Origin of the sequence: Achromobacter pulmonis (assembly GCF_002885955.2) — a bacterium.
Lineage (GTDB): Bacteria > Pseudomonadota > Gammaproteobacteria > Burkholderiales > Burkholderiaceae_B > Achromobacter > Achromobacter pulmonis_A.
The window spans coordinates 57672-111078 of the sequence record NZ_POQS01000006.1 but is presented as its reverse complement, the minus strand read 5'-3'; the positions used below and the strand labels follow the sequence as shown (position 1 = coordinate 111078).

General features: G+C 64.7%; 60 protein-coding genes and 1 pseudogene (2 of these 61 only partly in view). 44 read left to right on the top strand and 17 right to left on the bottom strand.

Annotated elements, in window-relative coordinates; translation table 11 throughout:
- From C1I89_RS22050 to C1I89_RS22030, 5 genes and pseudogenes are all read left to right on the top strand, one after another.
- Nucleotides 1-388, top strand: partial view of a TIR domain-containing protein gene (locus tag C1I89_RS22050; protein ID WP_028240167.1) — the 3' portion only. 80 nt of this gene lie to the left of the window's left edge; only the last 388 of its 468 coding nucleotides appear in the window; its start codon lies beyond the left edge, outside the window; the stop codon is at nucleotides 386-388.
- Nucleotides 388-1014, top strand: a complete 627-nt coding sequence (locus tag C1I89_RS22045) for a hypothetical protein (RefSeq protein ID WP_033045760.1) — start codon at nucleotides 388-390, stop codon at nucleotides 1012-1014. The genes C1I89_RS22050 and C1I89_RS22045 overlap by 1 nt, the downstream gene beginning before the upstream one ends.
- Nucleotides 1015-1017: 3 nt before the next feature.
- Nucleotides 1018-2148, top strand: coding sequence for a nucleoside triphosphate pyrophosphohydrolase family protein (locus C1I89_RS22040; RefSeq protein ID WP_028240166.1), 1131 nt, complete (start codon nucleotides 1018-1020; stop codon nucleotides 2146-2148).
- Nucleotides 2149-2150: 2 nt separating this feature from the next.
- Nucleotides 2151-2813 (top strand): uracil-DNA glycosylase, encoded by a 663-nt coding sequence (locus tag C1I89_RS22035; RefSeq protein WP_071534888.1) that lies wholly within the window; start codon nucleotides 2151-2153, stop codon nucleotides 2811-2813.
- 60 nt (nucleotides 2814-2873) lie between these two features.
- Nucleotides 2874-2987: pseudogene (locus C1I89_RS22030) on the top strand (JAB domain-containing protein); the annotation flags it as partial.
- 82 nt (nucleotides 2988-3069) lie between these two features.
- On the opposite strand, the gene C1I89_RS34140 reads toward C1I89_RS22030, so the two are convergent.
- From C1I89_RS34140 to C1I89_RS22005, 7 genes are all read right to left on the bottom strand, one after another.
- Nucleotides 3070-3357 carry a hypothetical protein gene (locus C1I89_RS34140; RefSeq protein ID WP_258231516.1) on the bottom strand — a complete coding sequence of 96 codons (288 nt, stop codon included), beginning with the start codon at nucleotides 3355-3357 and terminating at the stop codon, nucleotides 3070-3072.
- A 47-nt stretch (nucleotides 3358-3404) separates the two neighbouring features.
- A protein-coding gene (locus tag C1I89_RS22025) for an IS3 family transposase (RefSeq protein WP_102770881.1) occupies nucleotides 3405-4573 on the bottom strand; the annotation gives its coding sequence in 2 pieces (ribosomal slippage) (nucleotides 3405-4309 and nucleotides 4309-4573; 1170 coding nt in all).
- Nucleotides 4574-4622: 49 nt separating this feature from the next.
- A complete protein-coding gene (locus C1I89_RS34135) occupies nucleotides 4623-4901 on the bottom strand; it encodes a hypothetical protein (protein WP_146196925.1) in 279 nt (92 codons plus the stop codon).
- Nucleotides 4898-6067, bottom strand: coding sequence for a toll/interleukin-1 receptor domain-containing protein (locus C1I89_RS22020; RefSeq protein ID WP_158407679.1), 1170 nt, complete (start codon nucleotides 6065-6067; stop codon nucleotides 4898-4900). The genes C1I89_RS34135 and C1I89_RS22020 overlap by 4 nt, the downstream gene beginning before the upstream one ends.
- 14 nt (nucleotides 6068-6081) lie before the next feature.
- A complete protein-coding gene (locus C1I89_RS22015) occupies nucleotides 6082-6684 on the bottom strand; it encodes a TIR domain-containing protein (RefSeq protein WP_033041352.1) in 603 nt (200 codons plus the stop codon).
- 408 nt (nucleotides 6685-7092) lie between these two features.
- Nucleotides 7093-8058 (bottom strand): IS5 family transposase, encoded by a 966-nt coding sequence (locus C1I89_RS22010; protein WP_102770808.1) that lies wholly within the window; start codon nucleotides 8056-8058, stop codon nucleotides 7093-7095.
- 33 nt (nucleotides 8059-8091) lie between these two features.
- Nucleotides 8092-8466 carry a TIR domain-containing protein gene (locus C1I89_RS22005; RefSeq protein WP_102774629.1) on the bottom strand — a complete coding sequence of 125 codons (375 nt, stop codon included), beginning with the start codon at nucleotides 8464-8466 and terminating at the stop codon, nucleotides 8092-8094.
- Nucleotides 8467-9091: 625 nt separating this feature from the next.
- Here C1I89_RS22005 and C1I89_RS22000 point away from each other — a divergent pair.
- From C1I89_RS22000 to C1I89_RS21980, 4 genes are all read left to right on the top strand, one after another.
- A complete protein-coding gene (locus C1I89_RS22000; protein ID WP_028240164.1) occupies nucleotides 9092-9919 on the top strand; it encodes a DUF932 domain-containing protein in 828 nt (275 codons plus the stop codon).
- A 79-nt stretch (nucleotides 9920-9998) separates the two neighbouring features.
- Entirely contained in the window at nucleotides 9999-12062 is a 2064-nt protein-coding gene (locus tag C1I89_RS21995; protein WP_028240163.1) for a ParB/RepB/Spo0J family partition protein, read from the top strand.
- 61 nt (nucleotides 12063-12123) lie between these two features.
- A complete protein-coding gene (locus C1I89_RS21990) occupies nucleotides 12124-12333 on the top strand; it encodes a hypothetical protein (RefSeq protein WP_028240162.1) in 210 nt (69 codons plus the stop codon).
- A 758-nt stretch (nucleotides 12334-13091) separates the two neighbouring features.
- Nucleotides 13092-13406 (top strand): DUF736 domain-containing protein, encoded by a 315-nt coding sequence (locus C1I89_RS21980; RefSeq protein WP_014646114.1) that lies wholly within the window; start codon nucleotides 13092-13094, stop codon nucleotides 13404-13406.
- Between the two features lie 70 nt (nucleotides 13407-13476).
- On the opposite strand, the gene C1I89_RS21975 is transcribed toward C1I89_RS21980, so the two are convergent.
- The gene (locus C1I89_RS21975) at nucleotides 13477-13770 is read right to left on the bottom strand and encodes a helix-turn-helix domain-containing protein (RefSeq protein ID WP_015476703.1); all 294 of its coding nucleotides are present in this window, start codon (nucleotides 13768-13770) and stop codon (nucleotides 13477-13479) included.
- A gap of 318 nt (nucleotides 13771-14088) precedes the next feature.
- Between C1I89_RS21975 and C1I89_RS21965 the strand changes: the two genes are divergently transcribed.
- The 9 genes from C1I89_RS21965 (at nucleotide 14089) to C1I89_RS21915 (ending at nucleotide 21540) form a co-directional block, all read left to right on the top strand.
- Entirely contained in the window at nucleotides 14089-14439 is a 351-nt protein-coding gene (locus C1I89_RS21965; RefSeq protein WP_015476702.1) for a DUF2958 domain-containing protein, read from the top strand.
- Nucleotides 14440-14774: 335 nt separating this feature from the next.
- Nucleotides 14775-15572, top strand: coding sequence for a DUF2285 domain-containing protein (locus tag C1I89_RS21960; protein ID WP_028240160.1), 798 nt, complete (start codon nucleotides 14775-14777; stop codon nucleotides 15570-15572).
- Between the two features lie 75 nt (nucleotides 15573-15647).
- Nucleotides 15648-15932 carry a helix-turn-helix transcriptional regulator gene (locus tag C1I89_RS21955; protein ID WP_026069907.1) on the top strand — a complete coding sequence of 95 codons (285 nt, stop codon included), beginning with the start codon at nucleotides 15648-15650 and terminating at the stop codon, nucleotides 15930-15932.
- Nucleotides 15933-15958: 26 nt separating this feature from the next.
- Nucleotides 15959-16816: a replication initiator protein A gene (locus C1I89_RS21950; RefSeq protein WP_156867395.1), complete on the top strand. Its 858-nt coding sequence runs from the start codon at nucleotides 15959-15961 to the stop codon at nucleotides 16814-16816.
- A 241-nt stretch (nucleotides 16817-17057) separates the two neighbouring features.
- Nucleotides 17058-17696: a ParA family partition ATPase gene (gene parA, locus C1I89_RS21940; RefSeq protein ID WP_015476698.1), complete on the top strand. Its 639-nt coding sequence runs from the start codon at nucleotides 17058-17060 to the stop codon at nucleotides 17694-17696.
- Nucleotides 17693-17956 carry a hypothetical protein gene (locus C1I89_RS21935; RefSeq protein ID WP_023094609.1) on the top strand — a complete coding sequence of 88 codons (264 nt, stop codon included), beginning with the start codon at nucleotides 17693-17695 and terminating at the stop codon, nucleotides 17954-17956. The genes parA and C1I89_RS21935 overlap by 4 nt, the downstream gene beginning before the upstream one ends.
- A complete protein-coding gene (locus C1I89_RS21930) occupies nucleotides 17953-18510 on the top strand; it encodes a DUF2840 domain-containing protein (RefSeq protein ID WP_015476696.1) in 558 nt (185 codons plus the stop codon). The genes C1I89_RS21935 and C1I89_RS21930 overlap by 4 nt, the downstream gene beginning before the upstream one ends.
- Nucleotides 18507-19106 carry a S26 family signal peptidase gene (locus C1I89_RS21925; protein ID WP_028240158.1) on the top strand — a complete coding sequence of 200 codons (600 nt, stop codon included), beginning with the start codon at nucleotides 18507-18509 and terminating at the stop codon, nucleotides 19104-19106. Before C1I89_RS21930 ends, C1I89_RS21925 begins: the two co-directional genes overlap by 4 nt.
- A gap of 448 nt (nucleotides 19107-19554) precedes the next feature.
- Nucleotides 19555-21540 carry a relaxase/mobilization nuclease domain-containing protein gene (locus tag C1I89_RS21915; protein ID WP_028240157.1) on the top strand — a complete coding sequence of 662 codons (1986 nt, stop codon included), beginning with the start codon at nucleotides 19555-19557 and terminating at the stop codon, nucleotides 21538-21540.
- A gap of 234 nt (nucleotides 21541-21774) precedes the next feature.
- On the opposite strand, the gene C1I89_RS21910 is transcribed toward C1I89_RS21915, so the two are convergent.
- The 4 genes from C1I89_RS21910 to C1I89_RS21895 all read right to left on the bottom strand — a co-directional run bounded on the left by C1I89_RS21910 (nucleotide 21775) and on the right by C1I89_RS21895 (nucleotide 25205).
- Nucleotides 21775-22224, bottom strand: coding sequence for a chromate resistance protein ChrB domain-containing protein (locus tag C1I89_RS21910; protein WP_017677027.1), 450 nt, complete (start codon nucleotides 22222-22224; stop codon nucleotides 21775-21777).
- A 61-nt stretch (nucleotides 22225-22285) separates the two neighbouring features.
- On the bottom strand, nucleotides 22286-22885 hold the full coding sequence (locus tag C1I89_RS21905; RefSeq protein WP_028240156.1) for a superoxide dismutase: 600 nt from the start codon (nucleotides 22883-22885) through the stop codon (nucleotides 22286-22288).
- Nucleotides 22886-22896: 11 nt separating this feature from the next.
- Nucleotides 22897-24243, bottom strand: a complete 1347-nt coding sequence (gene chrA / locus C1I89_RS21900; protein WP_028240155.1) for a chromate efflux transporter — start codon at nucleotides 24241-24243, stop codon at nucleotides 22897-22899.
- A gap of 20 nt (nucleotides 24244-24263) precedes the next feature.
- Entirely contained in the window at nucleotides 24264-25205 is a 942-nt protein-coding gene (locus C1I89_RS21895) for a chromate resistance protein ChrB domain-containing protein (RefSeq protein ID WP_028240154.1), read from the bottom strand.
- Between the two features lie 65 nt (nucleotides 25206-25270).
- Here C1I89_RS21895 and C1I89_RS21890 point away from each other — a divergent pair, with 65 nt between their 5' ends.
- From C1I89_RS21890 to C1I89_RS21815, 16 genes are all read left to right on the top strand, one after another.
- Nucleotides 25271-26122, top strand: a complete 852-nt coding sequence (locus C1I89_RS21890) for an MFS transporter (RefSeq protein WP_051231742.1) — start codon at nucleotides 25271-25273, stop codon at nucleotides 26120-26122.
- A 67-nt stretch (nucleotides 26123-26189) separates the two neighbouring features.
- Nucleotides 26190-27134: a LysR family transcriptional regulator gene (locus tag C1I89_RS21885; RefSeq protein WP_017677032.1), complete on the top strand. Its 945-nt coding sequence runs from the start codon at nucleotides 26190-26192 to the stop codon at nucleotides 27132-27134.
- A complete protein-coding gene (locus tag C1I89_RS21880; RefSeq protein WP_028240153.1) occupies nucleotides 27131-27409 on the top strand; it encodes an EexN family lipoprotein in 279 nt (92 codons plus the stop codon). The genes C1I89_RS21885 and C1I89_RS21880 overlap by 4 nt, the downstream gene beginning before the upstream one ends.
- Nucleotides 27410-27645: 236 nt before the next feature.
- Nucleotides 27646-29646, top strand: coding sequence for a conjugal transfer protein TraG (locus C1I89_RS21875; RefSeq protein ID WP_028240152.1), 2001 nt, complete (start codon nucleotides 27646-27648; stop codon nucleotides 29644-29646).
- Nucleotides 29643-30107, top strand: coding sequence for a ribbon-helix-helix protein, CopG family (locus C1I89_RS21870; RefSeq protein WP_028240151.1), 465 nt, complete (start codon nucleotides 29643-29645; stop codon nucleotides 30105-30107). Before C1I89_RS21875 ends, C1I89_RS21870 begins: the two co-directional genes overlap by 4 nt.
- Entirely contained in the window at nucleotides 30104-31156 is a 1053-nt protein-coding gene (trbB, locus tag C1I89_RS21865) for a P-type conjugative transfer ATPase TrbB (protein WP_028240150.1), read from the top strand. The genes C1I89_RS21870 and trbB overlap by 4 nt, the downstream gene beginning before the upstream one ends.
- Nucleotides 31153-31536 (top strand): TrbC/VirB2 family protein, encoded by a 384-nt coding sequence (locus C1I89_RS21860; RefSeq protein WP_003103996.1) that lies wholly within the window; start codon nucleotides 31153-31155, stop codon nucleotides 31534-31536. The genes trbB and C1I89_RS21860 overlap by 4 nt, the downstream gene beginning before the upstream one ends.
- The gene (locus C1I89_RS21855; protein ID WP_023083647.1) at nucleotides 31533-31805 is read left to right on the top strand and encodes a VirB3 family type IV secretion system protein; all 273 of its coding nucleotides are present in this window, start codon (nucleotides 31533-31535) and stop codon (nucleotides 31803-31805) included. The genes C1I89_RS21860 and C1I89_RS21855 overlap by 4 nt, the downstream gene beginning before the upstream one ends.
- A gap of 15 nt (nucleotides 31806-31820) precedes the next feature.
- Nucleotides 31821-34274, top strand: coding sequence for a conjugal transfer protein TrbE (gene trbE, locus C1I89_RS21850; RefSeq protein WP_028240149.1), 2454 nt, complete (start codon nucleotides 31821-31823; stop codon nucleotides 34272-34274).
- The gene (trbJ, locus tag C1I89_RS21845) at nucleotides 34271-34996 is read left to right on the top strand and encodes a P-type conjugative transfer protein TrbJ (protein WP_028240148.1); all 726 of its coding nucleotides are present in this window, start codon (nucleotides 34271-34273) and stop codon (nucleotides 34994-34996) included. The genes trbE and trbJ overlap by 4 nt, the downstream gene beginning before the upstream one ends.
- Nucleotides 34997-35007: 11 nt before the next feature.
- On the top strand, nucleotides 35008-35349 hold the full coding sequence (locus C1I89_RS21840; protein WP_028240147.1) for a hypothetical protein: 342 nt from the start codon (nucleotides 35008-35010) through the stop codon (nucleotides 35347-35349).
- Nucleotides 35346-36722: a P-type conjugative transfer protein TrbL gene (gene trbL / locus C1I89_RS21835; protein ID WP_028240146.1), complete on the top strand. Its 1377-nt coding sequence runs from the start codon at nucleotides 35346-35348 to the stop codon at nucleotides 36720-36722. The genes C1I89_RS21840 and trbL overlap by 4 nt, the downstream gene beginning before the upstream one ends.
- A gap of 12 nt (nucleotides 36723-36734) precedes the next feature.
- Nucleotides 36735-37439: a conjugal transfer protein TrbF gene (gene trbF / locus C1I89_RS21830; RefSeq protein WP_028240145.1), complete on the top strand. Its 705-nt coding sequence runs from the start codon at nucleotides 36735-36737 to the stop codon at nucleotides 37437-37439.
- The gene (gene trbG / locus C1I89_RS21825; protein ID WP_028240144.1) at nucleotides 37436-38428 is read left to right on the top strand and encodes a P-type conjugative transfer protein TrbG; all 993 of its coding nucleotides are present in this window, start codon (nucleotides 37436-37438) and stop codon (nucleotides 38426-38428) included. Before trbF ends, trbG begins: the two co-directional genes overlap by 4 nt.
- A 2-nt stretch (nucleotides 38429-38430) precedes the next feature.
- Nucleotides 38431-39714, top strand: coding sequence for a TrbI/VirB10 family protein (locus C1I89_RS21820; RefSeq protein WP_028240143.1), 1284 nt, complete (start codon nucleotides 38431-38433; stop codon nucleotides 39712-39714).
- Entirely contained in the window at nucleotides 39711-39956 is a 246-nt protein-coding gene (locus tag C1I89_RS21815; protein ID WP_028240142.1) for a DUF2274 domain-containing protein, read from the top strand. Before C1I89_RS21820 ends, C1I89_RS21815 begins: the two co-directional genes overlap by 4 nt.
- Before the next feature lie 263 nt (nucleotides 39957-40219).
- Here the strand turns inward: C1I89_RS21815 and C1I89_RS34125 are convergent, their stop codons facing one another.
- Complete coding sequence (locus C1I89_RS34125) at nucleotides 40220-40456, bottom strand: hypothetical protein (protein ID WP_146196924.1); 237 nt, start codon at nucleotides 40454-40456, stop codon at nucleotides 40220-40222.
- A 16-nt stretch (nucleotides 40457-40472) separates the two neighbouring features.
- On the opposite strand from C1I89_RS34125, the gene C1I89_RS21810 reads away from it, so the two are divergent.
- From C1I89_RS21810 to C1I89_RS21785, 6 genes are all read left to right on the top strand, one after another.
- A complete protein-coding gene (locus C1I89_RS21810) occupies nucleotides 40473-41300 on the top strand; it encodes an energy transducer TonB (protein WP_102774627.1) in 828 nt (275 codons plus the stop codon).
- Nucleotide 41301: 1 nt separating this feature from the next.
- Nucleotides 41302-42261, top strand: coding sequence for a MotA/TolQ/ExbB proton channel family protein (locus tag C1I89_RS21805; RefSeq protein ID WP_102774626.1), 960 nt, complete (start codon nucleotides 41302-41304; stop codon nucleotides 42259-42261).
- Nucleotides 42261-42731: an ExbD/TolR family protein gene (locus C1I89_RS21800; RefSeq protein ID WP_102774625.1), complete on the top strand. Its 471-nt coding sequence runs from the start codon at nucleotides 42261-42263 to the stop codon at nucleotides 42729-42731. The genes C1I89_RS21805 and C1I89_RS21800 overlap by 1 nt, the downstream gene beginning before the upstream one ends.
- A 65-nt stretch (nucleotides 42732-42796) precedes the next feature.
- Nucleotides 42797-43468, top strand: a complete 672-nt coding sequence (locus C1I89_RS21795) for a response regulator transcription factor (RefSeq protein ID WP_102774624.1) — start codon at nucleotides 42797-42799, stop codon at nucleotides 43466-43468.
- Between the two features lie 61 nt (nucleotides 43469-43529).
- Nucleotides 43530-44645: a sensor histidine kinase gene (locus C1I89_RS21790; RefSeq protein WP_102774623.1), complete on the top strand. Its 1116-nt coding sequence runs from the start codon at nucleotides 43530-43532 to the stop codon at nucleotides 44643-44645.
- Nucleotides 44642-46570: a potassium transporter Kup gene (locus C1I89_RS21785; protein ID WP_102774622.1), complete on the top strand. Its 1929-nt coding sequence runs from the start codon at nucleotides 44642-44644 to the stop codon at nucleotides 46568-46570. The genes C1I89_RS21790 and C1I89_RS21785 overlap by 4 nt, the downstream gene beginning before the upstream one ends.
- Before the next feature lie 95 nt (nucleotides 46571-46665).
- On the opposite strand, the gene argG is transcribed toward C1I89_RS21785, so the two are convergent.
- Nucleotides 46666-48003 (bottom strand): argininosuccinate synthase, encoded by a 1338-nt coding sequence (gene argG / locus C1I89_RS21780; protein ID WP_102774621.1) that lies wholly within the window; start codon nucleotides 48001-48003, stop codon nucleotides 46666-46668.
- Between the two features lie 89 nt (nucleotides 48004-48092).
- The gene (locus C1I89_RS21775; RefSeq protein ID WP_102774620.1) at nucleotides 48093-49016 is read right to left on the bottom strand and encodes a LysR family transcriptional regulator; all 924 of its coding nucleotides are present in this window, start codon (nucleotides 49014-49016) and stop codon (nucleotides 48093-48095) included.
- Nucleotides 49017-49112: 96 nt separating this feature from the next.
- Here C1I89_RS21775 and C1I89_RS21770 point away from each other — a divergent pair, with 96 nt between their 5' ends.
- From C1I89_RS21770 to C1I89_RS21755, 4 genes are read left to right on the top strand one after another with little or no spacing between them, the layout of a single operon-like run.
- Nucleotides 49113-49994 (top strand): amidohydrolase family protein, encoded by an 882-nt coding sequence (locus C1I89_RS21770; RefSeq protein ID WP_102774619.1) that lies wholly within the window; start codon nucleotides 49113-49115, stop codon nucleotides 49992-49994.
- Nucleotides 49995-50018: 24 nt separating this feature from the next.
- Nucleotides 50019-50972 carry a Bug family tripartite tricarboxylate transporter substrate binding protein gene (locus C1I89_RS21765; protein ID WP_102774618.1) on the top strand — a complete coding sequence of 318 codons (954 nt, stop codon included), beginning with the start codon at nucleotides 50019-50021 and terminating at the stop codon, nucleotides 50970-50972.
- A gap of 4 nt (nucleotides 50973-50976) precedes the next feature.
- A complete protein-coding gene (locus tag C1I89_RS21760) occupies nucleotides 50977-51507 on the top strand; it encodes a carboxymuconolactone decarboxylase family protein (RefSeq protein ID WP_102774617.1) in 531 nt (176 codons plus the stop codon).
- 13 nt (nucleotides 51508-51520) lie between these two features.
- Complete coding sequence (locus C1I89_RS21755) at nucleotides 51521-52084, top strand: DUF4286 family protein (RefSeq protein ID WP_102774616.1); 564 nt, start codon at nucleotides 51521-51523, stop codon at nucleotides 52082-52084.
- An 84-nt stretch (nucleotides 52085-52168) separates the two neighbouring features.
- On the opposite strand, the gene argF is transcribed toward C1I89_RS21755, so the two are convergent.
- Nucleotides 52169-53110, bottom strand: a complete 942-nt coding sequence (gene argF, locus C1I89_RS21750) for an ornithine carbamoyltransferase (protein ID WP_102774936.1) — start codon at nucleotides 53108-53110, stop codon at nucleotides 52169-52171.
- A 54-nt stretch (nucleotides 53111-53164) separates the two neighbouring features.
- Nucleotides 53165-53407, bottom strand: partial view of an aspartate aminotransferase family protein gene (locus C1I89_RS21745; protein WP_102774615.1) — the 3' end only. The gene runs 939 nt beyond the window's last position; only the last 243 of its 1182 coding nucleotides appear in the window; its start codon lies off the right edge, out of view — the gene reads right to left on this strand; it ends in the stop codon at nucleotides 53165-53167.

Here is a 53407-nt window from a genome sequence, read left to right as displayed (position 1 = left end):
TCCGAAAGGGATGGATGTAAGGGACTCCTCCATCCATACAGGAAAGTTCAACAACGCCACGGATGAGCATTACATCAAGACGCAGATTCTGGCCCCAGCGATAAACTGGGCGGGCGTATTTATTTGCTACGTCTCACCCCAGACGAAAGATAGCGACTGGGTGACCTGGGAAATCGAATATGCAGCCAAGCAAGGCAAACGTATTGTTGGCATCTGGGAGCATGGTGAGAAGGAATGCGACATTCCTGAGGCACTGAAAGAATACGCCGATGCCTTGGTCGGCTGGAATGGTGACTCAATCATTGATGCGATCAACGGAAAAGATACATGGGAAAAACCCGACGGTGGCGCCTGTGATCCGGTTCCTCTGAAAAGGCATCCCTGCTGATGGCACGTGTCCACTCCTACGTGGTGCGGTACGACAGTGGTTTCGCACCCAATCCCTTTTACGAATACTGCACGCTTGCAACCTGCAAGCCAAATATCCGCAAGGGCGCTGACATCGGTGATTGGGTGGTAGGCAGTGGCAGCAATGATCGAAGTGTTCGGCGAGGCGGGTATCTGGTTTATGCGATGCAAGTCACCGAAACGATGACATTTGATGAATATGGGGCAGATCCACGGTTTGAATCTAAAAAGCCCTATCGCAACGGTAGTCGGAAGCAAAGTTGCGGGGACAATATCTACTTCAGAGCCGCACCAGCGGCCGTCTGGCAGCAACGAGATTCCTTTCACTCTCGCCCCGATGGTTCACTTAATCCTGATCACGTCACTCGCGACACGGGTGTAAACAGGGTTCTCATCAGCAATGACTTCGTGTACTTCGGAGGAGAGGGGCCGGAGTTCCCGGAAGAGCTAAAAGACCAGCAAGGCCGGTCTCTATGCAAAACAGGAATAGGTCTAACTACTTTTGACGATCCAAAACTGATTGCGAACCTAGAGCAATGGGTTCGTAGCTTTGGGCTGAATGGATATCAGGGCGCTCCATTCGAATGGCTGACGCTTCGGAGGTAACCGATGCACAAGGAAGGTTCTCTGCTGCTTTCGGACTACGCTTCGGAAATTGCAGCTACGGATGTACTCAGTCCAACCGATTTCAATCCTGTCCTTCAAGGGCTTTATGGGGAAGTCGGTGGAATAATGTCTACTGTCAAAAAACATGTCCGGGAAAAATCTGCGTACCCTGGTTTCAGAAGGGCGGCGGAAGAAGAATTCGGTGATACGCTTTGGTATTTGGCTGCGATCTGCCGGCGCATGCAAGCTCCACTTGAAGATATCTTTGCCGAGGCGGCGAATCACGGGAACTTCAAGAACATAGGGGCAGCAAGCGACATAGCCGAAGGTGCATTCGCTTACATCGCCATGCCTGTGGCGGCCCCTGCGTCGTTGGACATTACCTTGGTACGCTTGGGGCAGGCGGCCGCAGCTCTGCTGGGAAGTGGGCCTGCGCGCAATGACGTGGTCACCTTCGCGCGAGCCTATCTCGATGCAATCCATGCCGCAGAGTTGGCGTTCTCGGACGTAGCGCGGGGGAACCTCCGGAAAGCTAGGGGTGCATTCTTGGAGCCACAGGCGGTTGACCTGATTGGCCTTGATTTCGATAGCGAGTTTGGAATAGAAGAGCAGCTCCCTAGAGAGTTCAAGATCCGAGTCAATCAACGCGGTAGCGGCAAAAGCTATCTCCAATGGAATGGCGTATTCATAGGTGATCCCCTGACCGACAACATCGCTGACCGAGATGGCTACCGATTTCATGATGTTTTCCATTTTGCATATGCAGCCATCTTGCATTGGTCACCTGTAATACGGGCATTGATCAAGCACAAGCGAAAGAGCCAGTCCAAATATGATGAAGAGCAAGACAGCGGCCGGGCAATCGTCGTTGAGGAAGGGCTTACGGCATGGATTTTCTCTAGAGCCAAGGAATTAAACTATTTTGAGAATCAAGAAAAGGTTTCCCTTGGGATTCTCAAAACCATTGAAGAGTTTGTGAGTGGCTATGAGGTTGAGAAGTGCCCGCTAAAGCTTTGGGAAAAAGCCATCATGGACGGATATTCCGTATTCCGTCAAATCAAGAAAAATCAAGGCGGCTGGATCATCGGCAACCGAAAAGAACGCACCCTACAATATATGCCGCTTGAGTCTTAAGAATGAAAATCCACCCCTTTGTTGAATCAGTTTCCTCGCTGCAATTTGAGGACTGCTTCAATCCTTATTCTGATCGCTGTGAAGTTCATGATCGTCGAGACGCGCCCCGCCGCCGCGCCGCCGCACTTTCCGCATTATTGCGTCGCGCTTCAGAGGAGCCTGTAGATGCGATTTGGATCGGTCGAGATTTGGGGTATCGCGGAGGCCGCCGAACTGGGTTGGCCCTGACTGACGATGTTCACATGAGCCAACATGCCAAACGTTGGAATGTCGATCTGGCTCCAGAACGGCCCACAGTCGGCAATGCCGTAGCCGAGCGAACCGCTGCGGTTATATGGGGAATGCTAGAGCACATTGATGCTCGCATCTTTCTCTGGAATGTTTTCCCACTTCACCCTCATGAATCAGGGGATCCGTTCACCAACCGGCAACACAACGCCCGTGAAAGGCGAGCCGGCGAAGAGCTACTACAACAGCTCATCGTTCTGCTTCGTCCCTCGCGCATCGTCGCCATCGGCAACGATGCTGCCGCAGCCGCTCATCGAATCACGGATAGCGTGCCTGTTATCTGCGTGAGGCATCCGAGCTATGGCGGACAGACGCAGTTTCAAGGGCAAATCTCTGAACTGTATGGACATCCAATGAAGACTGGATCGCTGTTCTGACGAATTGCTCCAGCATTTTAGCGAGCGGATACCGCCCCTTCTATCCAACTCGCCAGGTTTTCACTGATGCAGCGACTGAAAGAGGCTCTGACGCTGGTGGAGGTGCGCACACTGGATCACGTCGTTGTGGCCGGGCAGGAAACAACTTCATTTGCAGAGCGAGGGCTATTGTGAACCGAGGGGGCTGCACAGGCGGCCCCATTTTTTTATTCGCTCCATCAAGCTTACTGAACGCAGTTACTGCAAAATTTCCCGGCTAATCCACAGGCAGAAGCTTTCGACGAAATAAGCTGGAATAGGTTCGGTCGCGTGAAAAAATTGGATCATATTCTCCCTGTTGATAAATTATTTTGGCGGCGGCCCCTGTTGTTGAAAGCGGGAGCACTGTAGCTTTGGGATGGTGTTCGACGAACAATTTATGCTCCTCATAGATCCCCTCCATGCCGCCGACGAACACCGCTGCGCTGAAACGGCGGCTTTCGATCATTGCTTGCCTCATGGCCGTCAAACTGGCTTCTCTGTTGCCATCAACCGCTGGCACCATATGCACGTCGACGTGGCCTGACCCCATAGGGTGGTCCGGTTTCAATCTTAGTTCATGATCGGCCTTGGGGCTATTGCCTGGGCAGATGACGGTGCTGCTCCGCTTGCTGGCGCAGGCCAGATGATGGCCTCGGGTGCCGGTGGCTTGTATCCAAGCGACGAGTGTGGCCTCTCGGTGTTGTAGTACCGCCGCCAGGCTTCGATGATGATCTTGGCCTCGGCGAGGCTGTAGAAGATCTCACCGTCGAGCAGTTCGTCGCGGAGCTTCGAGTTGAAGCTCTCGCAGTAGCCGTTCTCCCAAGGGCTTCCAGGTTCGATGAACGCTGTCTTTGCGCCGACGGCTACGATCCACTCCCGTACAGCCTTGGCGATGAACTCCGGGCCGTTGTCGGAACGGACATGGCCGGGCACACCACGCAGGATGAACAGGTCCGACAGGGCGTCGATGACGTCGGTCGAGTTGAGCTTGCGATCGATGCGGATTGCAAGGCATTCCCTGGTGAACTCGTCGATGATGTTGAGCATGCGGAATCTCCTGCCATCGTGGGTCCGACCCTCGACGAAGTCATAGGACCAGACATGGTTTGGATGCTCGGGTCGAAGCCGGATGCACGATCCGTCATTCAACCAGAGCCGCCCCTTCTTCGGTTGCTTCTGGGGAACCTTCAGCCCCTCCCGCCGCCAGATCCGTTCGACACGCTTGGCGTTCACCGTCCAGCCTTCAGACCGCAGCATCGCCGTGATCCTGCGATAGCCATAACGGCCATAGCGGGAAGCGAGCCGGATGATGTCGGAGGTCAACGCCTCTTCATCGGGCCGGCCTTGCGGCTTTTTGCGCTGGGTCGAACGATGCTGGCCGAGAACCTTGCAGGCAAACCGCTCCGAGACGGAGAACTTCGCCATGACACGATCGACGCAACGGCGACGGCGAGCGGGGCTCAGAAGTTTCCCGAAGCAGCCTCTTTCAGGATCAGCTTCTCGAGTGTCAGGTCCGAGACCGCCTTGCGCAGCCGGTCATTCTCTTTCTCGAGCTCCTTCAGCCGCTTCACCTGGTCACCCTTCAGGCCACCGAACTCCTTGCGCCACCGGTAATACGTAAACTGCGTCACGCCGATCAAACGGACCGCTTCTCCGACAGAACGACCTTGCGACAACAGAACATCGACTTGGCGCAGCTTCGCCACGATCTCTTCGGGTTTGTGCTTCTTCTGGGGCATTCCAACGTCCTCCTACGGCTCAATAGCCTACTTCAGGGAGGACCACTTTTCAGGGGGCAGACCACGCTAGCTCAGGAGGCAATCGACCCTCAAAAAGCTTACTTTGGTAAATCGCCACCCTGTTGCGGTCAAGGTTTGCCTCGCGGGAAAAGAGAGCCAATAGCGGCGTTATCGCCGGATGGCCGCCGCACGTGATTCGTCCAATCGGCAACACTACTTCAACCAAAGCCTTGATTGCTTCCCGTATAGCAAGAACATCGGCGGTGTCGAAAAATACCCGATTGCGATCAGGCAAAGGCACGCTGGCAGATAGAAATATATCTATCATGCGGTGAGCTCCTTCAGAAGTTGTGGCGCCTTCGACATTTGCACGGCCCGGATCGGCAAATACGAGTCAAGCCAATCTAGGTGAGAGAGCCACGTTCTCAGTACACCTCTATTGTCGTAAATCACCCATATTTCTCTCGTCTCAACAGTGGGGTTGGTAATGGCTTCGAACACTTCGTTGATGCGATCAGCGGTTGGTATTCCCACTGCCGGTACGATCGCCAGCGTTCGATTGGACTCGGTTTTGAGAGAAATCCAGCCTTCAATCTGAACACTTGGATCAAGTCCCTCGTCGCGGGCGGCGTCGCAAAAGTTATCGACCAAATATCGGTGGCGGGCGGCAATTGCTGGTGCGCGTAGCCGTTCGACCTCGTCGCAAATTCTCGTCACCAATCCCTTCGTGGCCCAACGCCCCCGCATTGGAATAAATCCAAAGAAGTCCCGACGCCTAAGCTTCATGAAGTGGCTGAAGGACGATGCAGGGTCTTCCTTTTGCCCCGGCCATAGTAGGTGCAAGATTTGCACATTGGTCGCGTTTGCGCGCGCCAATTCTTCAGCCGTCCAACGACCTTCTCTGAAGCCAGGTGTGTCGATCAGCACCACGACATCGGAATCCGACATCCTGTGCCAGAGTTGTGATTGGAAATCTGCGGCTGGAGGCACTGACCTCACGTCGATGAAAACGTCAAAGCCACGAGCATCGAGCGCATCGTACAACCGATCGGCCAGCGGCTGAGACCCTGTTCGTTTGTAACTGATGAAAAGTCGTCGCTCACGTCGCAACAGCCTAAATGTCTCAAGGACTAGCGTAACGAGGCGGGTGATGCCTTCATCGTTGGTGCCCAATACAATAGCATTGACATGTCTGAGCTGCGGCGGAATTTCTGCATGAACCTGGGACAAATCCGAAACGACCGGAGCGATAACGATCGAGTCATCAATCAACTCCGTCACAAGTGCGGTATCGGCAGTGCTTTCCGACGAGCCGAAAAATACTGCCATCACCGGCGATTTTAAGCTGCGGTTAGAGGCGTTGGCATCGCTGAGAAACGTAATTGCGTTGCTCGGAATCCCGAGCCCCTGAAGCGCCAGATCAACGCTACGGCGGAGGCGAGTGTCATGCCCATGGACCGCACCCAGCAGGATAAGCTGGTAGGGTGATCTCATGCTTGAGTTCTCGCTCATCGGCCAGCCATTCCCGCAGCAGTTTCAATCCATCCGCCAATATTTTTCCTGCCATCCTGGCCTATGAAATCGTAACTCAGGCAGTGATTTGACAGTTGGACTACGCTATTCGTTTTTGGTGCTGTGAACCACAGATCACCCTCAGGAATCGCAAGCGTGTAATCTGCGTAGGCCACCCACTTTCCGTCCTTCCACTCGGCGAGATATATGCCGCGATCGGTTCTATAAAGTCCCATCTGCGCCAATGGATCAGCACCCTTTGTAGATGTCGCTTTGTCTTTATTCTGGACACCGTGAATGAAAACGGTTAGCAAGCCGTTTCCCTTGATAACACTGCGAGCAATTTCGTAGCGCACCCATCGCCGTGACCATGTATGGGTTCCAGCAAGGACACAAGTTACCGAAGTATTCTCCAACCCCTTGCGGAGAAAAGTCTTTAGTGCATCGTCACTCTCTTTTTTCGATGCCTCAAACACGCTGCTGTCAAAGAAGCCCCGGCTTTCCTCATCGGATTCCTTCACAACCCAACTGTTGCGGACATTCCAGGCGCGCCATACATCAGGCTCATAGTGAAAAGAAAAGAATGTTCTGCGTGGCATTTTGACTCCATCTATTACACTAAACCCAGGCAAATTTGGATGTAGGTGACCCGCATCCTCCACAGCAAACGACACCTCGCAGGATGCAATTCAGATATTGCCGGTTCATCGTGCCTTTATAGCGTCGCTGACCCAAGTTTCAATATTCGACTTGATGTAGTCATACACATTGGTGCTGGTGGTGTATGGCGGATCGTAGACTTTACCCGTGACAGCTTCTCCATCAACGGTGAGGCCTGTAAACGGATTAGGGAAGGTCTGAAGAACTCGATTTCAAACATCCAAAAATCGACCTCATGACCAAAGTATTCAAAAATGGTTAAAAACTGCTCAAATCATCGCCACTTTCGGGTTGTTTGCACCCCGATCAGGCCCGTTTTCGGGCCTGTTGGCGCTTTTTGGGCGCACTTACCCTGCCACCGCCGTCAACGGGCGGCGTGCCATCCAGATATTGGACAGCGTAAACAACATTTTCAAATGCGCAGTGTTCTTGGCCAGTCCACGGAATCTGACTTTACGAAACCCGAATTGGCATTTGATGACACGAAACGGATGCTCAACCTTGGCTCGAAGACTGGATTTGGCCCGCTCAATGTTTTGCGTCAAACGATCAATTGCGCTGTTACCCAAGGCGCGCCGTTTGCCGGGGCGCATGGCAATGTGCCAGGTTACGTCACGCCCTTGGTGCTCGGGTCGTTTGTCTACGCCTTGATAACCGGCATCGCCAAAAGCCAACGTTTCTTCACCATGCAGCAACGCAGCCGCCTGAGTAACATCATGCTCATTGGCAGCGGTGCCCACCACCGTGTGGACCAGCCCGCTGTGAAGATCAACCCCAATGTGGGCCTTCATCCCAAAGTGCCACTGGTTTCCCTTTTTGGTCTGATGCATCTCGGGGTCCCGCGTGCCGCTGGCGTTCTTGGTCGAGCTGGGTGCATCGATAATTGTGGCGTCCACAATGGTGCCTTTGCGCACCTGAATGCCTTGATCCTGCAACAGCAGGTTGACCGCCTCAAGCGCTTGGTCGGCAATGTTGTGCTGCTCGAGCAGATGACGGAAGTTCAAAATGGTGGTCTCGTCCGGCACACGACCTCCAGGCAGTTTGGCAAACTGGCGCATCGAAAAGCTGTCGTACAGCGTCTCTTCCATGGCCGGGTCCGACAGCGAAAACCACAGTTGCATGAAGTAGATGCGCAGCATCGTTTCCAGCGGATACGGTGGACGACCGATGCCCGGTTTGGGGTAATGCGGATCGACCAGATCGGCAAAGAGCTTCCACGGCACCGCACGCTCCATCTTGGCCAGAAACTTCTCACGGCGCGTTTTCTTGCGTTTGCCAACGTACTCGGCTTCGGAAAAACTCAACTGGCTCATCGGGTTCACTCGGATCGGACTGTTTTCAATAACTTATATTCTGACAGGTTCGTTGGACTTGTTCAGAGGTTCCTTAGATCCTTTCGACGACTGATTTCCGTCTGAGTCTTTCAGATTGTGGACATGGATGGCGAGTACACCCAGCCCGTCCTTCCAGGCTTTCTTTATCTCGTGTTTGACCCAGCGGCGGCTGGCAGTCTTCTCGCCCACAAGTACGACAAGGCATTCTTTGCCTTTCATGTTGTCGGCGATCCATTTTTTGATGGCATCATCGCCTGCTTTCTTGATTTCTTCCCATTTGTTCGAATCCAGTAGAGGCTGTTTTTCGATAGCTCCGATTTGCCGAACTTGCGACACGCGCCAACTATCCTGTTTATAGTGAAAGCTCAGAAAGCATTTATTCGCCATGACTTATCTCCATTTGTCGTTGGTGCTTCGATGAAGCAAATCTCGAATTGAGGATTGCGATAGTTATTTAACTGAAGTCGTAATTAATCGCTGGCTTGAAATACTTTCTTGTAAATTTCCTTACAAATGATAGCTGAAAGTGTGCGCCTGCGTCTCCGCTTCGCGGACCGCGCTGCTCCAGGTTCGCTATTCGCTCATCCCTGACGGGACTGGCATTCGCCAGCCTTCCACATCCCTGACGCCTCCGGCCCGGCTTCCAGCTTCGGGCCTGCGCGCTTCGCTTGCGTGCGGTCAGCACAAAGGGATGGCCGTTGCCTTGTCCAGCCGTCTCCCCTGACTTCATCACCTTACCCGCGACCGTAGCCCGCTCCCGTGTGCCGTCAAGGCGCGCAGGGCCGTGTCCTCGGCTGCGCCTGCGGGCCGCACCAACCCTGCGCTTGTCTCCTTGACGGCCCCCGTCCGCGCGCTCCTTTGGCCGCGGGCGATGAACTCAGGAAAGACGGTGGCAACAGGGCCAACCGGGTTCCTCGTGCCGACCGCACCGAACAGCCGAAAGGCTGGGCTCCGAATCTAGGAATCCGGTGTGCGGTTTGAACAGCAAACCCTTTTCGTCAGGAGAAATGCAATGCAACTCGCATCCCGATTCGCTTCCCGTTCCCCGTCGCTGCGCAGCGATTACCCGCTGTCCGATGACCAAATCCGCCGTGTGGCCCCGTCCATCTTCGCGGACGCGCCGCACGAAAGCCGTTCCGAACGGTACGCCTATATCCCCACCGCCGCCGTGCTGGCGGAACTACGCAAGGAAGGGTTTGAACCCTTCATGGCAGCGCAAACCCGCGTGCGCCACGACGACCGCCGCGACTACACCAAACACATGCTGCGCCTGCGCCACGCCAGCCAGATCAACGGCGCGGAGGCTAACGAAATCGTGCTGCTGAACTCGCATGACGGCACGAGCAGCTATCAGATGCTGGCCGGAATGTTCCGGTTCGTGTGCAGCAATGGCCTTGTCTGCGGCGACACGGTGGCGGACGTGCGCGTGCCCCACAAAGGCGACGTGGCCGGTTCCGTCATCGAAGGCGCTTACGAAGTCTTGCGCGGCTTCGACCGCGTGCAGGAATCCCGCGATTCCATGCGCGCCATCACCTTGAACGATGGCGAATCCGAAGTGTTCGCCCGCGCCGCGCTGGCCCTCAAGTACGACGACCCCGACAAGCCCGCGCCCATCACGGAATCGCAAATCCTGATGCCGCGCCGCTTTGATGACCGCCGCCCGGACTTGTGGAGCGTGTTCAACCGCACGCAAGAGAACCTGACCCAAGGCGGCCTGCGCGGGCGCAGCGCCAACGGACGCCGCCAGCAAACCCGCCCGGTACAGGGCATCGACCAGAACATCCGCCTCAACCGTGCGCTTTGGCTGCTGGCCGATGGCATGCGCCAGTTGAAAGCCTGAACCCCCACGCGGCAGGGGCAGGCAGCAGCCCTTGCCGCTTCTCTCGCTGCTGCATCCCTAACCGCAAGGAGTTATCACCATGAACGCCGTTACCCAAACCGAAACCCGCGCCATCGAAACTGCCGCGCCGCTGGAAGTGGCCGACCCGAGCAAGAACCTGATTTTGGTTCCACTCTCGCAGTTGCTGCCGCGCCGCTCCAAGCGCAACGCACGCAAGACCCCGCGCCTGTCCATTCCCGAACTGGCCGCGAGCATCGCCCGCATCGGCCTGCTGCAAAATCTCGTCGTCATCCTCGCCGCCGATGGCGAGCAGTACGAAGTGGTGGCCGGCGACCGCCGACTGACCGCGTTGAAGCTGCTGGCGAAGAAGAAGCGCATCCCTGCCGACTACGAAGTGGCGTGCCTGCTGGTGCCCGATGCTTCGGCCCGTACCGTCAGCCTCGCGGAAAACCTGCTGCGCGAGCAGATGCACCCGGCCGACCAGTTCGAGGCGTTCGCCGCACTGGTCAAGGAAGGCCGCCCCATCGAAGACATTGCCGCCGACTTCGGCGTGACCCCGCTGGTGGTGCAGCGCCGTCTCAAACTCGCCAACGTCTCGCCGCGCCTGCTGGCCGACTACCGCGCCGGAGCCGTCACCCTGGAACAGTTGATGGCCCTGACCATCACCGACGACCACGCCGCGCAGGAAAGCGCGTTCTACGGTGCGCCAGAATGGCAGCGTGGCGCGTCCGCGCTGCGCGAACGCCTGACCGAACGCGAAATCGACGCCACGCATCCGCTGGTGCGCTTCGCCGGGCTGGACGCCTACACGGCGGCGGGCGGCGGCATCCGCCGCGACCTGTTCGCGGAAGGCGATGCCGGAACCTACCTGACCGACGCCACGCTGCTGGAAACGCTGGTGCGCGGCAAGCTGGATGCGCTGGCTGGGGACGTGCGCGCCGAGGGTTGGGCGTGGGTCGAAGCCGTGCCGCACATGAGCTACGCCGAGCGGCAGGCGTTCCAGAACGCACCGCGCCAGCGCCGCGAACCGAGCGCCCGCGAAGCCCGCCGCATCGCCTCGCTGCAAACCCGCCTCGACAAGATCGACACCGAACTGGAAGAAGCCTACGACGCCGAGGACGAGGACAAGACCGAAGCGCTGGAACCGCGCCGCGAACAGGTTGCCGGGGAACTGCAAGCCGTGGAGGAAGCCTTGCAGGGCTACGCCCCGGATGTGCGCGCCGTGGCCGGCGCCATCGTCACCCTCGACCGCAGCGGCGAAGCCGTGATTCATCGCGGGCTGCTGCGCGAGGCAGAAGCCAAGGCGCTGCGCACGCTGGAACGCTTGCGGCAGGGTTTCGGCAGCGCGGAAGGCGAGGCCGGGAACGACGACGAAGGCGAGGACACCGAGCAGCCCAAGGCCGCGAGCCTGTCCGACCGGCTGGCGCAGCGGTTGAGCGCGCACCGCACCGCCGCGCTGCAAATCGAAGTCGCCCGGCATCCGCAAGTCGCGCTGGCCGCGCTGGTGCATGGCATGGTGCAGAGCGTCTTGCAGGACAACCACTACGGCCACGACTTGCCGCTGGGCGTGAGCCTGAAAGTGCAAGACCGGCTGGAAGGCATGGCCCCCGACTGGCCCGAGTCGCCCGCCGCCGTCGCCCAGCGCGAGTTGCAGCAGGTCGCGGGCGAAGCGCTGCCGCAGGACAGCGCCGAACTGTTCGTCGCGCTGCTGGCGATGGAGCAAGGCGAACTGGTGCGGCTGCTGGCGGTATGCGTAGCGGCGACCGTGGACGTGGTGACGCCTCGCGCCACTGCGCACCAGCCGGGCGCGGAACTGGCGCAGGCTGTGGGGCTGGACATGGCCGCATGGTGGCAGCCCACCGCAGACGGGTATTTCCAGCATGTGCCGAAGGCCGCGATTCTGGAAGCCGTGGGCGAGTTCGCACCGTCGCACGCTGCACGGCTGGCGAAGTTGAAGAAGGCCGACATTGCCAGCGAAGCGGAACGGCTGGCCGATGGTACGGGCTGGATGCCCGCCATCTTCCGCACCGAAAGCCCGCAACAGGACGCGCAGGCCGTGGCAGTGGATGCGGGCGCCGAAGCGCCGGAGGAAGTCGCCGCCGTGGCGGATGAGCTGCCGCAGGCCGAGGCACTGGCCGCGTGATCCTGCACCGCAGATAGCGCCCCGGTTCCGGCCGGGGCGCTTCACGCCAAGGATTCCTATCATGAGCCGCAACACCACGGACCGCCCGCGCATGGCGGCGATCTATGCCCCCGGTACGGTACGCGCCCGCCGCTGGCACGGCGATGGCGACGTGCGCGGCTACCGTCCGCCGCGTGGCTGGACGGCCCGCGCCGACCTGACCGACCTACATCCCATTACCGGCCACACCTTGCCGCGTGCCGCGTGGTGGATTGTCGAAACCAAGGAATAACGAGCAGCACCGGCCCCAAGCCGTTCCGCCTTGGGGCCGGTGGTCAAAAATCCGGGGCGTCGGTGGCCGCGCCCGGTTCCAACGTCGAAGTCAAAATCGCCCCGTTGCCGCCTTCGTCCAGGCGGCAACGGGGCGGACGTGCAAGTGCCTTGCACGCGACACGTCCATCGGTGCCCGCTGGCGCGGGCAAGGTTTCGATGGCGCCCCGCCGCAATGGGCGGGGCTTGTAGGGCTACGCCCCGGCTTGCTGCGGCAGGTTGTGCGATAGCGTGCCGTCCCCGACGCTGGCGATTCGCGCCTGTACGTCACGAAGGGCGATTCACCGACACGCCACCCGGCCTCGCTATGGAGCATCCACACCACGCCTCAAGCATGTGGTCGCGCGCTGCGGCAGGGGCGCTCTGGCCTTGTCGTCGGGGCTTTGACCTGGTTCGCGTCAGGGCGCAAGCCGGTGCAGCCGTCACGCGGGGATGCCGAGTCGGCCATGTCTCCTTTCGGGGGCGGGCGGCCCGTGCGTCCTTGGCTTGTCGTGAATCCTGGCGAGGGAACGGCTACGCCTTGGGCTTCATGGCCGCAACCTTCCAGCGAAAACAATTTCCCCGCCGCTGCGCGGCTTCCTCGCGCGGCAAATTCTTTTCGCTTCCAGGTTCTCCACGGTGTTGCGACCGCTGCGCGGTGCGGCCAGCCCATCCCCCGCCGGCCGGATCACAACAAGGACGCACTGGCGCGACCTTGTTCAACCCGAAAGGAGAAACATCATGGCTAACATCGGCACCTTCACCGCAGAGAAAGACGGCTTCACCGGCCAGCTCCGCACCCTGACCCTGAACGTCAAGGTCAAGCTGGTTCCCAACGACAAGGGCGACAGCGAGAACGCCCCCGACTTCCACCTTCAGGCGGCCGGCCACGAGATCGGCGCGGCGTGGAAGAAGACCAGTGAGGCCGGGCGCGAGTACCTGTCCGTGAGCATCGACGACCCTTCGTTCCCGGCGACGGTCTATGCCCGCCTGATCGAGAACGAGGACGGCACGCACGACCTGATCTGGTCGCGCAGCAAGCCCAAGGCAGCCTGACGGCCGCCCACCGCGCCCCGTCCATTGCGGCGGGGCGCCGTGCTGCTGGCGCAGCACGTCACGCACGCGCCTACGGCGTGTCGCGTTCCTTCAACACCGCCTCCAGCTCCTGGCGCACCTGCGCCAGAAGCTGATCGGCCCTGCGCGTGCTGTCGCCGGCATAGGCCAGCGTCAGCAACGTGAGCGGATGCACGTCCATGACCTCGCACAGCTCGGTCAGCTTGTGCATGGTCGGGCTCTTCAGGTCGCGCTCCAGCAAACTCAGGTAGGTACGGCTGGACACGTCGGAGAACGCTTCCTGGCTCAAGCCGCGCGCTTTCCTGACCGTCCGTATTGCTGTCGCCAATGAGTCTTTCGCCGCCACCTATGGTTTTCCTTAGAAAACCAAGATGACAGCCGATTGCGCACTATAGGGCTACAAACTATAGTGCGCATTTGGTGTCGTTGATTTCCGTATTCGTGCCTTTGCAGAAATCCGCATGGGCGGATTCCGACAGAATCTGGGAACCGCATCTGTGTCTTTCCTGGCCTGCGCAATTCCGCTTCCGCGTTTCCGTGCATGTACGGATTCGATGGCTTGCGCCTTCGTGCTTTCCCGCCAAAGCACGCATCCGCTTCGGCGGTTCCGCGCTTCGGTGGAAAATCGTATCCGTGCATCCTCGGATGCGTGGGGATTCGGGCCATGACCCAGCCGCTCGTCACCGCTGAACAGCGGGCGCAACTGCTCGCCGTCGGCGCGGCACGCGCCGCTGGCCGAAGCATCGACCCAATGCCGGCGGTGCGACTGTTCACCCCCGACGCGCACGCCACCTGGCTGCTGGCCGCGCTCGACCCGGCCGATGGCGATACGGCATGGGGGCTGATCGACCTGGGAATAGGCATGCCCGGCCTGGGCCATGTGAAGCTGTCCGATCTGGCGTCCATCGTCGGGCCGCACAAGCAACCTGTGATGCGCGATCGCTACTTCCAGCCCGTGCGGCGGCTGTCGGAGTACCTGCGGCTGGCCGAGGAAAACGGTTCGATCACCGACTGAGCAGTCCCAGCCAACGACGGCGCATTCTGACTATTTCAGTCTTACCCAAGACCTGATTGGTCTGAATCCGCACTCTTGCACCGAAGCGGTGCGCTTCTGATGCAAACAGTCATGATCTATGGCGCGGGCTGCTGCACGGTGCTCCATGCTGCGCACCATTTTTGTGGCGCGCAACCGTCGCATTCAGACGATTTCCGCAATGCCCTGGAGCCAATCGGTCTTGACACCGCAGTTACAGAGTACCCCGATTTCGATGACGACTTGATGGCGACTCGATAGCTCCCGCACAGCGGAATCCGTGGCGACGTTCCTGCTGAATGACAGGAGGCTGCGTCATGGCTGACCCGAGCGCCGAACACTGGTATCCGACCGCCGCGTATCTCTACATGCTGCACCTCGACGGCCCCGCGCTGGCGTGGGAATACCTGCGTCGCCACCCCGACTACCGCCGCGACTGGCTGCGCCGCCGCCGCCGGCCAGAGGCCGCCGCGCGCTGGGGACTGCGCCTGCTGGAAGATCCCGCCCTGGATGCGCGCGACGCGCACCCGGCCTGGTTCCCCGATCACGATGCGGTAGTGCAGCTCTACCCGGACGCCGACCCGCCGCCCGACGCGGTGGCTTTCGCGTTCTGGTGCCTTCCCGGCCAGAAGCACCTGATCCACGACGGCAAGCGCCTGGTGCTGCTGACACGCTGGCTGGGCTGCTGCCTGCGGCTGGTGATCGCTCCCGGCCTGGCCGACGGCATGGCTTACGCCTATGCCATTCGCGCCTGCGCCGCATCCTGCGGACGCTATCAGGCGCTGGCGGCCGAACTGGACAAGCTGGCCGCCGCTGGCGATGCAGCGCCAGCGGGAACGGCACGGTCGCGGCCGGCACCCGCTGCGCTGCTGGAGTTGAACACGCTCCAGGCGCTCGACGGCACCCTCGCGGGCGCGTCCCTGCGCGACGTGGCCGAAGGGCTGTTCGGCGTCGATGCTGTCGCCGCCGACTGGTACGCCGATAGCGCCTTGCGCGCCCGCGTGCGGCGACTGGTGCACCGGGGCGATGCGCTGATGCGCGGCGGCTATCGCCGCCTGGCACAGCTTCCGCCCGTTGCACAGGGACGCGCTGCATCCCCTGCAAAACGTCCCTGAGCAGGAAGCCTTGCTTTCTTGAAAGTGCCTCTATCCGGCCGCGTGGTGTGGCCGGGCTTGATGGAGGTACATCCCATGCGACCCGCTCCCTTGCGGCCTGCCGCCGCTGCTGTCGCTGCGCCCGTGCAGCCCCAACGCTACCTGACCAACGACGAAGCCGCCGAATACCTGCGTCTGTCGCCGCGCACGCTGGAGAAACAGCGCGTGATCGGCGGCGGCCCGAAGTTCCGCAAGTTCGGCCGCCGCGTCATGTACGCGGTGGCCGACCTCGATGCCTGGGCCGACCAGCGCAGCTACGAGGCCACGTCCGACCCGGAATATGCCGAGCGTCACGCGGGCGACTACCGTGATGGCCGCTGATCGTCGGCTCGCCGGTGGCCATCGTCATGTCCAGCCCATCGCTGCCGTCGGGGCAGCGATCGCAGCAGCGGGAACAGCTCGACCTGTTCCGCGCGCTGCCGGGCGACGGCATGGCGCCGCGCGACAGCCAGGACTTGATGGCCTTTCCGTTCTTCTCGCTGGCGAAGTCGCGGCGCACGGCGCCGATCGACTTCCGCAGCGGGAACATCACCATCCGCGTGGAAGGCACGGCCGAGCACGGCATCGCCACGATATGGGATGCCGACGTGTTGATTTGGGCGGCCTCGCAGATCGTGGAGGCGCGCGACGCAGGCATTCGCCCGTCGCGCTGGATACACGCCACGCCCTACGAAATCCTGCGCTTCATCGGGCGCGGCACGTCCTTGAACGACTACCAGCGCCTGAAAGCCGCGCTCGACCGGCTGCAATCGACCAGCGTGGCGACTTCCATCCGCGAAACCACCGGGAGGCGCTTGCACCGCTTTTCGTGGGTGAACGAATGGCGCGAGCTGGCCGACGCCAGCGGCACGCCGCTGGGCATCGAGCTGATCCTGCCGGACTGGTTCTATGCCGGCGTGCTCGATGCCGCCCTGGTGTTGACCATCGACCCGGCCTATTTCCGCTTGAAAGGTGGCATCGAACGCTGGCTGTATCGCCTGGTGCGCAAGCACGGCGGGCGGCAGGAACACGGCTGGCAATTCGACTTCCGGCATCTGCACCGCAAGTCCGGCAGCGCGGCGCGCTTCTCGGACTTCGCCTACGACCTGCGCGTGCTGGTCGCGCGGCAGTCGCTGCCCGGCTACGTCCTGGGCATCGAGTCGATGCCGGACGAGAAGCTGGAACTGCTGACCTTCCGGCCCGTGCCGTTCACGGCACGGGGATAACTGCGGGAAAAGCTGTGGACGGCCTCGTGCTATCAGGAGTGCCGGGTATCGTGCTATCGGGAGTACGCCTATCGTGCTATCAGGAGTACGAAAACGCCGCAAAGCCAGTAACGGCGCGGGTTTGCGACCCCTCTAACTTACCTAACTATAAATCTCTAACTTTTAGTAGAAACGCGTCGTTTCGGTGGACAACCACGAAACGGCACGGCCAGGCCGGCTTTCCAGCAGGGAGGGCCGCGCCATGATCTTCGCGTTTCTCAACCAGAAAGGCGGCGTCGGCAAGACCACACTCGCTACCCACATCGCGGGCGAGCTGGCGATGCGCGGGCTGCACGTCATCCTGCTGGACGCCGACCCGCAGGGTTCTTCGCTGGACTGGACGCAGCGCAGAAGCCAGCAGGGCTTGCCACGGCTGTTCAGCGCCGTGGGCCTCGCCCGCGAAACGCTGCATCAGGAAGCGCCGGAGCTGGCCCGCCGCGCCGATCACATCATCATCGACGGCCCGCCGCGCATCGCCGCCCTGGCGCGTTCCGCGCTGCTGGCGGCCGAGCGCGTGCTGATTCCCGTGCAGCCCAGCCCGTATGACCTTTGGGCCAGCGCCGAGATGGTGGCGCTGATCCGCGAGGCACAGGTGTTCCGGCCTGCGCTGCGCGCGGCCTTCGTCATCAATCGGCGCGTCAGTACCACCATCATCGGCAGGGAAGCACGGCAATCGCTGGCCGAACAGCCGCTGCCGGCGCTGCACAGCGAAGTGCGCCAGCGCATCGTCTTCGCCGACAGCGTGGCCGCTGGCCGGCTCGCCCGCGAAACCGCGCCCGACAGCGCCGCCGCACGCGAGATTGCCGTGCTCACCGATGAACTGCTGCGGTGGCCGACATGAGCAGCCCGCGCAGCAAGCGCGTCGGCATCGGCGCACGTCCGCCCGCGAATCCGCACGCCGAGGCGTGGATTCGCCAGGGCGATGCCGATGCACTCAACAAAGGCGACCTCTACACCGCACGCCTGACGCTCGACGTGACGCCTGCGCTGCGCGCGCGCATCAAGATCGCCGCCTTCGGCCAGGGCGTGACCGTGGCCGAACTGCTGCGCGGCCTGCTGGAGCGGGAGTTTCCCGACAAGCGCCCGGAGAACCTGCCATGAACGGATCCGCCTTGCCTGCCGCTCATGCGGCGACGGCTGCACCGGCTGCTGCGCCGCCGCCTTCGCTTTCGACGCTCGCCGACCAAGCTGGCAGCGTGCCGCTGACTCGCGTATCGCTCGCCTACATCGAACCGCGCTTCAAGCTCTACCTGCGCTTCGGCGAGCCGGCGCGCACGCTGCGGCTCGACCGCTGGCGGCGCTGCGCGGTGTTCCTGCCGCGTGCAATGTTCTGCCGCGTGCGCTGGGAAGCAAACGACTACGGCACGATCCGCTGGCAACTCATGGTGATGCAAGCCGCAACGCCGCTGGACGACATGCAGCGCATCCCCGGCGTGCGGCCGGGCGCACGCCTGCTGCTGCACGCCGAAGGCGAAAACGCGGTGCCTGCCGTGCTGGAACGCATCGACGGCATCGAAGGGCAAGGCATCGCCGCCATCGACGTGTCGCCCGCGTACTGGCGCACGCTGGGCAACCGTCTGGCGGCCCGCCTGGCGCTGCCCGAATACACCGCCGAGCGGCACGCCGCCTGGCTGGCCGGAAAGGCGCTGCCATGACGACCCAATCCAACACCACATGCACGCACGAAGCCGCGCCGCATCCTCGCTCGCGCCTGCGCGTTCGCATCGTGCTGGCGGGCTTCGCTGCCGTCGGCCTCGCTGCGCTGGCCTGGGCGGCTTTCGTGTCGCCGCTGCCGCGTCTGACCTACAACCCGTCCGACAGCGTGGCGGTCGGCTGGTATCGCATCGAACCGTTCGACCCGCGCACCGCCTCGCTGCCACGTCCGTTGTCCGTGGACAGCATCGTGCTGGTGCCGCTGCCCGACAGGGCCGCCATGCTGGCTGCGCAGCGCGGCTACCTGCCGACCCGCGTTCCGCTGCTCAAACGTGTGGGCGCGGTCGCGCCGCAACACGTTTGCATGGTCGCCGGGCAGGTACGCATCGACGGCGTGCCTGCGGCCGCCTCGCTGCCTGCCGACCGGCTGGGCCGGCCGCTGCCATCCTTGCAGCTTTGCCGCCGCCTCGAACCGGGCGAGCTGTTCCTGTTGAGCGTGACCAATCCGGCATCGTTCGACAGCCGCTATTTCGGCCCGGTCAGCGCATCCGCCGTGATCGGCGTCGCGCACCCGGTCTGGCTGGAGACACGCCCATGATGGCCGTCGATTCGCTGCACGTTGCCGTGCCTCTCGTCGTGCCATCGAGCATGTCGTTCCAGTGGCTGCCGCCGTGTCGTCGCGCGTGCAGCGCGGGCGCATTCGCGCCGCGCCTCGCGCAACATCCGGCGCAGCCGTCCAGCGTGCAGGTGTCTTGCCTCGAACGCGCCCGGCCTGCGGCCATTGGCGCGTTCGCCGGCGGGCTGGCTGCAAGCAGCGCAGCGCCGCCGGGCCGCCGACGCCCGGAGCGACAGCGAGGGGCAAAGGCGGAAGGCAAGACAAAAGGACGCGGCACCGGGCCGCGTCGAAAGCCAGTCTGCACATGGGGGTTGCGCGGCACGGAGCGGCTTCGCCGCCGTGCCGCGTGGGGCGCGAAGCCCGCGCCGATGCGGGCGTGTCCGCGTGCTTCGCACGACCGGACACGCCAGAGCTTGCAGGGGGCGCAGCCATGACCGACCGCCGCGACGATGATTTCCGCATCCGCCCCAGCGCCCCGAAGAACCGGGGCCAGGGCTTCGTCTCCAAGGTGCTCAAGCAGGCAGGCAAGGCCAGCAGCGGCAAGTCGTCGGTGCGTCGTCCTGGTGCTGCCGGCGGCTCCGGGAGGGGCACGGGCCAGCGGCCCGGCTCGCGCCTGGGTCGCGGCCACACGGCGGCGCGCTTCGCCGGGGCGAAGCTGACGCCCATGTCGCGGCGCGTGACCATCAAGACGCTGCTGGTCAACCAGCGCCAGGCCAGCCCGCAGTCGCTCGCCAAGCACCTGCGCTACATCGAGCGCGATGGCGTAGGCCGCGATGGCGAGCCGGGCCAAGCCTACGGGCCGCAGACCGATGCCGCCGACCTCGACGCCTTCAAGGAACGCTGCGCCGACGACCGGCATCACTTCCGCTTCATCCTCTCGCCCGAGGACGGCGCCGAGCTGGAAGACCTGCGCACCTACACGCGGCACCTCATGGGCCGCATGGAGGCCGACCTGGGCATGGGCCTCGATTGGGTAGCCGTCAACCACTGGAACACCGACAACCCGCACACGCACATCGTCGTGCGCGGACGCGACGACACCGGCAAAGACCTCATCATCGCGGGCGACTACATCGCCGATGGCTTCCGCCATCGCGCCGCCGAACTGGCGACCGAATGGCTGGGGCCGCGCACCGAGCTGGAGATCCAGCAGACCTTGCAACGCGAGGTGGAGCAGGAACGGTGGACGAGCCTCGACCGTACCCTGCAACGAGAGGCCGGCGAGGATGGTCGGGTGCAGATCGAACGGTTCAACGAACCTGGGCTGCAACGCCAGCGCCTGCTGCTGATCGGCCGGCTGCAACGCTTGCAGCGCCTGGGCCTGGCCGACGAGATGCAGCCGGGCACCTGGGCCGTCCATGCCGACGCGGAAAAGACCCTGCGCGCCCTGGGCGAACGTGGCGACATCATCCGCACCATGCAGCGGGCGATGCGCGGCGAGCCGCGCGAACTGGCGGTGTTCGAGCCGGGCGACGAGGGCCGAACCATCCTCGGCCGCGTGGCCGCGAAGGGACTGGCCGACGAGCTGCGCGACCGGGGCTATCTGGTCATCGACGGCGTGGACGGCAAGGCCCACTACGTCGCGCTCAATGCCCGCGACGAGCTGGCGAACTACCCGACTGGCGCCGTGGTGGAGGTGAAGGGGTCGGCCGACGTGCGCGCGGCCGACAAGAACATCGCCGCGCTGGCGAGCGATGGCCTGTACCGCACTGACCACCACCTGGCCGTCGCGCAGGGTCAGGCCGTGCCGGGCCGCGATTCGCACGAAGTCGTCGCGGCCCACGTCCGCCGGCTGGAAGCCCTGCGCCGCGCCGGCATCGTGGAGCGCGTGGCCGAGGGGCTATGGAAGGTGCCGAACGACCTGGCCGAACAGGGCCGCCGCTATGACGCGCAGCGCCTGGGCGGCGTGGCGGTGGAACTGAAATCGCACCTGCCCATCGAGCGGCAGGCCCGCGTGATCGGTGCCACTTGGCTCGACCAGCAGTTGATCGGTGGCGGGTCGGGGCTGGGTGACCTGGGTTTTGGCAGCGAGGCCAAACAGGCGATGCAGCACCGTGCCGACTTCCTGGCCGAACAGGGGCTGGCAGAGCGGCGTGGGCAGCGCGTGATCCTGGCGCGCAATCTGCTGGGCACGCTGCGCAATCGGGAGCTGGCGCAGGCCGCCAGGGACATTGCGGCCGAAACCGGCCTGGAATATCGGCCTGCGGGTGACGGTCAGCGCGTGGCCGGTATCTACCGGCGCAGCGTCATGCTCGCCAGCGGGCGCTACGCCATGCTCGATGACGGCAAGGGGTTCAGTCTGGTGCCGTGGCGGCCGGTGGTCGAGCAGCGGCTGGGCCAGCAGCTTGCCGCTACGGTGCGCGGCGGCGGGGTGTCCTGGGAGATAGGACGGCAGCGTGGGCCTGCCGTTGGCTGATCTCCTGATATAGATCCATCCAGCGTCAACATGAAACCGCAGGTCTTGTCATAAAGAGCTTGGTTATAGAAATCTGTCTGGCATACGCAGAATATTCCTATCGCAGCCTCACGAACGTCGTGCGTTGCTAGCTGACATCGGAAGTGGAGTGCCAGCCTATTCGAAAGGGCACTTCCTGATTCAATGTGTTGCCAGGCCGCCTGGGGGTTGTTGATCCCAAGGGCTTGGGTTCATTCAGGCAGGCGGCCAGTTATGGGTTTCGTCTTGACCCTCTCGGTTCCAAGCATAGAGGGCGTCATACATCACCAGGCCGTGGCGCAGCATCTCGTGGTCGTCCACGAACATGCGCGATAGGCCGAGCGAGATCGCGTAGAGGCCCGCCGATTGTGGTGTGAGTTCGAGGCGTGAAGTGTCGGCACCGCGCACGATGTTGGCCAACTGCACGAGTGCTGGTTCGGTTAGCTGGTACTTTGCCAAGAAGGCATCGAAGCTGCATTGCTCCCCGACGTGGCTAAACTCTACTCCTGGGATGTCATAGGGTATCGCACCCGTTTTCTCTGCAATGGCTAGAACCTCTGATGCGGGTACGTAAAGGAACTCGGCATCATGGTCGATGAAGCGCAGAATTAGCCAGGGACAAGCGATACGGTCGATTTTGGGACGTTCACGTGTAATCCACTTCATCATTGCCTCCTTCGTGACTCGGCTGACTTGATCGAACCCTTCATCAAAGCGCAGATGCTGATCAGGCTGTCCGGGCGCACTGGATATATCGGTTGGCCACTTCATCCCACAGGATATTTTCCATAAATGCATCTACATAGGCTGCTGCCTTCGCGCCGTAGTCGATGTGGTAGGCGTGTTCATACATATCCAGGGCCAGTATGGGCGTTCCCCCTGCCATGGCGTGACAGTGATCAGATCCCCATTGATTGCTGAGCCGACCATCACGCGGTGACCAGACCAACAGCACCCAGCCAGAACCCCCCGCCAATGCTTTGCCCATTGCAGAGAACTCGGTTTGCCAGCGAGCCAGACTTCCGAAGTCGCGCTCAATGGCGTCCCGTAAGTCGCCGGGCGGCAACTGGCCATCACCGCCCAGCGCCGCAAAGTACACTTCATGCAGCACCATCGAGTTGTAGGCCACCAGTTCTTCTCGCTTGAGGCCATTGATCAGAAATCCAGCCTCATTCAAGTAATCAAGTTCTGCGAGCTTTCTGCGAATGGCATTGAGTCTTTTGACCGCGCCTGAATAGTTGTTTTCATGGTGGCTGACAATCAGTCGTTCCGATAGACCCCTGAGACTGGTTGGATCAATTGGCAAGGCGCGTATTTCAAGTGACATGGCTTCGTTCCTCACAGAATCAGGGTTTTCAACACCAGGCCCACGACAGCGCTGGCGGCAATGACTTGGATGACGCTGCGCTTGAAGCGGAACAGGGCTACAGCCGCTCCCAGCGCCATCAGCGCCGATATCCAGTCGAAGCGCCCGGCCAGGCCCTCGGGCCATAGCACGTGATAGGCGAAGAACACGGCCAGGTTCAGGATCACACCGACGACGGCTGCGGTGATGGCGGTCAAGGGCGCCGTGAAGCGAAGATTGCCGTGGGTCGATTCGACGAGCGGTCCGCCGGCGAGAATAAAAATGAAGGAAGGCAGGAAGGTGAACCAGGTCACCAGCGCCGCCGCGACGGCACCGGCGACGAACAGAAGGTCGGGACCGAACAGCGCCTGCACATAGGCGCCCACGAAGGCGACGAAAGCCACCACCATGATCAGTGGCCCCGGATTCGCTTCGCCGAGGGCCAGGCCGTCAATCATCTGCGTCGGGGTGAGCCAGGCGTAATGGCCAACCGCGCCTTGGTAGATGTAGGGCAGTACCGCATAGGCGCCGCCGAAGGTCAGCAGGGCCGCCTTGGTGAAGAACCATCCCATCTGCGTCAGGCTGTGATCCCAGCCGTAGCCTGCCGTGAGCAGCGCCATGGGAATCAACCACAGGAGAAAGCCGGCGACGGCCACGCGCAACAGGCCGGACCAGCGGAATCGGGCATGTTCGGGCGTTGGTGTGTCGTCATCAATCAGTGCCGGGCCGTAGGACTTGTCCGCTGCGGCATGACCACCACCCGTCTTGAACCTGTGCGGTGCAATGCGCCCGCCGATGTAGCCGGTCAGTGCGGCGCCGGCAACGATGTAGGGGAAGGGCACGTTCAGCGCGAAGATGGCCACGAAAGCGGCGGCGGCAATGGCCCACATCACGCTGTTCTTGAGTGCCCGCGAGCCGATGCGATGCACGGCCTGCACCACGACCGCCGTGATGGCGGGCTTGATGCCGTAGAACAGTCCCGCCACCAGGGCCGTGTCGCCGTAGGCGATGTAGAGCCACGACAACAGGATCAGGAAGCCCAGCCCCGGCAGCAGAAACAGGGTGCCCGCCACAATGCCTCCCCAGGTACGGTGCATGAGCCAGCCCATGTAGGTGGCCAACTGCTGCCCTTCCGGACCCGGCAGCAGCATGCAGTAGTTGAGCGCGTGCAGGAAACGGCGTTCACTGATCCAGCGGCGCTGTTCGACCAGTTCCCGGTGCATGAGGGCGATCTGTCCGGCGGGGCCGCCGAAGCCGATGAAACCGAGTTTTAGCCAGAGACGAAAAGCCTCCCAAAAACCGACCGGCGGCGGAGCCGCCACTACAACGTCCTCCGTCAAACTTTCTGTCACGTTATTTGTCACGTTATGGTTGCTCCTTTGTTGTCAAAGCTGGCGAGCAAGCCGTCGAAGACAGCAGATGCGGCGGCCAGCAGCGAATCGTCTTGGGTAAGGGTTTCGCGCAGCCCGGCGAGTACGCTCTCGATGCCGACCGCCTCGGGCGGCTGGATGCCACCGACATCGAGGTAATGCACCAGTAGGCCAAGCCGTGCGATGGCAGCCTGTTCCAGCCCGAAACTCACAGCCAGCACCTCGAAGGTGACGCGACCACCGATGTGGCTGAAGGTGGCACCATCGAAATCGAAGCCCAGCGCGTCGGGCGGGCAGTCGTCAGGACTGTCCAGCCACAGAATCCGCGCCTGCGGGTCGATGAAACGGCGGATTAGCCAGGCGCTGGCCAGCCGGTCCACCCAGGGCCGGCGCCGCGTCGCCCAGGTACGGCCCTGATAGTCGGACAGGCCCAGGCGCTCAATCACGCCGTTCATCGCCTGCGGTTCGTCCGGGGACAAGGCCCGCGCACAGGCCAGTTCCAGTTCACACAGGGCGGCATCCGTCTGCCGTTGCGCTTCGCCGGGGAAGAAGTCGATTTCGATTAGATTGGTGAAGGCCCTGCGCAGCTTGCGCACTTGCTTGAGCGCGTCTTGAACGGTCTCGGGGGTCAGCGTTTCCCGCACCTGTGCCACTTCGGCTGACAGGGCGGTGAATTCAGCGCCGCGATCGAACAGGGCGACGAAGCTCTCTCCCTCCGGCTCCTCGATGTGCAGCACATGGGCGCTCCCTCCTCCCTCGCGCACTTCGGCCGCCAGCCCTTCCAGGGTGGTGCGGCAATCTTCGTGTTCCGGCATCAGGTAGACACCGTCGCGCAGGACGGCGGCGCCGGATGCCTTGAGGGCACGCCAGACCCGTTGCCGGGCTGTGGCGTTCTCGGTGGGCAAAGACAGAATCAGGGTGATCATCTTCATGTTGTAGATATTATCTCAATGTAGAATAATACTCTACAACATTTTTTTCTGAGGCGGAGGGTCACATGAGCATCCACCTTGCTGGCTTAGTAGGTACGGCTTTCGGCTTTCTGTTCTCGGCCGGACTGATTAAGGCGGCGGCGCTTCCGGCAGTCGTCGTCGCTAGTAGGCGCAACGGTGGATTCGGCGAAAGACTCCTTCGCGGAACACGCATCTACCTCCAAACGCCACGGTTGCGCGGTCTGCTGGCATTGCATCTTTGCGCGGCGGCCGGTGGGGCGATGGTGTTCGTCAACACCATCGTGATCGTTCGGAACTTCTTGGATGGCAGCGAACAGCAGGTTGCACTGGCGCTTGCGACCTTCGGAGGCGGTTCCACGTTGGCCGCGCTGCTATTGCCCAAGGTGCTTGACCGAATCTCTGATCGCTGCGTGATGTTGTCCGCCGCGACGATGATGGTGCTTGCGCTGCTGGCCACTGCTGCCGCCTGGATCGCATTGCCATCTTGGCGAGATTGGGCGTTGCTGCTGCCGGCATGGGGCGTGTTGGGCGTTGCCTATGCCGGATTGGTGACGCCTGGAGGGCGCTTGATACGGCGGTCGGCACACGAGGAGGATCTACCAGCGGTGTTCGCCGCGCAATTCTCCTTCTCGCATATCTGTTGGCTGCTGGCGTACCCATTGGCAGGCTGGGTCGGCCTCAAGTTCGGTCTTGGCGTTGCCTTGGCTGCTCTGAGTTGCCTTGCGGTCGTTGGGATGCTTGCCGCAGTTCGGAGCTGGCCGCGAGACGACCAATCAGTTCTTGTGCATGAGCATGGCGATCTTCCAGATGACCATGCGCATCTTCGGTCGTATGGCGTAGCGCCGCACGCACATCCGTTTGTCATCGACACGCTGCATCGGCGCTGGCCCGGATGAACAAGTCGAGGTTCCGGCAATGGTTAAGGAGCGGCTTCTTTCTTGGTTCGCAGGGAGTGAGTATTCGATGGAATTGAGACACCTGAGATATTTTCTCGCTGTAGCGGAGGAACTTCACTTCGCACGTGCCGCAGAGAAGCTGCACATCGAGCAATCGCCCCTGTCCCGAGCCATCAAGGAGTTGGAAGAAGAATTGGGCGTTGTGTTACTCGCCCGTACCACACGCAGTACGCGGCTGACTCGTGCTGGCAAACTCTTCATAGTGCATGTGCGCCGCGTGTTCTCCGCCTTGGAACAAGCGCGCGACAGTGTGAAAGCAGCGGCGAATGGCTTTCATGGGCAGTTGCGTGTGGCCTTGTCCGATGGCATCACGCCATCGCGCCTGCCAGCTTTGCTGGCGTTGTGCCGCCAAGAAGAACCCGAGGTTGAACTGCGATTCTTCGAGGTGCCATTGTCTCAGCAGATCAAGGGGCTGCATGAAGATATGTACGACGTGGGGTTTGCACAGTCCGATGACGTGGGCGATGGCATCGCCACCATGCCGGCCTGGAATGACACGCTCATCGTGACGGTGCCAGCGCGGCATCCGCTGCTGGCACACAAGCGCATCCCTCTGGAGGAACTGCTGCGCTATCCGCTGGTTCTGTGCGATCCACAAGTGTGCGAAGGCCATGCCAAATTCGTCGATCGGGTGCTGCGCCGAGCCGACATTGAGCCGCTGGTCGCAGAGCGTGTCGCTACGTGCGATCTGATGATGGCCTTGGTATCGGCCGGCCTCGCGCTTGGGTTTACTGGCGCCGCGCGCATTGCCGCCAATCCCGATTCAGGCGTGGTGGCCCGGCCGCTGGCATTGCGCGTGCCGCCGCTGACAACCTACCTGCTGTACCCCGACGGCGAGCCGTCCGAGGTGCTGGCGCGGTTCGTTGAGCGCGTGCAGGCCATCGAGTCACCGGAACCCGCAAGGCCCAAGGCGGGTCGTCATTCCGATTTCCTAGAGGAGCCTCCGCCATGAAGAAGACCGTCCCATTCTTGTTGGTGGCCGCATTGACTGCCTGCGGCCAGTCCGAGACGCCTCAGAAGGCCAACACGTCGGAAGCGAATATCCCGACAGTGGAAGAACTGGCGGCCAACCCCGAACGGCTCAAAGAGTTGCGCCAGCAATGCAAGACCGATCGCCCCAAGCTCGGCGACTTGCTGTGCAACCGAGTGGCCGAGGCCACACGCAAGCGGTTCTATGGCGACGTCGAAACGCCGTACACGCCGCCGAAGGAACCGCCCAAGTTCTGATCGTTGGCGATTCGCCGCATCGCCTTCATTTTTCTGTTCGACACGCCGCAATGCGCCTTCGCTTGCGGCGTTTTTCTTTGGCTCGCCGTCACACTCATTCTGTCTTTTTGCTCGACCTTTCTGCTGAAAACGGTCTTTGACCGGCACTGACCCGGCACCGATCCTGACGCCTGCGGCACGCCTTTGTGCCGCTCTTTCCATGAGGAATCAGCTCAGGAGAAATCGGAGGCCAGGTCATGCAAGGGACGAACGTGCTGTTCGGTCAGATCGCCGTCGTATTCGGCATCGTGATCGCCGGCGTGTGGGGCGCCACACAATGGACAGCAGCCGCCCTTGGCTATCAAGTACGCCTTGGCTCGCCCTGGTTCGACTTCCTTGGCACGTCGATCTACCACCCTTGGAAACTGTTTGAGTGGTGGTTCTTCTTCGGGGCCTATGCACCGGAAGTATTCGACACCGGCGGCACCATCGCCGGCACCAGCGGCATGGTCGCCGTGGGCGTTGCCATCGCCATGTCGGTCTGGCGCTCGCGCCAAGCTCGCCTCGTTACCACCTACGGCTCTGCGCGCTGGGCTAGCGCGCAGGACATTCGCAAGGCGGGCCTCACGCAACCGGCCGGCGTGTTCCTCGGCCAGCACGACCGCCAGTACCTGCGGCATGAAGGCCCGGAACACGTCCTGACCTTCGCGCCTACGCGCTCGGGCAAGGGCGTTGGCCTCGTGGTGCCGACGCTGCTTTCCTGGCCCGCATCCGCCGTCATCCACGACATCAAAGGCGAGAACTGGCAGATCACCGCAGGCTGGCGCTCGCGTTTCTCGCATTGCCTGCTGTTCAACCCGACCGATGCGAAGTCGGCGGCCTACAACCCGCTGCTGGAGGTGCGGCGAGGCGCGCATGAGGTGCGCGACGTTCAGAACATCGCAGACATTTTGGTCGATCCCGAAGGTGCATTGGAGCGCCGGAACCATTGGGAGAAAACCAGCCACGCGCTGTTGGTCGGTGCGATCTTGCATGTGCTCTACGCCGGCGAAGACAAGACGCTGCGCGGCGTCGCCAACTTCCTCTCCGACCCGGCCAGCCCGTTCGAGCTGACCTTGCACCGGATGATGACCACGCCCCACCTGGGCGATGGGCCGCATCCTGTCGTCGCTTCGGCGGCGCGCGAAGTGCTCAACAAGTCGGACAACGAGCGTTCCGGCGTGTTGAGCACCGCCATGTCGTTCCTCGGCCTGTACCGCGACCCGACGGTGGCCGAAGTCACCTCGCGCTGCGATTGGCGCATCGCCGACCTGATCGCGGTCGAGCATCCGGTATCGCTGTACCTCGTGGTGCCGCCTTCGGACATTTCGCGGACGAAGCCGCTCATTCGCCTGATCCTCAACCAGATCGGACGGCGCCTCACCGAATCGCTCGATGGCTCCGATGGCATCGAGCGCCGCCACAAGCTGCTGCTGATGCTCGATGAGTTCCCTGCGCTGGGGCGCCTGGACTTCTTCGAGACGGCGCTGGCCTTCATGGCGGGCTACGGCATCCGCAGCTTCCTCATCGCGCAGTCGCTCAACCAGATCGACAAGGCGTATGGGCAAAACCACTCCATCCTCGACAACTGCCATGTGCGCGTGACGTTCGCCACGAACGACGAGCGCACCGCCAAACGGATCTCCGAGACGCTGGGCACGGCCACCGAGCTGCGCGCCCAGCGCAACTACGCGGGCCATCGGCTCGCGCCGTGGCTGGGCCACCTGATGGTGTCGCGCCAGGAAACCGCGCGCCCGCTGCTGACGCCGGGCGAAGTGATGCAGCTTCCGCCCGACGAGGCGGTGGTGATGGTGTCCAGCGTCGCGCCAATCAAGGCGAAGAAGCTGCGCTACTACGCGGACGGCAATTTCAAGCGTCGCGTGCTGTCGCCGCCCGTACTGGCGGGCGGGCAGTACGCAGACGCGCCGCCATCGCGGCCCGACGACTGGAGCGGGTTGGCGGTTCCCGCCGTGCCCGCCGCACCGGCCACGGCATCCGCCGATGGCCTGGGTTCCACGGATGACGGCGGCCCGCGCCGCCAACCCGAACTCTCCGAAACCGTCACCTACGCCCCCGAGCTGGCCGTGCCGACTGCCGACCTCGCGCTGCTCGATGACGACGACGACCTGCCGCTTCCCCTTCCTCGCCAGCTTGACCCGGTCATGCAGCGCACGGCGCGGCTGGCTTCCCTCGACCCCAACGACGGAATCGAGCTATGAGCCACTACCGCCTCAACCTATTCATCCAGCCAGAGCACGCCAAGCGCCTGGACGAGCTGGCCGCCATGAAAGGCGTGTCCAAGTCGTCCATCGTCGCCGCTGCCTTGGCGTCCTGGCTGTCGCCCGATGCCGCCGACCAGCGCGAGGCGGCCATCGCCAAGCGGTTGGATCGCCTGTCGCGCCAAACCGAACGCCTGGAGCGCGACCAGAACATCCAGATCGAGACGCTGGCGCTGTTCATTCGCTACTACCTCACGGTCAGCACGCCAGTCCCCGAGGCACACCAAGAGGCCGCCCGCGCCCAAGGCAAAGCGCGCTTCGAGCAGTTCGTTGAACAGTTGGGCCGGCACCTGCTGCGCGGGCGCAGCCTGGTGCGCGACGTGGTGGAAGAACTGCATCCCGACCCGATGCGGATGGAAGACGCGGCGGCAGCCGCGCAAGCGCAGGAGCGTGCGTCATGAGCGCCGTTCCGCAGTCCATGAGCGCCACGTCGCTCGACCGCCGCTTCCAGATGCTGCGCACGGCGATGGGGCCGCTGATCGCCGCGGCACTCGAAGACCCGGACGTGGTGGAGGTGATGCTGAATCCCGATCGCACCCTCTGGGTGGATCGGCTTTCCAGTGGTCGGGCGCCGATGGGCGTGGAACTGTCCGAAGCGGACGGTGAGCGAATCATCCGCCTCGTGGCAGCCCATGTCGGAGCGGAGGTGCATCGCGGCCAACCGCTGCTGTCGGCCGAGTTGCCGGAAACGGGAGAACGCTTCGAGGGCATCTTGCCGCCTGCCGCGCCGGGGCCAGCCTTCGCGCTGCGCAAGCGCGCCATCGGCGTCATTCCGCTGGAGCGGTACGTCATCGACGGGATGATGACCAGCGCGCAAGCGGGCTTTCTCGTTCGCGCCGTGCGCGAGCGGCAGAACGTCTTGATCGCCGGCGCTACCAGCAGCGGCAAGACGACCCTGGCCAATGCGCTGCTGGCCGAGATTGCCGCCACGGGCGACCGCGTGCTGGTGCTCGAAGACACGGTGGAGCTGCAATGCGCGGCCCGTGACCACGTTCCCCTGCGCACGCGCGCAGGCGTGGTGTCGATGACCGAGCTGGTTCGCTCGTCCATGCGCCTGCGGCCTGATCGCGTCGTCGTTGGCGAAGTGCGCGGCGCCGAGGCGCTGGATCTCATCAAGGTATGGGGCACGGGCCACCCCGGCGGCATCGCCACGATCCATGCCGGCTCCGCGCTCGGCGCGCTGCTGCGCCTGGAGCAACTGATTCTCGAAGTGGCGGTGAATCCGCCCCGTGCGCTGATCGCCGAGGCGGTCAACGTGGTGATCCACATCGCCGGACGCGGGCGCAAGCGCCGCATCGAGAGCATCGCCCGTGTCGTCGGCTTCGACGCAGTGGGCTACCAACTGGCGGACGCGCTGGAAACGCCGTTTCCCGAGCTTCAGCCACTTCCCGATGCCGCACCCGCTGCGGCGACTTCCCCACCCCCTGACTCACTTGGAGAACTGCCATGACGCAGATGACCATTCCTGCTTTCCGTTTTTCTGCAAATCCGGCTTTGCGTCTTGCGCGGCTGCGCTGCCTGGCCCGTCCTGCGGGACAAGGGCTGCTGCTGGCCGCGCTGCTGTTGTTCCTGGCCGGAACCGCGCAGGCCGCCGGTTCCTCGATGCCGTGGGAAGGCCCGCTGCAATCCATCCTCGAATCCATCCAGGGGCCGGTGGCGCGCATCGTGGCCGTCATCATCATCATCGCCACGGGCCTCGCGCTCGCCTTCGGCGATACGTCGGGCGGATTCCGCAAGCTGATCCAGATCGTCTTCGGCCTGTCCATCGCGTTCGCCGCTTCGAGCTTCTTCCTGTCGTTCTTCAGCTTCTCCGGCGGGGCCGTCGTATGAGTGCCCCGGACACCTTCGCCGCCGGCTTCGAGGTGCCGCTGCATCGCTCGCTGACCGAGCCGATTCTGCTGGGCGGTGCGCCGCGCACCGTGGCGATCGCCAACGGCACGCTGGCCGCCGCTGTCGGGCTGGGCCTGCAATTGTGGATACCGGGCGTGGTGCTCTGGATCGTCGGCCATTCGCTGGCGGTCTGGGGCGCGCGCCTTGATCCGCAGTTCATGGCCGTGTTCGCCCGCCACATCAAACACAAGCCGCTGCTGGATGTTTGAGGGGAGGACGCCGCGATGCTGAATCTCGCCGAATACCGCCAGCGCCCGGCCTTGCTGGCCGACTGGCTGCCCTGGGCCGGACTGGTCGCGCCGGGCGTCGTCTTGAACAAGGACGGCAGTTTCCAGCGCACGGCCCGGTTTCGCGGGCCTGACCTCGACAGCGCGACGCAAGGCGAACTGATCGCCACGTCGGCGCGACTGAACAACGCGCTGCGCCGCATGGGATCGGGCTGGGCGCTATTCATCGAAGCCGAGCGCCATGCGGCCGCCGACTATCCGCGCTCGGAGTTTCCCGAGCCGCTTTCGTGGCTGGTGGAGGAAGAACGCCGGGCCGCGTTTGAGGAATCCGGCCATCACTTCGAGAGCGGCTATCACCTGACGCTGGTGTACCTGCCGCCGGAGGAATCCCGTGCTCGTGCAGCCAAGATGCTCTACGAGAACACGCCGACAAATGGCGTGGACTGGCGCGAGCGGCTGCAAGCCTTCGTCGCGGAAACGGATCGCGTCTTTGACCTGCTCGACGGCGTGATGCCGGAAATTGACTGGCTCGATGACGCGCAGACGCTGACCTACCTGCACGCGACCATCTCGACGCGGCGCTACCGCGTCGGCGTGCCCGAAGTGCCGTTCCACATCGACGCGCTGCTCACCGATTCCGCACTGATCGGCGGCCTGGCGCCCATGCTAGGCGATCAGCACCTGCGGCTGGTGTCGGTGCGGGGCTTCCCGACCTCGACCTGGCCGGGGATTCTGGACGACCTCAACCGCCTCGGTTTTGCGTACCGCTGGAGCACGCGCTTTCTCTGCCTCGACAAAGCCGAGGCGGAAAAAGAACTTTCCCGCCTGCGCCGCCAGTGGTTCGCCAAGCGCAAGAACGTCATCGCGCTGCTGCGCGAAACGATCTTCCAGCAGGAAAGCCCGCTGGTCGATACCGACGCCAACAACAAGGCCGCCGATGCCGACGCCGCCTTGCAGGAGTTGGGCAGCGATCAAGTCGCCTTCGGCTATCTGACGGCGACCGTCACCGTCATGGACGAGGACGCCGCCGTCGCAGACGAGAAGCTGCGCATGGTGGAGCGCGTCATCCAGGGTCGGGGCTTCGTCACCATCCCTGAAACGCTCAATGCCGTGGATGCCTGGCTGTCCTCGCTCCCCGGCAATGCTTACGCCAACGTGCGCCAGCCCATCGTCTCGACGCTGAATCTGGCGCACATGATGCCGGTGTCGGCGGTATGGGCCGGGCCGGAGAAGAACGAACACCTCGACGGCCCCCCGCTGATCGTGACACGCACCGACGGCGCCACGCCGTTCCGGCTGGTGACGCACATCGGCGACGTGGGCCATACGCTGGTCGCGGGGCCGACCGGCATGGGCAAGTCGGTCTTGCTCGCCACGCTGGCGATGCAATTTCGCCGCTATCGCGGCTCGCGCATCTTCGCCTTCGACATGGGCCGCTCCATGCGGGCCGCCATCCTCGGCCTGGGCGGCGAACACTACGACCTGGGCACGGATGGCGAAATCGCCTTCCAGCCACTCGCGCGCATCGACCGTGAGGGCTACCGCACCTGGGCCGCCGAATGGATCGAAGGCCGCTTGCTGCACGAAGGCGTGGCGATCGGCCCCGACGAGAAGGCGGCTATCTGGTCGGCGCTGGGAAGTCTCGCCGGTGCGCCGGTGGAGCAGCGCACGATGACGGGACTTTCCGTGCTGCTGCAATCGAACACGCTGCGACAAGCGCTGTCGCCCTATGTGCTGGGTGGCGCCCACGGCAAGCTGCTGGACGCCGACCACGACCGGCTGGGCATGGCCGACGTGCAGTGCTTCGAGATGGAGGAGCTGATGCACAGCAAGGCCGCCGTCATGGCCGTGCTGCATTACCTCTTTGCGCGTTTCGATGAACGCTTCGACGGGGCGCCCACGCTGCTGATCCTTGATGAAGCGTGGCTGTTCCTCGATGACCCGGTGTTTGCCGCGCGTATCCGCCAGTGGCTCAAGACACTGCGCAAGAAGAACGTCAGCGTCATCTTCGCCACGCAGAGCCTCGCCGACATCAAGGATTCGAGCATCGCGCCCGCGATCATCGAGAGCTGCGCGAGTCGGATTTTCTTGCCCAACCCGCAGGCCACCGAGCCGCAGATTCGCACGATCTACGAGGGCTTCGGCCTCAACAGGCGGCAGATCGAGATCGTCGCCACCGCGCAGCCCAAGCGCGACTACTACTACCAATCCCGCCTCGGCAACCGCCTGTTCGAACTCGACCTGGGGCCGGCGGCTCTGGCGTTTGCGGGCGCTTCCACGCCGCAAGACCAGCGCGACATAGACCGCGTGCTGCTGGACGCCGGCGTGCCCGGCTTCGCGGGCGCCTGGCTGCGCCATCGCGGCCTCGATTGGGCGGCCGACCTGCTGCCCTCGTTCCCCGGCCTCGCGCCGGGTTCCCTCGCTGACCAACCTCTGGAGAACCTGCCATGAATAAGCGCCTTATCGCCGCCGCCATCGCGGCCATGCTTTGCACCGCCACCGCCCATGCGCAATGGGTCGTGGTCGATCCCACGAACCTCGTGCAGAACACGCTGACCGCGATCCGCACGTTGCAACAGATCAACAACCAGATCCAGCAGCTTCAGAACGAAGCGCAGATGTTGATGAACCAGGCGCGCAACCTCGCCAGCCTGCCGTCCAGCGTGGTGAACCAGTTGCGCGCCAATTTGGCGACGACCGAGCGGCTAATCGCCCAGGCGCGCGGCCTGGCCTACGACGTGACGAATCTGGATCGGGAGTTCGCGCGCCTGTATCCCGAGCAGTACGCCGCCACCGTCAGCGGCGACCAGATGTACCGCGACGCGCAGGAGCGTTGGAGGAACACGCTCCACGGCTTGCAGACCACCATGCAGATGCAAGCGCAGGTATCGCAGAACCTGGGCGAAGACGAAAGCGTGCTGGCCGACCTCGTGGGCAAGAGCCAGTCGGCCGAAGGCGCGTTGCAGGCGATGCAGGCCATGAACCAGTTGCTGGCTTTGCAGGCCAAGCAGTCGATCCAGTCGCAGCGGCTCCAGATCACGCAAGACCGGGCCGCCTCGCTGGAGCTGGCGCGGCAGGCGGCGGCCACCGAACGCGCCCGCGAGGTGCGGCGGCGCTTCCTGGGTGAAGGCACGCCGTACACGCCGCAGCGCGTGGACTTCTACGGCAACTGACGGAGGCCGCCATGCGATGCGTCCTCGCCCTGTCGGTTTCGCTGCTTGTGGCGCTGCTGGCCGCTTGCAGCGAGCAGCCGACCGACAACCTTGCCGATGCCCTGACCGCCGATCCCGTGCGGCTCAAGGCATTGCGCGCGCAATGCGCGGCCGACCGGCAGGCCACGGGCGAGGACGCTTGCCGCGCCGCCGCCGAAGCCTTCCGGCGGCGCTTCTTCTCCGGCCAGGCCGGGCCGGATGAGTACCAGACGCTGGCCGACCTGCCGCCGATCCCGCCAAGTTTCGATGCACCGGCCGAATCGGACGACGGCAGCGAATCGCCGGCCGCATCCGATCAAGAGGACGCGCCATGAATGACGTGACCATCATCGACCGCTTCCTCAGTATCTTCGCCGCCTACATCGACTCGGGTTTCGGGCTGTTGCAGGGCGAAGTGGCCTTCCTCACCGCAACGCTGATCGTCATCGACATGACGATCGCCGGACTGTATTGGGCGATGAGCCACGCCACCGGCCAGGGCGAGGACGTCATCGCCAAGCTGCTGCGCAAGGTGCTCTACGTCGGTGCCTTCGCCTACATCATCGGCAACTTCAACTGGCTGGCCGGCATCGTGTTCCGCTCCTTCGCCGGGCTGGGCATCACCGCCACCGGCTCGGCCATCACGATGGAGAACTTCTTGCAGCCGGGCCGGCTGGCGAAAACCGGCATCGACGCAGGAGCGCCGATTCTGGAGCAAGTCGGCGAGATGGCCGGCTTCCCCGAGGTGTTCGTCAATCTTGACGCCATCACGGTGATGTTCCTCGCCTGGCTGATTGTGGTCTTGAGCTTCTTCGTGCTGGCGATCCAGCTATTCATCACGTTGATCGAGTTCAAGCTGACCACGCTCGCAGGCTTCGTGCTGGTGCCTTTCGCGCTCTGGAATAAGACGAGCTTCTTGGCGGAAAAGGTGCTTGGCAACGTGGTGTCGTCTGGCGTCAAGGTCTTGGTGCTGGCTGTCATCGTCGGCATCGGTTCGGGCGTGTTCGCGGAGTTCCAAGTCCATCCCGCCGAGCCTTCCATCGACCATGCGCTGGTCATCATGCTGGCCTCGCTCACCTTGCTGGCGCTCGGGATCTTCGGCCCCGGTATCGCCACGGGCCTGGTGTCCGGTGCGCCGCAACTCGGCGCGGGCGCGATGGCCGGGGCCGCTGTCGGCGCCGCCGGCACGGCCGTTGCCGTCGGCGCTGCCGCGACGGGCGTAGGCGGCGCCGTCATGGCCGGGGCGCGCATGGCGCCTGCCGCCGCCAAGCTCGCTGGCAGCGGCGCGCGTGCTGCCGCCTCGACGGCCAGCAGCGCACGCTCGGCGTTTCAGGCCGGTTCCGCCGCCGCAGGCGGTGGCGCGAAGGGCGCGATGGCCGGCTTGGGCAACGTCGCCAAGACCGGCGCGCAGTCCGCCGGGCGCGGCATCGCATCCCGTGCTTCCGCTGCTGGGCAACGCATGGCAGCTCCCTTCCGCTCTGGTTGGAACGGCCAGGCGGCTGACGGCGACTCGGCAGCCGGAGCATCCGGCCAGGCCGCCGCAGGCGAGGCCACGTCCGGCGCAGCCAATACACAGCCCGCTTGGGCCAAGCGGCTGCATCGCCGCCAGCAACTCACCCATGCCGCGACCACCACCGCCCATGCGCTGCGCGGCGGCGACGGCGGCGGCTCCGGCCAGGGGCCGAGCCTGCGCGATTCCGATTCATAAGGAGAACTGACAATGCGATTCAAGAAACCGCAGGTGCGCTATGCCGACACGCCGCAGCCTGCCACGCCGTACCAAGCTGCCGGCCAGGTATGGGACGAGCGTATCGGCTCGCCGCGCGTGCAGGCGAAGAACTGGCGGCTGATGGCCTTCGGTTGCCTGACACTCGCGCTGCTGATGGCTGGCGGCCTGGTGTGGCGCTCGGCGCAGTCCATCGTGACGCCCTACGTGGTGGAGGTGGACAGCGCGGGCCAGGTGCGCGCCGTCGGCGAAGCCGCCACGCCTTACCGGCCCAACGATGCGCAGACCGCGCACCACATTGCGCGCTTCGTGACGCTGGTGCGCTCGCTGTCCATCGACCCCATCGTCGTCCGCCAAAACTGGCTGGACGCCTACGACTATACGACCGACAAGGGCGCAGCCGTGCTCAACGACTACGCGCGGGTCAACGACCCATTCGCACGCATCGGCAGGGAGTCGGTGACAGTGCAGATCGCCAGCGTCGTGCGCGCCAGCGACACGTCTTTCAACGTGCGCTGGACGGAACGCCGCTACGTCAACGGCGCCGCGGCTGGCCTAGAGCGGTGGACGGCCGTGGTGTCCATCGTGCTCCAGCCGCCGCGCACCGAAGAACGCCTGCGCAAGAACCCCCTGGGCATCTACGTCAACGGCTTGTCGTGGAGCCGAGAACTGGATTCTTCCGAAGGAGCCAAGCCATGAACCTGTCTTTCCGTATTTACGTTTCCGTGCTGATGCTTGCGGCCCTGGCGGGCTGCGCCACGCAGGGCAAACCGCCGCCGGTGATTTCGCTCGATGAGCCGGTGCAGGCTCAGCCGCTGCCCGAGCCGCCCGCGCCGGTGGAGGTGGTGGCCGTACCCGAGGTGTTGCCGATGCCGGCGCAGTTGAAGCCAGCGCCCGAAGCAGAAGACGCCAAACCCACGCCGGAACCGGCCGACGAGAAGGTGCGCGTCTCGCGCGCCAATGCCGAGGCCCGCGTCGCACCCACGCGCGAGGGCTACGTCAACGCGATTCAAGTCTGGCCCTTCACCGATGGCGCGCTGTATCAGGTCTATGCCGCCGTGGGTCGCGTGACCGTGATTTCGCTCCAGCCGGGCGAAGAACTGGTGACGGTAGCCGCCGGCGATACCGTGCGCTGGATCGTGGGTGACACGTCCAGCGGCAGCGGCGCCGAGTTGCGCGTGAACGTGCTGGTCAAGCCGATTCGCTCGAGCCTCAAGACCAACCTCGTCATCACTACCAGCCGCCGCACCTATTTGCTTGAGCTGACCTCGACGGAAAAGACGTGGATGGCGTCGGCGTCATGGGAGTACCCGCGCGACCGGATGCTGGCATTGCAGCGCCAGGCGCAGGCGGCCAGTGCCGCCGCCCCGGTCGATACCGGACTGTCGCTGGAGAAGCTGCGGTTCCGCTACGCGATCAGCGGCAGCAATCCGCCGTGGAAGCCGCTGCGCGCCTTCGATGACGGCGAGAAGGTCTATATCCAGTTTCCGCCGGGCATCGCGCAAGGCGAGCTGCCACCGCTGTTCGTCATCGGCGCGCAGGGCGATGGACAACTGGTGAACTACCGCTTCCGCTCGCCGTACTACATCGTGGATCGGCTGTTCGGCGCGGCCGAACTGCGCCTGGGCAGTGACAAGGGCGACGTGGTGCGAATCGAGCGCACGGACGGCGTTGCGCGGAGGAACTGACCATGAGCCAAGACGACGCCCCTGACCTTGCCACGCCGCAGGCGGGCAAGGTAGCGCCCGAGGCGGTGGCGCTGCGCGCCCAGCCGCGCCCGGTCACGCGCCTGAATCGGCGCACGCTGGCCATCCTTGCCGGCGGCCTGTCGGTCGCCGTGTTCGGGGCCACGATCTGGTCATTGCAGCCGCAGCGGCGCGGAGCCAGCGAGCAGGCCGAGCTTTACAACGTCGATCGCGTGTCGAAGTCCGAAGGGCTGGACGCGCTGCCAACCGATTACTCGAAGCTGCCGGCCTTGCCGCCCGCCGCACCCGAACTGGGGCCGCCACTACCGGGCGATCTTGGCCCGGCCATCGTGAACTCGCAGCAGCCGGTGACACCGGCCTATACGCCTCCGGGTCACGATCCCGAGGATGCCTTGCGCAAGGAAGCTGATGCGGCGGCGGCTTCGTCGGTGTTCTTCCGCTCGGGCGGCCAAGGCCAGGCCGCCGCCACGGTGGCGCAGGCGGCGCCGGGGGTGCCTGGCGCTGCCAGCGCGCTCGCGGCCTTCGACCCACTCGCTGCCGGGCCGGCCTCTGTGGCTGCACAGCCAGCCGATCCGACCGCCGTGCAGAACCGGCAAGACCAGAAAGAGGCATTCCTGAAAGGCGGCTCTACGGAAACCCGCAATTCCGGCAACCTGGCGCTGCCGGCATCGCCTTATCAGGTGATGGCGAGCACGGTGATCGCCGGCGCGCTGGTGACAGGTATCAAGTCGGACTTGCCGGGCGACGTGATCGCCACGGTGACAGAGCCGGTCTATGACACGGCCACGGGCAAGTTCCTGCTGATCCCGCAGGGATCGCGCATCCTCGGGCGCTACAACAGCCAGGTCAGCTACGGGCAGAGCCGCGTGCAGGTGGTGTGGAACCGGATCATCCTGCCCGATACGTCCTCGCTGACGCTCGACAACCTCGTGGGCACCGACCCGGCCGGCTACGCCGGCCTGGAAGACGACGTGGACTGGCATTGGGATCGCATCGTCGCCGGTGCTGTGCTGACGACGCTGCTGGGCGTTGGCGCCGAGCTGGCCGCGCCGGAGAACCGCCAGGACGGCAACCGCATCGTCATCGCCGGACGCGACAGCGCACAGGACAGCATCAATCAGGTCGGCCAGGAGATGACCCGGCGCAACATGAACATCCAACCCACGCTGACCAGCCGGCCCGGCCTGCCGGTGCGGATCATCGTCAACCGGGATCTTGTGCTGCGGCCGTACCAGCCGCTGTTCTTCAACCGGGGGGCTTCGCAATGAGCACGACCAAGAAGCTGCGGCTCGGGCCGCTGCCCAAGACCGAAAGCGTCAAGCTGACCTTCGCCTGTCCGGCCAGCCTGAAAGCCGACCTCGATCGCTACGCCGCGCTGCACGCGCAGGCGTATGGCGAGGCGGTAGATGCCATGACGCTGATCCCGCACATGCTGGAAGCCTTCATGGCGGGAGACAGGGGATTCAGGAAGGGCACGGCCACGCGGAGCGCGCCATCGAAGCCGGCATGATGGTGTCGTACATCGCCCGCCGCATCCATCGAACGCGCAGCCCCAAGGCTGCGCGTTCTTCGTTCTGGATGCCGCCAAGCCTCTTGGGCTATGATGATGCGGCAGGCCCGCCGTTCCTCGGCAATCAAGCACGACACAGTGCGATGCGGCTTCCCCTCCCGACGCTCTTATGTGGCTCCTAGCCCACGAAGCCGCAGTGCTGCAAAGCGGCCCCGAAAAGAGCTAACCTACTGCCCCACATACGGTTTCAAGCCCTTCGTGATTTACACGAAAGACTTGACACCGGCACTTTTTTGTTTTTGCGGTGGTTCGTTTTTGCGGTGGTTGTTTTGTGCGGATTGTTTGCGCGCAATCATTGCGCGGCGCAGGTCCAGACGAAATAGGACGTGCGAATCATTCGCATTTAAGATATTATTATGGGCTTGTACCGGCCTGCCGGCGCCGCTTAAGTGTGCGTGTCGTTTCTGGCGGGCCGGAGAAGTCAATGCCATCTGGCTCATGCACCCCGGCTGATTCATGCCTAGTCTTCAACGCGGTTGGAATTCATCTTCCCGGCCTTCATACGGTATACGCACGGGCGCCGGCCTGGCCGTTCTTGCGCTTCATGCAGCGGTCGTCGGCGCCATCTTCCTGATGCCCGAGGACGCTCCCAAACTGGAGGAGTCTGAGGCGATCATGGTGAGCGTGGTGGAAGCGCCCGTTCCGCAGATGGCCAAGGCCGAGCCGGTGCCCGAGGTGCCGCAACCGGTGGTCGAAACGCCCCCCGAACCGGAGCCCGAGGTCGAACCCGAGCCCGAGCCTGAACCCGAGCTCAAGCCCGAGCCGGAACCCGAACCGGAGCCCGAACCGGAGCCCGAGCCGGTGGTCGAAAAGCCGGTCGTCCCGGCGCCCAAACCCAAGCCCAAACCCAAACCGAAGCCCAAGCCCAAGCAAGAGGTCAAGCCCGAGGTCAAGCAGCAGCCCAAGCCGGAAACCCCGCCGCAGCAGACGCCGCCCAGCGGCCTGCCGGAAGGCACCCAGGCGCCGCAGGGGCCGCAGCAAGGGCCTCCGCCGGATCAGCCGGTGCTGGTTTCCAGCATCGAATTCCGGGGCTCGCGCCAGATCCCCAACTACCCCATGATGTCGCGCCGCATGCGCGAAGAGGGGCGGGCGGTGGTGCTGGTGGAGATCAATACCCAGGGCCTGGTCGAGCGCGTCAGCCTCGACAAGTCTTCGGGCCATCCGCGCCTGGACGAGTCGGCGCTGGCAGCCGCCCGCAAGGAGCGTTTCAAGCCTTATACCCGCAATGGCGTGGCCTATCCCGCCAAAGCCAAGATTCCGTACGATTTCGTCATGAGGAACTGAGATGTCCAACGCACTGCATAGCGCCACGCTGGTGGCTCAGGCGACCACCAGCCCGGCTGCAGCGCCGGCTGCCGCCGCGCCCGCCGCCGCCGCGGCTCCCCAGGCCGCTCCGGCCGTCGGCGAAGCGGTCCAGCAGGCCGCCGGCGCGCTCCAGCAGTCGGCCGACGCGCTGCACGGCGCCGCGGCCGCGCTGCCCACCCCGCCGGCGCCGATCGCCACGCCCGACATGGGCTTTCTGCACTTCGTCGCGCAAAGCGACTTCGTCGGCAAGAGCCTGTTCATCATCCTGATCCTGATGTCGCTGGTGACCTGGTACCTGATCCTGGTCAAGGCGGCCAGCAACGTCGCCATGCGCAAGCGCGCGGCCGACTTCCTGAACAAGTTCTGGAACGCCAGCTCGCTGGAGCAGGTCGAAAACGAAATCGTCACGCACGGCGCGCGCGATCCGTTCTCGCACCTGGCCAGCCACGCCATGCATGCGCAGGCGCACCACAACAAGTTCGGCGCGACCAAGCTGGAAGAATCCGGCAGCAACTCCGACTTCGTCACCCGCACCATGCGCAAGGTGATCGACGAGGAAACCGCCAAGCTGGAAAACGGCCTGACCGTGCTGGCCTCGGTGGGCTCGACGGCGCCTTTCGTCGGCCTGTTCGGCACCGTCTGGGGCGTGTACCACGCGCTGGTCGGCATCGGCCTGTCCGACGGCGTGACCATCAACCGCATCGCCGGTCCGGTGGGCGAGGCGCTCATCATGACCGGCCTGGGCCTGGCCGTTGCGATTCCCGCGGTGCTGGCGTACAACACCTTCGTGCGCAACAACCGCGTGTTCCTGTCGCGCCTGGACGCCTTTGCGCATGACCTGTTCGCGTTCCTCACCACCGGCCAGCAAGTCGAGCTGTCCGACGGCAAGGTGCGCGCCCTGCGCCGCCAGAGCGGCGGCGCCCAACGCGGGAGCGAATAATGGCCTTTGGCAGCTTCGAGGGCAAAGGGTCCGGAAGCCACACGGTTTCCGAGATCAACATGGTGCCCCTGATCGACGTCATGCTGGTGCTGCTGGTGATCTTCATCATCACCGCGCCGCTGCTGGCGCACTCGATCAAGATCAACATGCCCCAGGTGGCCGCCGAGCAGATCGAAGAGGAGCCCAAGACCGTGGACCTGGCCATCGACGCCGGCGGCGCGCTGTTCTGGGATGAAAAGCCGGTCAACATCGACGACCTGCCCAACCGCTTCAAGGCGATCGCCGGCACCAAGCCGCAACCCGAGATCCGCATCCGCGCCGACCAGAACACGCGCTACGAAGTCCTGGCCAAGGTCATGGCTTCGGCGCGCCGTTCGGGCATGTCGCGCATCGGGTTCGTCACCACTCCGCCGTCGGGCGGCGCGGCGCCGGCCGCGGCCGAGGGCGCTCCGGCGCCGTCCGCGCCCTGAACGCATTCCGGCCCGGGGGCGCAGCCGGCGCCCCCTTCGCGCCGGGATCGCGCTAGAATCGCGGCATGCGAGTTCTGGTAATCGAAGACGACACCACCCTGGGCCACGCGCTCCAGGAATTTCTGGCCGACCAGGGATATGCGGTCGACTGGCTGACCGATGGCGACCGTGTCCTGGGCGCCCTGGCGGGCCAGCCGTATGACCTCCTGCTGCTCGACCTCAATCTCCCGGGCATGAGCGGGCTGGACGTGCTGCGCCAGCTGCGCCAGGACGGCAACCAGGTTCCCGTGCTGATCCTCACCGCCCGCGACGGCCTCGACGACCGCGTCGCCGGCCTGGACGCCGGCGCTGACGATTACGTTACCAAGCCTTTCGAACTGCCCGAGCTGGCCGCGCGCGTGCGCGCCTTCGGCCGGCGCCGCGCCGGGCAGGCGCAGCCGCTGATCGAGGTCGGCCCGCTGGTGTTCGACACCGTCGGGCGCGAAGTCCGCGCCAACGGCCAGCGCCTGTCGCTGTCGGTGCGCGAACTCTCGGTGCTGGAAATGCTCATGGCCCGCGTCGGCCGCGTCGTGACCAAGCGCCAGATCGTGAATTCGCTTTCCGCCTGGGACGCCGATTTCAGCGAGAACGCCGTCGAAGTCTATGTGTACCGCCTGCGCAAGCGCCTCGAAGGCACCGGCGCCAGCATCCAGACGGTGCGCGGCTTTGGCTACATGCTGGATGTCGAAACGGTCTGAAGGCCCCGCGGCCCGGCATGCCGGCCGAGCGCATTCCGCCGCCTGAGCAAAGGCACCGCGCATGACGCAGGAACGTCCTCCCAACGCCGCCCCGCCCCCACGCCCCTTGCTTCCCTCGCGTTCGCTGGCGCGGCATCTGGTCATCCGGCTGATGCCGCCGATCCTGCTGCTGGTGCTGCTGGACCTGGCGGCGACCTGGGTCATCACCCACAAGATCGACATGTCGCTATGGATGCTGGAAGATTTCTTCTGGCTGATGGTGGTGGGGCAGATCGCGCTGATCGCCCTGTTCACCTGGGTGGTGGTGCAGGGCGTGCGGTCGGGGCTGCGCTCGGTGAACCACCTGTCCGAAGAAATCCGGCAGCGCTCCATCGACGATATGCAGCCGCTGGAAGTGGGCGGCGTGCCGGTGGAGATCGAACCGCTGGTCACCCATACCAACGACCTGCTGCTGCGCCTGGACGCCTCGCTGGCGGCGCAGCGGCGCTTCATCGGCCATGCCGCGCACCAGCTGCGCACCCCCTTGTCCGGCCTGCGGCTGGAATCCGAACTGATGCTGGCGCGGCCGCTGCCCGACGACGTGCGCGCCCGCGCCGAGCGCATCAAGGCCGTCAGCGACCGCATGATCCGGCTGGGCCAGCAGTTGCTGGTGCTGGCCCGCGCCGACCCCAATGCCCGCCCGCAGGACAGCTTCGTGCGCATCGACCTGTGCGAATGGGTGCGGGCGCACGGCGCCGAATGGTTTCCGCGGGTGCGCGAGGCGCACTATGAGCTGGACCTGGTGGCGCCCGACGCGCCCATCTGGATCGACGCCGATCCCTTGCTGCTGGCCGAACTGCTGGGCAACCTGATCGACAACGCCCTGCGCTACGGCAACGCCTCCGGCCGCATCACGCTGATCGTCGGCGCCAACCCGCCGTCGCTGACCGTCGAGGACGACGGCCCGGGCATACCGCCTGAGGAGCGCGACCGCGTGTTCGAGGCCTTCTACCGCTCGCCGACCGCCACGGCCGGCGGCTCCGGCCTGGGTCTGGCCATCGTGCGCGAGATCGCGCACGCGCACGGCGCCTGGTGGAAGCTCACCAGCCGCCCCGATTTTTCCGGCACGCGGCTGTCCGTCGTGTTTCCCGGCCCCCGCAAAGGGGCCCAACTCACTCGTCAAGAACCTACATCATGAGCCAGGATTCCGTCGGCGCAACCGCTCCCAATGGCGCACATCCCGGCGGCGCGCATGCGCCATCGTCGCGGGCCGCGCTGATCCTGGGGGCGCTGGGCGTGGTGTACGGCGACATCGGCACCAGCCCGCTGTACACGCTGCGCGCCTGTCTCACGGGGCTGAGCGTGCATACCGACCTGGAGCCGGCGCACCTGCTGGGCGTGCTGTCCATCCTGTTCTGGATGCTGATGGTGGTGGTGTCGTTCAAGTACGTGACGCTGGTGCTGCGCGCCGACAACCGCGGCGAGGGCGGCACGCTGGCGCTGCTGGAGCTGGCGGTGCGGGCGCGCGAGGGCAAGCTGCGCTGGGTGCTGATCGTGCTGGGGATCTTCGGCGCCGCGCTGTTCTACGGCGACAGCATGATCACGCCCGCCATCTCGGTGCTGTCGGCGCTGGAGGGCATCGGCATCGTGTCGCACCAGCTCGACGACTGGGTCGTGCCGCTGGCGCTGGTGGTGCTGGTGGCGCTGTTCGTGATCCAGTCGCACGGCACCGGCGCGATGGGCAAGCTGTTCGGGCCGGTGATGCTGCTGTGGTTCGGCACGCTGGCCGCGCTGGGCGGCTGGCAGGTGTGGCAGACGCCCGAGGTGCTGGCCGCGCTCAACCCCATGTGGGGCCTGCGCTTCATCGTCGAATTCCCCTGGATCAGCTTCGTGCTGCTGGGCGCGGTGGTGCTGGCGCTGACCGGCGCCGAGGCGCTGTACGCCGACATGGGCCATTTCGGCCGCCCGGCGATTCGCCGCGCCTGGTTCAGCATGGTGCTGCCCGCGCTGACGCTGTGCTATTTCGGCCAGGGGGCGCTGCTGCTGCGCGATCCCAGCGCCATCCGCAATCCGTTCTTCATGATGGCGCCGGACTGGGGCCTGGCGCCGCTGGTGGCGCTGGCGACGGTCGCCACCATCGTCGCCTCGCAGGCGGTGATCTCCGGCGCCTATTCCGTGACCCGCCAGGCGGTGCAGCTCGGCTTCTGGCCGCGCATGCAGATCCTGCACACCTCGGCGGTCGAGAAAGGCCAGATCTACCTGCCGCAGGTCAACGCGCTGCTGCTGTGCGCGGTGCTGGTGCTGGTGCTGCTGTTCCAGAACTCCGACAACCTGGCCGCGGCCTACGGCTTTGCGGTGACCGGCACCATGCTGACCACGTCGGTGCTGGCCTTCGCGGTGCTGCCGCGCGGCAGCACGGGGCTCAAGCGCATGCTGTGGTTCACGGTGCTGGGCCTGCTGCTGCTGTTCGACGTGCTGCTGTTCTCGGCCAACGTGTTCAAGATCCACGAGGGCGGCTGGCTGCCGCTGGTGGTGGCCATCGTGGTGTTCACGCTGATGATGACCTGGCGCCGCGGCCGCCGGCTGCTGGCGGACATGCAGCAGCGCGACCGCCAGCCGCTCAAGGAGTTCATGGCCCAGCTCGAGGAATACCCGCCGTCGCGCGTGCCCGGCACCGCGATTTTCATGACCATGAATTCCGGCAACGTGCCGCCGGCGCTCTTGCACAACCTCAAGCACAACAAGGTGCTGCACGACCACGTGCTGTTCCTGACCATCCTGGTGGCCGACGTGCCCTACGTGTCGCAGGAAGAGCGCCTGAGCGTGCAGAAGATCAGCGCCTCCAGCTGGCAGGCCACCATCACCTACGGCTTCAAGGAAGATCCCGACGTGCCGGAAGGGCTGCGGCTGGTGGCCGAGGCCTATCCGGAGATCGACCTGGAGCCGATGCGCACCTCGTTCTTCCTGTCGCGCCAGACCGTGGTGGCGGCCAAGAAGCCGGCCCTGTGGCGCTGGCGCCGTGCGGTGTTCTCCTTCATGGCGCGCAATTCCACGCGCAGCACCAAGTTCTTCAAGATCCCCGCCAACCGCGTGGTGGAGATGGGGATGCAGGTGGAGTTGTAGGCCGGGATGCGCGCGGAACCCGCCCGCCGCCGCCGGACCAAAAAAAAACCCTCCGAAAAGTTCGGAGGGTTTTTTGTTTTGCCGGCTGGCGCCGATTACTTCTTCTTGGCGTCCTTCAGCTGGGGCAGGGAGGTGCCCGACGAGGCCAGCAGGCCGGTCTTCACGTAGGTGAACAGCTTCTCGCGCGTGTCGACGATGTCGAGGTTGCGCATGGTGAGCTGGCCGATGCGGTCGGCCGGGGTGAAGGGGGCGTTTTCCACCTTCTCCATGGACAGGCGCTCGGGCGCGTAGGTCAGGTTGGGCGATTCCGTGTTCAGCAGCGAGTAGTCGTTGCCGCGGCGCAGTTCGATGGTGACTTCGCCGGTGATGGCGCGCGCCACCCAGCGTTGGGCGGTTTCGCGCAGCATGATGGCTTGCGGGTCGAACCAGCGGCCCTGGTACAGCAGGCGGCCCAGCTTGCGGCCGCTTTCGCGGTACTGCTCGATGGTGTCTTCGTTGTGGATGCCGGTGACCAGGCGCTCGTAGGCGATGAAGAGCAGGGCCAGGCCCGGGGCCTCGTAGATGCCGCGGCTCTTGGCCTCGATGATGCGGTTTTCGATCTGGTCGCTCATGCCCAGGCCGTGGCGCCCGCCGATGCGGTTGGCTTCGAGCATCAGCTCGACCGGGTCGGCGTACTCCACGCCATTGAGGGCGACGGGCTGGCCTTCCTCGAAGCGCACCGTGACTTCCTCGGCCTTGACGGCCACGTCGTCGCGCCAGAAGGCCACGCCCATGATGGGCTTGACGATGCGGATGCCGGAGTTCAGATGCTCCAGGTCCTTGGCTTCGTGGGTCGCGCCCAGCAGGTTGGAGTCGGTGGAATAGGCTTTCTCGGCCGACATCTTGTAGTCGAAACCGGCCTGGCGCATGTACTCCGACATTTCCGAACGGCCGCCGAGCTCGTCGATGAAGCGCTGGTCGAGCCAGGGCTTGTAGATCTTGAGGTCGGGGTTGGTCAGCAGGCCGTAGCGGTAGAAGCGCTCGATGTCGTTGCCCTTGAAGGTGCTGCCGTCGCCCCAGATGTTGACGTCGTCTTCCTTCATGGCGGCCACCAGCATGGTGCCGGTGACGGCGCGGCCGATGGGCGTGGTGTTGAAGTAGGTGATGCCGGCCGTCGAGATGTGGAACGCGCCCGATTGCAGGGCGGCGATGCCTTCGGCCACCAGCTGCGCGCGGCAGTCGATCAGGCGGGCCTTTTCGGCGCCGTAGGCCATGGCCTTGCGCGGGATTTCATCGTAGTCGGACTCATCGGGCTGGCCCAGGTTCGCCGTGTAGGCGTAGGGAACGACGCCGTTGTTGCGCATCCACAGGAGCGCTGCGCTGGTGTCGAGGCCGCCGGAAAAGGCGATGCCGACCTTCTGGCCGGTCGGAAGGTTCGGGAGGATAGTAGTCATTGTTCGAGATGAGACGCCAACAGGACTTGGACAGGCTTGGGCCGCAGCCGGCCGCCAGACAGAAGAATCTGGCGGCTAGTTTAACTCTTTTAACTCTTTTGGCCTGGCGCGCGCGGCGCGAACAGCGCCGCCACCCCGAGCTGGCGGATCAGCTGCGCGGTGGCGGCGGCCAGGCGCGTGGCCGGCCGGTGGCGGGCGCTGGCCAGCACCAGGTCGTTGGTGATCGTGGGACTGTGGATGTCGCACAGCGACAGCGCATGCTCGGCGGCCGGGCCGCTTGCGGCCGAACGCGGCAGGATGGCGTAGGCGTCGCCCTGAGCGGCCAGCTCGACGATGGTCTGCACGGCGTCGACCTCGACGGCGATCGTCAGGCGCACGCCCTGGGCGCGGCACACGCTCTCGACCAGCGTGCGGATGGCGTTGGGCAGGCTGGGCACCACCAGCGGATAGTCGCCCAGCCGCGCCACGGCCACGCGCGCCGGCAGGGGCGGGCGGTGGCCGGCCGCGGCCACCAGCACCAGGTCTTCGCGAAACAGCGATTCGTAGCCCAGCTGGGGCGAGGCGGCCGGATCGTAGAGCAGGGCCAGGTCGACCCGCCCGGCCAGCAGCCATTCGCGCACCTGGGCGCTCAGGCCTTCGGCCACGGCGATGGAGGCGTCGGGAAAATCGCGGCGGAAGGCCTGCACCAGCGGCGGCGTCAGCACCCGCGCGATGCGCGGCGGCAGGCCCACCACCACCTTGCCGGTGGGCGTTTCGCGCAGGCTTTGCAGGTCTTCCTTGGCGCGTTCGGCCAGGGTCAGCAGGGCGCGGGCGTGTTCCAGGAAGCGCAGCCCGGCCTCGGTGGGCTCGGCGCCGCGGCCGTTGCGATACAGCAGATGCTGGCCCAGCTCCAGTTCCAGCAGGCGGACCTGGCGGCTGAGCGTTGGCTGCGCCACGTCCAGCATTTCGGCCGCGCGCGAGAAGCTGCGCCTTTCGGCCACGCGCAGAAAGTACTCGATCTGCTTGAGATCCATGGATATGCCAAAAATCTATATCTGAAATCAAAGATATAGCATTGTTTGGCGGCCGGCAATTCACCACCATGAGGCTTTCCCACACAGGAAGCCGCCGTGCCCGATTGCCGTCCTCCGCTCGCCTCGCCGTCCCGCCCAAGCCATGCGCTGCCGCCGGGGGCCTGCGACGCGCATTGCCACGTGTTCGGGCCGGCCGCGGTGTTTCCGTATGCCGAGGGCCGTTCCTATACGCCGCCGGACGCGCCTTACGAGGCGATGGCGGCGCTGCATGCGCGCCTGGGCGTGGAGCGGGCGGTGCTGGTGCAGGCCAATTGCCACGGCGCGGACCACGGCGCGCTGCTGGACGCGCTGGCCCGCAGCGGCGGACGCTATCGCGGCGTCGCGCTGCTGGGCGCGCACGCCACCGGCGAGGAGGTGGCGCGCCTGCACGCGGCGGGCGTGCGCGCCGCCCGCTTCAACTTCGTGCCGCACCTGGGCGGCGCGCCCGACCCTGCCGTCTTCGACCATGTCGTGAAGCTGATCGCGCCGTTGGGCTGGCATCTCTGCCTGCATCTGGACGGGGCCATGTTGCCCGGCCTGCTGCCGCGCCTGACCGCGCTGCCGCTGCCCTTCGTGATCGACCACATGGGCCGGCTGAAGGCGGCCGACGGACTGGCGTCGCCGGCGATGCGGGCCATGCTGGCGCTGGCCGAGGTGCCGCAGGCCTGGGTCAAGGTGTCGGGCATAGACCGCATCGCCTCGGGCCGGCGGCCGTACGCCGAGGGCCTGCCCTTCGTGCGCGCGCTGGCCGAGGCCTTGCCCGATCGCTGCCTGTGGGGCACCGACTGGCCGCATCCCAACGTGGCCGGCGACATGCCCGACGACGGCGAGCTGGTGGACCTGCTGTTCCAGGCCTGCCCCGACGCGGCCTTGCGCCGGCGCATCCTGGTGGACAACCCGGCGCGGCTGTACGGATTCGAGCCGCCGCGCGAACGATAAGAAAATTCGATTCAAGGAGACATCATGTTCAAGAAAATACTGTGCGCGGGCCTGCTGGGCCTGGCGGCGCTGGGCGCGGCCCGGGCCGAGGGGCCGGTGCGCCTGGTCGTCGCGTTTCCGCCGGGCGGGCCGGTCGATCTGGTGGGCCGGGTGCTGGCCGAGCAGCTGGGCAAGGAGCTGGGCCAGCCGGTCATCGTGGAAAACCGCGCCGGCGCCAACGGCAATATCGCGGCGGCCTATGTGGCCAAGGCGCCGGCCGACGGCTCGGTGCTGTTCCTGACCAGCGTGGGCGCGGTCGCCATCAGCCCGGCGCTCTACAAGGACCTGCCGTACGACCCGGCGCGCGATTTCGCGCCGGTGTCCAAGGTGGTCAACAACGCCACGGTGTTCGTGGCGAACCCGTCCAATCCGGCGGCCGACGCGGCCGATTTCGTCAAGCGGTCGCAGGCCGCGACGCAGGCCGTGGCGATCGGCTCCTCGGGCATCGGCAGCATTCCGCACCTGACGCTGGAGATGTTCGCCGACGCCAGCCGCGCAAACGTCCTGCACGTGCCGTACAAAGGCGCCGCGCCGGTCATCAACGACGTGATGGGCAACCAGGTGGCGGGCTTCTTCGGCGACGTGCCCGGCCTGATCGGGCATATCCAGGGCGGCAAGCTCAAGGCGCTGGGAATCGCGGCGCCGACGCGCCATCCACTGCTGCCGCAGGTCAGGACGCTGGCCGAGCAGGGCATCGCCGGGGTGGAGTCCAACAACTGGTATGGCCTGGTCGCGCCGGCCGCCACGCCGCCGGCCGTCATCGAGCGGCTGAACCAGGCCGTGCGCGCCGCGCTGGCGACGGAGAGCGTGCGCGCCCGGCTGGAGAAGTTCGGCGCCCAGCCCGCGCCCGGCACTCCCCAGGAACTGGCCGCGCTGATCGCGTCCGACCGCGAGAAATGGACCGCGCTGATCCAGCGCAAGAACATCCGTCCGGAGTGAAGCCATGAGCGCAAGCCGAGTCGCGCCCGTGGCGCCGGGCGCCCGTCCCGAACTGGCCGCGCTGGAGGCGCGCATCGCCGCCGCGCGCGGCCGCATTTCGCCGCTGTACCAGGTGCTGCTGAACAGCCCCGCCGTGGTCGAGGGCTGGGAGGCCATGCTGACGGCCATCCGCCAGAAGACCGCGCTGCCGCCGCGGCTGCGTGAGCTGATCATCCTGCGCGTGGCGACCCTGAACGGCGCGCCCTACGAGTTCGAGGCGCACGTGCCGCACGCGCTGGCCGCGGGCATGCCCCAGGCCCTGATCGACGCATTGCGCGAGGGGCCCGCGCCGGCCGGACTGCGCGGCCTGGAGCCGGGCGAGGCCGAGGTGCTGGCGCTGACCGACGCCATGACCCGCGATATCGAAGTGCCGGACGCCGTGTTCGCGCCGCTGCGCGCGCGCTGCGACGATACGCAGCTGGTCGAGCTGACGGCGACCGTCGCCGCCTACAACATGGTGTCGCGCTTTCTGGTGGCGCTACACGTCGGACATTGAAAAGGAGAGCAAGGTGCAGGAACAGGTGATTCTGGTCTCGCTGGGCGCGCGCAGCGACGAGCCGCGCGCCCGCGAATTCATGCGCACGCTGACGCGGGGCCTGGCAGGCGTGCACGCCCGCGGCTATGCCGCCGTGGAAGAGGACGAGACCTACATCTATCTGCGCGGGCCGGCCGCCGTGCTGACCGAGGTCCGCGCCCGGCTGGCCGAACATTTCCCGGCGTTGCGCGTCCGCGTGCTGAATCGGACGCTGGAATTGGCCGGGGCGTCGGCGGGGCAGGACGCCCCGTGGCACTACATCGTCGAGACCGACGTGCGGCCCGAGGCCGAAGCGGACCTGAACGCCTGGTACGACCAGGAGCATCTGCCGGGCCTGGCGGCGGTGCCGGGCACCGTGCGCGCGGTGCGCTACGAATGCCGCGACCAGCCCCCGCGCTATCTGGCCTGCTACGACCTGCACACGCGCGAGACCTTCGGCAGCCCGCCGTGGCTGGCCGTGCGCGCCAGCGACTGGAGCAGCCGCGTGCGGCCGTCGTTCATCAACACGCGCCGCACGATGTTCCGCAGGATTTTGTAGGATGGGTGCAGCGCGGCAGTTCCTGGGCAAGAACTCAAGTTCCCCGCGCGCGTAACCCATCGGCCGGCGCGAGCCGGCGCCCGATTACTCCACCTGCCCCAGCAGCAGGAACTCCATCAGCGCCTTCTGCACGTGCATGCGGTTTTCCGCTTCGTCCCAGACCACGCTTTGCGGGCCGTCGATGACTTCGCCGGTGACTTCCTCGCCGCGGTGGGCGGGCAGGCAGTGCATGAACACGGCCTGGGGATCGGCCACCGCCATCATGTCGGTGTCCACGCACCAGTCGGCGAAGGCGGCGCGGCGCTCTTCGTTTTCGGCTTCATAGCCCATGCTGGTCCACACGTCGGTGGTGACGAGGTGGGCGCCCTTGCAGGCTTCCATGGGGTCCTTGAACTGGCGCAGCACCGTGGCCGGCGGCGTGCCGATGCGGGCGGCTTCGAGCTCGTAGCCGGCCGGCGTGGACACGTGCAGCGTGAAGCCCAGCATTTCGGCGGCCTGCAGCCAGGTGTAGGCCATGTTGTTGGCGTCGCCCACCCAGGCCACGGTCTTGCCGGCGATCGAGCCGCGGTGCTCGATGTAGGTGAAGATGTCGGCCAGGATCTGGCAGGGATGGAATTCGTTGGTCAGGCCGTTGATCACGGGCACGCGCGAGTGCGAGGCGAAGCGCTCGATGCGGGTCTGCTCGAACGTGCGGATCATGACGATGTCGACCATGCGCGAAATCACGCGCGCGGTGTCCTCGATGGGCTCGGAGCGGCCCAGCTGCGAGTCGTTGGAGGTCAGGTTGATGACCGAGCCGCCCATCTGGTACATGCCGGCCTCGAAGGACACGCGGGTGCGCGTGCTGGCCTTTTCGAACACCATGGCCAGCGTGCGGTCGTGCAGCGGCATGTGGGGTTCGTAGCGCTTGAACTTGTCCTTGATCAGCCGCGCGCGTTCCAGCACGTAGGCGATTTCGGCGGACGAGAAGTCCTTGAACTGCAGGAAGTGCCGCAGGGGGCCGTTTTGGGTCGTGGGAGGAGTCATGGTGATGTCGCAGGTCATTGGGCCCGGCCGGGCAAGGCCCGGGCGGGGCGTTGATTATGATTGTTCGGCCAGGAAATCCCGGATGAGGGGAACCAGGATGGCGACGATGCGGTCGGCCTCGTCCTGGTTGAGGATCAGCGGCGGCAGCATGCGGATGACGCGGTCGCGCGTGACGTTGATGAGCAGCCCGGCCTGCATGGCGCGCATGGCCAGCACGCCACAGGGGCGGGCCAGTTCGATGCCCAGCATCAGGCCGCGGCCGCGGATTTCGGTGACGCCGGGTGTGCCGGCAAGCTC

Excerpts from the sequence above, each read along its gene's own strand:
- C1I89_RS21895 (WP_028240154.1), bottom strand. The coding sequence starts at position 25,205 with ATGAAGATGATCACCCTGATTCTGTCTTTGCCCACCGAGAACGCCACA.
- C1I89_RS22005 (WP_102774629.1), bottom strand. The coding sequence starts at position 8,466 with ATGGCGAATAAATGCTTTCTGAGCTTTCACTATAAACAGGATAGTTGG.
- C1I89_RS21870 (WP_028240151.1), top strand. The coding sequence starts at position 29,643 with ATGAGCCACTACCGCCTCAACCTATTCATCCAGCCAGAGCACGCCAAG.
- C1I89_RS34140 (WP_258231516.1), bottom strand. The coding sequence starts at position 3,357 with ATGGTGCCAGCGGTTGATGGCAACAGAGAAGCCAGTTTGACGGCCATG.
- C1I89_RS22010 (WP_102770808.1), bottom strand. The coding sequence starts at position 8,058 with ATGAGCCAGTTGAGTTTTTCCGAAGCCGAGTACGTTGGCAAACGCAAG.
- C1I89_RS22040 (WP_028240166.1), top strand. The coding sequence starts at position 1,018 with ATGCACAAGGAAGGTTCTCTGCTGCTTTCGGACTACGCTTCGGAAATT.
- C1I89_RS21790 (WP_102774623.1), top strand. The coding sequence starts at position 43,530 with ATGACGCAGGAACGTCCTCCCAACGCCGCCCCGCCCCCACGCCCCTTG.
- C1I89_RS22035 (WP_071534888.1), top strand. The coding sequence starts at position 2,151 with ATGAAAATCCACCCCTTTGTTGAATCAGTTTCCTCGCTGCAATTTGAG.
- C1I89_RS21875 (WP_028240152.1), top strand. The coding sequence starts at position 27,646 with ATGCAAGGGACGAACGTGCTGTTCGGTCAGATCGCCGTCGTATTCGGC.
- C1I89_RS21855 (WP_023083647.1), top strand. The coding sequence starts at position 31,533 with ATGAGTGCCCCGGACACCTTCGCCGCCGGCTTCGAGGTGCCGCTGCAT.
- C1I89_RS21800 (WP_102774625.1), top strand. The coding sequence starts at position 42,261 with ATGGCCTTTGGCAGCTTCGAGGGCAAAGGGTCCGGAAGCCACACGGTT.
- C1I89_RS21760 (WP_102774617.1), top strand. The coding sequence starts at position 50,977 with ATGAGCGCAAGCCGAGTCGCGCCCGTGGCGCCGGGCGCCCGTCCCGAA.
- C1I89_RS21765 (WP_102774618.1), top strand. The coding sequence starts at position 50,019 with ATGTTCAAGAAAATACTGTGCGCGGGCCTGCTGGGCCTGGCGGCGCTG.
- C1I89_RS21805 (WP_102774626.1), top strand. The coding sequence starts at position 41,302 with ATGTCCAACGCACTGCATAGCGCCACGCTGGTGGCTCAGGCGACCACC.
- trbB (WP_028240150.1), top strand. The coding sequence starts at position 30,104 with ATGAGCGCCGTTCCGCAGTCCATGAGCGCCACGTCGCTCGACCGCCGC.
- C1I89_RS22000 (WP_028240164.1), top strand. The coding sequence starts at position 9,092 with ATGCAACTCGCATCCCGATTCGCTTCCCGTTCCCCGTCGCTGCGCAGC.
- trbE (WP_028240149.1), top strand. The coding sequence starts at position 31,821 with ATGCTGAATCTCGCCGAATACCGCCAGCGCCCGGCCTTGCTGGCCGAC.
- trbJ (WP_028240148.1), top strand. The coding sequence starts at position 34,271 with ATGAATAAGCGCCTTATCGCCGCCGCCATCGCGGCCATGCTTTGCACC.
- C1I89_RS21930 (WP_015476696.1), top strand. The coding sequence starts at position 17,953 with ATGAACGGATCCGCCTTGCCTGCCGCTCATGCGGCGACGGCTGCACCG.
- C1I89_RS22015 (WP_033041352.1), bottom strand. The coding sequence starts at position 6,684 with ATGCCACGCAGAACATTCTTTTCTTTTCACTATGAGCCTGATGTATGG.
- C1I89_RS21950 (WP_156867395.1), top strand. The coding sequence starts at position 15,959 with ATGTCCAGCCCATCGCTGCCGTCGGGGCAGCGATCGCAGCAGCGGGAA.
- C1I89_RS21890 (WP_051231742.1), top strand. The coding sequence starts at position 25,271 with ATGAGCATCCACCTTGCTGGCTTAGTAGGTACGGCTTTCGGCTTTCTG.
- C1I89_RS21820 (WP_028240143.1), top strand. The coding sequence starts at position 38,431 with ATGAGCCAAGACGACGCCCCTGACCTTGCCACGCCGCAGGCGGGCAAG.
- C1I89_RS21785 (WP_102774622.1), top strand. The coding sequence starts at position 44,642 with ATGAGCCAGGATTCCGTCGGCGCAACCGCTCCCAATGGCGCACATCCC.
- C1I89_RS21935 (WP_023094609.1), top strand. The coding sequence starts at position 17,693 with ATGAGCAGCCCGCGCAGCAAGCGCGTCGGCATCGGCGCACGTCCGCCC.
- C1I89_RS21925 (WP_028240158.1), top strand. The coding sequence starts at position 18,507 with ATGACGACCCAATCCAACACCACATGCACGCACGAAGCCGCGCCGCAT.
- C1I89_RS22020 (WP_158407679.1), bottom strand. The coding sequence starts at position 6,067 with ATGAGATCACCCTACCAGCTTATCCTGCTGGGTGCGGTCCATGGGCAT.
- C1I89_RS34135 (WP_146196925.1), bottom strand. The coding sequence starts at position 4,901 with ATGATAGATATATTTCTATCTGCCAGCGTGCCTTTGCCTGATCGCAAT.
- C1I89_RS21980 (WP_014646114.1), top strand. The coding sequence starts at position 13,092 with ATGGCTAACATCGGCACCTTCACCGCAGAGAAAGACGGCTTCACCGGC.
- C1I89_RS21880 (WP_028240153.1), top strand. The coding sequence starts at position 27,131 with ATGAAGAAGACCGTCCCATTCTTGTTGGTGGCCGCATTGACTGCCTGC.
- C1I89_RS21775 (WP_102774620.1), bottom strand. The coding sequence starts at position 49,016 with ATGGATCTCAAGCAGATCGAGTACTTTCTGCGCGTGGCCGAAAGGCGC.
- C1I89_RS21860 (WP_003103996.1), top strand. The coding sequence starts at position 31,153 with ATGACGCAGATGACCATTCCTGCTTTCCGTTTTTCTGCAAATCCGGCT.
- argG (WP_102774621.1), bottom strand. The coding sequence starts at position 48,003 with ATGACTACTATCCTCCCGAACCTTCCGACCGGCCAGAAGGTCGGCATC.
- C1I89_RS22045 (WP_033045760.1), top strand. The coding sequence starts at position 388 with ATGGCACGTGTCCACTCCTACGTGGTGCGGTACGACAGTGGTTTCGCA.
- C1I89_RS21810 (WP_102774627.1), top strand. The coding sequence starts at position 40,473 with ATGCCTAGTCTTCAACGCGGTTGGAATTCATCTTCCCGGCCTTCATAC.
- parA (WP_015476698.1), top strand. The coding sequence starts at position 17,058 with ATGATCTTCGCGTTTCTCAACCAGAAAGGCGGCGTCGGCAAGACCACA.
- C1I89_RS21815 (WP_028240142.1), top strand. The coding sequence starts at position 39,711 with ATGAGCACGACCAAGAAGCTGCGGCTCGGGCCGCTGCCCAAGACCGAA.
- C1I89_RS21840 (WP_028240147.1), top strand. The coding sequence starts at position 35,008 with ATGCGATGCGTCCTCGCCCTGTCGGTTTCGCTGCTTGTGGCGCTGCTG.
- C1I89_RS21990 (WP_028240162.1), top strand. The coding sequence starts at position 12,124 with ATGAGCCGCAACACCACGGACCGCCCGCGCATGGCGGCGATCTATGCC.
- C1I89_RS21910 (WP_017677027.1), bottom strand. The coding sequence starts at position 22,224 with ATGAAGTGGATTACACGTGAACGTCCCAAAATCGACCGTATCGCTTGT.
- C1I89_RS21915 (WP_028240157.1), top strand. The coding sequence starts at position 19,555 with ATGACCGACCGCCGCGACGATGATTTCCGCATCCGCCCCAGCGCCCCG.
- C1I89_RS21965 (WP_015476702.1), top strand. The coding sequence starts at position 14,089 with ATGACCCAGCCGCTCGTCACCGCTGAACAGCGGGCGCAACTGCTCGCC.
- C1I89_RS21795 (WP_102774624.1), top strand. The coding sequence starts at position 42,797 with ATGCGAGTTCTGGTAATCGAAGACGACACCACCCTGGGCCACGCGCTC.
- C1I89_RS21995 (WP_028240163.1), top strand. The coding sequence starts at position 9,999 with ATGAACGCCGTTACCCAAACCGAAACCCGCGCCATCGAAACTGCCGCG.
- trbF (WP_028240145.1), top strand. The coding sequence starts at position 36,735 with ATGCGATTCAAGAAACCGCAGGTGCGCTATGCCGACACGCCGCAGCCT.
- C1I89_RS21955 (WP_026069907.1), top strand. The coding sequence starts at position 15,648 with ATGCGACCCGCTCCCTTGCGGCCTGCCGCCGCTGCTGTCGCTGCGCCC.
- C1I89_RS21960 (WP_028240160.1), top strand. The coding sequence starts at position 14,775 with ATGGCTGACCCGAGCGCCGAACACTGGTATCCGACCGCCGCGTATCTC.
- C1I89_RS21905 (WP_028240156.1), bottom strand. The coding sequence starts at position 22,885 with ATGTCACTTGAAATACGCGCCTTGCCAATTGATCCAACCAGTCTCAGG.
- argF (WP_102774936.1), bottom strand. The coding sequence starts at position 53,110 with ATGACTCCTCCCACGACCCAAAACGGCCCCCTGCGGCACTTCCTGCAG.
- trbL (WP_028240146.1), top strand. The coding sequence starts at position 35,346 with ATGAATGACGTGACCATCATCGACCGCTTCCTCAGTATCTTCGCCGCC.
- trbG (WP_028240144.1), top strand. The coding sequence starts at position 37,436 with ATGAACCTGTCTTTCCGTATTTACGTTTCCGTGCTGATGCTTGCGGCC.
- C1I89_RS21885 (WP_017677032.1), top strand. The coding sequence starts at position 26,190 with ATGGAATTGAGACACCTGAGATATTTTCTCGCTGTAGCGGAGGAACTT.
- C1I89_RS34125 (WP_146196924.1), bottom strand. The coding sequence starts at position 40,456 with ATGAGCCAGATGGCATTGACTTCTCCGGCCCGCCAGAAACGACACGCA.